General features: G+C 61.9%; 54 protein-coding genes and 1 pseudogene (2 of these 55 running past the window's edge). 32 read left to right on the forward strand and 23 right to left on the reverse strand.

Annotation, left to right across the window (positions count from 1 at the left end; all coding sequences use genetic code 11):
* The 3 genes from J2X43_RS07985 to J2X43_RS07995 all read left to right on the forward strand — a co-directional run.
* Positions 1-31 carry the 3' end of a hypothetical protein gene (locus J2X43_RS07985; RefSeq protein ID WP_162698714.1) on the forward strand. It extends 107 nt beyond the left edge of the window, so 31 of the gene's 138 nt are visible here — the last part of the coding sequence; its start codon lies off the left edge, out of view; the stop codon is at positions 29-31.
* Positions 32-126: 95 nt separating this feature from the next.
* Positions 127-399, forward strand: a complete 273-nt coding sequence (locus J2X43_RS07990) for a hypothetical protein (RefSeq protein WP_310293044.1) — start codon at positions 127-129, stop codon at positions 397-399.
* 93 nt (positions 400-492) lie between these two features.
* Positions 493-2553, forward strand: a complete 2061-nt coding sequence (locus tag J2X43_RS07995; RefSeq protein ID WP_310293047.1) for an ATP-dependent helicase — start codon at positions 493-495, stop codon at positions 2551-2553.
* Here the strand turns inward: J2X43_RS07995 and J2X43_RS08000 are convergent.
* The 5 genes from J2X43_RS08000 to mscL all read right to left on the reverse strand — a co-directional run bounded on the left by J2X43_RS08000 (position 2550) and on the right by mscL (position 8718).
* The gene (locus tag J2X43_RS08000; protein WP_310293050.1) at positions 2550-3608 is read right to left on the reverse strand and encodes an enoyl-CoA hydratase/isomerase family protein; all 1059 of its coding nucleotides are present in this window, start codon (positions 3606-3608) and stop codon (positions 2550-2552) included. The genes J2X43_RS07995 and J2X43_RS08000 overlap by 4 nt on opposite strands.
* Before the next feature lie 62 nt (positions 3609-3670).
* On the reverse strand, positions 3671-5644 hold the full coding sequence (locus J2X43_RS08005; protein ID WP_310293053.1) for an EAL domain-containing protein: 1974 nt from the start codon (positions 5642-5644) through the stop codon (positions 3671-3673).
* A gap of 111 nt (positions 5645-5755) precedes the next feature.
* Positions 5756-6790, reverse strand: coding sequence for a UDP-glucose 4-epimerase GalE (gene galE, locus J2X43_RS08010; RefSeq protein WP_112387703.1), 1035 nt, complete (start codon positions 6788-6790; stop codon positions 5756-5758).
* Positions 6791-6992: 202 nt separating this feature from the next.
* Complete coding sequence (locus J2X43_RS08015; RefSeq protein ID WP_310293056.1) at positions 6993-8159, reverse strand: pyridoxal phosphate-dependent aminotransferase; 1167 nt, start codon at positions 8157-8159, stop codon at positions 6993-6995.
* Positions 8160-8286: 127 nt separating this feature from the next.
* The gene (gene mscL / locus J2X43_RS08020) at positions 8287-8718 is read right to left on the reverse strand and encodes a large conductance mechanosensitive channel protein MscL (protein WP_112387538.1); all 432 of its coding nucleotides are present in this window, start codon (positions 8716-8718) and stop codon (positions 8287-8289) included.
* 211 nt (positions 8719-8929) lie between these two features.
* Between mscL and J2X43_RS08025 the strand changes: the two genes are divergently transcribed.
* The 7 genes and pseudogenes from J2X43_RS08025 (at position 8930) to greA (ending at position 18702) form a co-directional block, all read left to right on the forward strand.
* The gene (locus J2X43_RS08025) at positions 8930-12427 is read left to right on the forward strand and encodes a PAS domain-containing hybrid sensor histidine kinase/response regulator (RefSeq protein WP_310293059.1); all 3498 of its coding nucleotides are present in this window, start codon (positions 8930-8932) and stop codon (positions 12425-12427) included.
* Positions 12428-12648: 221 nt separating this feature from the next.
* Complete coding sequence (locus J2X43_RS08030) at positions 12649-13860, forward strand: glycosyltransferase family 4 protein (RefSeq protein WP_310293062.1); 1212 nt, start codon at positions 12649-12651, stop codon at positions 13858-13860.
* Positions 13861-13868: 8 nt separating this feature from the next.
* Complete coding sequence (locus J2X43_RS08035; RefSeq protein WP_310293065.1) at positions 13869-14843, forward strand: NAD-dependent epimerase/dehydratase family protein; 975 nt, start codon at positions 13869-13871, stop codon at positions 14841-14843.
* A gap of 104 nt (positions 14844-14947) precedes the next feature.
* Positions 14948-15375 (forward strand): annotated as a pseudogene (locus J2X43_RS08040) (Clp protease N-terminal domain-containing protein); the annotation flags it as partial.
* Between the two features lie 51 nt (positions 15376-15426).
* Positions 15427-16605: a toll/interleukin-1 receptor domain-containing protein gene (locus J2X43_RS08045; protein ID WP_310293763.1), complete on the forward strand. Its 1179-nt coding sequence runs from the start codon at positions 15427-15429 to the stop codon at positions 16603-16605.
* 197 nt (positions 16606-16802) lie between these two features.
* Positions 16803-18152, forward strand: a complete 1350-nt coding sequence (locus tag J2X43_RS08050) for a DUF882 domain-containing protein (protein ID WP_310293069.1) — start codon at positions 16803-16805, stop codon at positions 18150-18152.
* Between the two features lie 67 nt (positions 18153-18219).
* Positions 18220-18702 (forward strand): transcription elongation factor GreA, encoded by a 483-nt coding sequence (gene greA / locus J2X43_RS08055; RefSeq protein WP_310293073.1) that lies wholly within the window; start codon positions 18220-18222, stop codon positions 18700-18702.
* Positions 18703-18857: 155 nt separating this feature from the next.
* Here greA and J2X43_RS08060 read toward each other — a convergent pair whose 3' ends face one another.
* The 7 genes from J2X43_RS08060 to J2X43_RS08090 form a co-directional block, all read right to left on the reverse strand.
* Positions 18858-21071 carry a 3-hydroxyacyl-CoA dehydrogenase NAD-binding domain-containing protein gene (locus tag J2X43_RS08060; RefSeq protein WP_310293076.1) on the reverse strand — a complete coding sequence of 738 codons (2214 nt, stop codon included), beginning with the start codon at positions 21069-21071 and terminating at the stop codon, positions 18858-18860.
* Between the two features lie 12 nt (positions 21072-21083).
* On the reverse strand, positions 21084-22292 hold the full coding sequence (locus J2X43_RS08065; protein ID WP_310293080.1) for an acetyl-CoA C-acetyltransferase: 1209 nt from the start codon (positions 22290-22292) through the stop codon (positions 21084-21086).
* Positions 22293-22328: 36 nt separating this feature from the next.
* Positions 22329-22574, reverse strand: coding sequence for a hypothetical protein (locus tag J2X43_RS08070; RefSeq protein ID WP_310293083.1), 246 nt, complete (start codon positions 22572-22574; stop codon positions 22329-22331).
* Positions 22575-22619: 45 nt separating this feature from the next.
* Entirely contained in the window at positions 22620-24416 is a 1797-nt protein-coding gene (locus J2X43_RS08075) for an acyl-CoA dehydrogenase C-terminal domain-containing protein (RefSeq protein WP_310293086.1), read from the reverse strand.
* A 154-nt stretch (positions 24417-24570) separates the two neighbouring features.
* A complete protein-coding gene (locus J2X43_RS08080) occupies positions 24571-24888 on the reverse strand; it encodes a hypothetical protein (protein WP_310293089.1) in 318 nt (105 codons plus the stop codon).
* A 46-nt stretch (positions 24889-24934) separates the two neighbouring features.
* On the reverse strand, positions 24935-25123 hold the full coding sequence (locus J2X43_RS08085; protein ID WP_310293092.1) for a hypothetical protein: 189 nt from the start codon (positions 25121-25123) through the stop codon (positions 24935-24937).
* A 138-nt stretch (positions 25124-25261) separates the two neighbouring features.
* Positions 25262-26161 carry a DMT family transporter gene (locus J2X43_RS08090; protein ID WP_310293094.1) on the reverse strand — a complete coding sequence of 300 codons (900 nt, stop codon included), beginning with the start codon at positions 26159-26161 and terminating at the stop codon, positions 25262-25264.
* 83 nt (positions 26162-26244) lie between these two features.
* Here J2X43_RS08090 and J2X43_RS08095 point away from each other — a divergent pair, with 83 nt between their 5' ends.
* Complete coding sequence (locus tag J2X43_RS08095; RefSeq protein WP_405049571.1) at positions 26245-27690, forward strand: PLP-dependent aminotransferase family protein; 1446 nt, start codon at positions 26245-26247, stop codon at positions 27688-27690.
* Here J2X43_RS08095 and J2X43_RS08100 read toward each other — a convergent pair.
* Positions 27669-28697, reverse strand: a complete 1029-nt coding sequence (locus tag J2X43_RS08100; protein ID WP_310293096.1) for a sensor domain-containing diguanylate cyclase — start codon at positions 28695-28697, stop codon at positions 27669-27671. The two genes, J2X43_RS08095 and J2X43_RS08100, sit on opposite strands and share 22 nt — an antisense overlap.
* A 172-nt stretch (positions 28698-28869) precedes the next feature.
* Here J2X43_RS08100 and J2X43_RS08105 point away from each other — a divergent pair, with 172 nt between their 5' ends.
* Both J2X43_RS08105 and J2X43_RS08110 read left to right on the forward strand, forming a co-directional pair.
* Positions 28870-29289 carry a hypothetical protein gene (locus J2X43_RS08105; protein ID WP_112387524.1) on the forward strand — a complete coding sequence of 140 codons (420 nt, stop codon included), beginning with the start codon at positions 28870-28872 and terminating at the stop codon, positions 29287-29289.
* A gap of 76 nt (positions 29290-29365) precedes the next feature.
* Complete coding sequence (locus J2X43_RS08110) at positions 29366-29737, forward strand: hypothetical protein (RefSeq protein ID WP_112387523.1); 372 nt, start codon at positions 29366-29368, stop codon at positions 29735-29737.
* Between the two features lie 12 nt (positions 29738-29749).
* Here J2X43_RS08110 and J2X43_RS08115 read toward each other — a convergent pair whose 3' ends face one another.
* Positions 29750-31033, reverse strand: coding sequence for a cystathionine gamma-synthase family protein (locus J2X43_RS08115; protein ID WP_112387522.1), 1284 nt, complete (start codon positions 31031-31033; stop codon positions 29750-29752).
* 125 nt (positions 31034-31158) lie between these two features.
* Here J2X43_RS08115 and J2X43_RS08120 point away from each other — a divergent pair, with 125 nt between their 5' ends.
* The 6 genes from J2X43_RS08120 to J2X43_RS08145 all read left to right on the forward strand — a co-directional run bounded on the left by J2X43_RS08120 (position 31159) and on the right by J2X43_RS08145 (position 39432).
* Positions 31159-31617: an Lrp/AsnC family transcriptional regulator gene (locus J2X43_RS08120; protein WP_112387521.1), complete on the forward strand. Its 459-nt coding sequence runs from the start codon at positions 31159-31161 to the stop codon at positions 31615-31617.
* A gap of 254 nt (positions 31618-31871) precedes the next feature.
* A complete protein-coding gene (locus J2X43_RS08125) occupies positions 31872-35636 on the forward strand; it encodes a peptidoglycan-binding protein (protein ID WP_310293101.1) in 3765 nt (1254 codons plus the stop codon).
* A 113-nt stretch (positions 35637-35749) separates the two neighbouring features.
* Positions 35750-36364: a C39 family peptidase gene (locus tag J2X43_RS08130; RefSeq protein ID WP_310293766.1), complete on the forward strand. Its 615-nt coding sequence runs from the start codon at positions 35750-35752 to the stop codon at positions 36362-36364.
* Between the two features lie 33 nt (positions 36365-36397).
* A complete protein-coding gene (locus J2X43_RS08135) occupies positions 36398-37465 on the forward strand; it encodes a D-alanine--D-alanine ligase family protein (RefSeq protein WP_310293103.1) in 1068 nt (355 codons plus the stop codon).
* 240 nt (positions 37466-37705) lie between these two features.
* Positions 37706-38626, forward strand: a complete 921-nt coding sequence (locus J2X43_RS08140) for a sulfite exporter TauE/SafE family protein (RefSeq protein ID WP_310293105.1) — start codon at positions 37706-37708, stop codon at positions 38624-38626.
* Entirely contained in the window at positions 38626-39432 is an 807-nt protein-coding gene (locus J2X43_RS08145) for a TIGR02186 family protein (RefSeq protein WP_310293107.1), read from the forward strand. The genes J2X43_RS08140 and J2X43_RS08145 overlap by 1 nt, the downstream gene beginning before the upstream one ends.
* Here J2X43_RS08145 and J2X43_RS08150 read toward each other — a convergent pair whose 3' ends face one another.
* Positions 39433-39936, reverse strand: coding sequence for a helix-turn-helix domain-containing protein (locus J2X43_RS08150; protein ID WP_112514008.1), 504 nt, complete (start codon positions 39934-39936; stop codon positions 39433-39435). It abuts the gene before it with no gap.
* A gap of 117 nt (positions 39937-40053) precedes the next feature.
* Here J2X43_RS08150 and J2X43_RS08155 point away from each other — a divergent pair, with 117 nt between their 5' ends.
* Together J2X43_RS08155 and J2X43_RS08165 are read left to right on the forward strand one after the other, a co-directional pair.
* Positions 40054-40614 (forward strand): dihydrofolate reductase family protein, encoded by a 561-nt coding sequence (locus J2X43_RS08155; protein ID WP_310293110.1) that lies wholly within the window; start codon positions 40054-40056, stop codon positions 40612-40614.
* 292 nt (positions 40615-40906) lie between these two features.
* Complete coding sequence (locus J2X43_RS08165; protein ID WP_112387514.1) at positions 40907-41488, forward strand: transglycosylase SLT domain-containing protein; 582 nt, start codon at positions 40907-40909, stop codon at positions 41486-41488.
* A gap of 9 nt (positions 41489-41497) precedes the next feature.
* On the opposite strand, the gene pdeM is transcribed toward J2X43_RS08165, so the two are convergent.
* The 3 genes from pdeM to J2X43_RS08180 are packed head-to-tail and all read right to left on the reverse strand — an operon-like array spanning position 41498 to position 45424.
* Complete coding sequence (pdeM, locus tag J2X43_RS08170) at positions 41498-42223, reverse strand: ligase-associated DNA damage response endonuclease PdeM (protein WP_310293113.1); 726 nt, start codon at positions 42221-42223, stop codon at positions 41498-41500.
* Between the two features lie 22 nt (positions 42224-42245).
* Positions 42246-44756 carry a ligase-associated DNA damage response DEXH box helicase gene (locus tag J2X43_RS08175; RefSeq protein ID WP_310293115.1) on the reverse strand — a complete coding sequence of 837 codons (2511 nt, stop codon included), beginning with the start codon at positions 44754-44756 and terminating at the stop codon, positions 42246-42248.
* Between the two features lie 44 nt (positions 44757-44800).
* On the reverse strand, positions 44801-45424 hold the full coding sequence (locus tag J2X43_RS08180; RefSeq protein WP_112387511.1) for a YitT family protein: 624 nt from the start codon (positions 45422-45424) through the stop codon (positions 44801-44803).
* Between the two features lie 130 nt (positions 45425-45554).
* Here J2X43_RS08180 and J2X43_RS08185 point away from each other — a divergent pair, with 130 nt between their 5' ends.
* The 3 genes from J2X43_RS08185 to J2X43_RS08195 all read left to right on the forward strand — a co-directional run bounded on the left by J2X43_RS08185 (position 45555) and on the right by J2X43_RS08195 (position 47557).
* Entirely contained in the window at positions 45555-46487 is a 933-nt protein-coding gene (locus tag J2X43_RS08185) for an alpha/beta hydrolase (protein ID WP_310293117.1), read from the forward strand.
* Positions 46488-46569: 82 nt separating this feature from the next.
* Positions 46570-47070 carry an Rrf2 family transcriptional regulator gene (locus J2X43_RS08190; protein WP_310293119.1) on the forward strand — a complete coding sequence of 167 codons (501 nt, stop codon included), beginning with the start codon at positions 46570-46572 and terminating at the stop codon, positions 47068-47070.
* A gap of 25 nt (positions 47071-47095) precedes the next feature.
* Positions 47096-47557, forward strand: a complete 462-nt coding sequence (locus J2X43_RS08195) for a carboxymuconolactone decarboxylase family protein (protein ID WP_112538573.1) — start codon at positions 47096-47098, stop codon at positions 47555-47557.
* 43 nt (positions 47558-47600) lie between these two features.
* Here J2X43_RS08195 and J2X43_RS08200 read toward each other — a convergent pair whose 3' ends face one another.
* From J2X43_RS08200 to J2X43_RS08210, 3 genes are all read right to left on the reverse strand, one after another.
* Complete coding sequence (locus J2X43_RS08200) at positions 47601-47756, reverse strand: hypothetical protein (protein WP_310293121.1); 156 nt, start codon at positions 47754-47756, stop codon at positions 47601-47603.
* An 82-nt stretch (positions 47757-47838) separates the two neighbouring features.
* Positions 47839-48474 (reverse strand): YitT family protein, encoded by a 636-nt coding sequence (locus tag J2X43_RS08205; RefSeq protein WP_112387507.1) that lies wholly within the window; start codon positions 48472-48474, stop codon positions 47839-47841.
* Positions 48475-48683: 209 nt separating this feature from the next.
* Positions 48684-49616, reverse strand: coding sequence for a methyltransferase (locus J2X43_RS08210; protein ID WP_310293123.1), 933 nt, complete (start codon positions 49614-49616; stop codon positions 48684-48686).
* Between the two features lie 142 nt (positions 49617-49758).
* Between J2X43_RS08210 and J2X43_RS08215 the strand changes: the two genes are divergently transcribed.
* The 3 genes from J2X43_RS08215 to J2X43_RS08225 are packed head-to-tail and all read left to right on the forward strand — an operon-like array spanning position 49759 to position 51902.
* Positions 49759-50025, forward strand: coding sequence for a DUF6460 domain-containing protein (locus J2X43_RS08215; protein WP_112387506.1), 267 nt, complete (start codon positions 49759-49761; stop codon positions 50023-50025).
* 2 nt (positions 50026-50027) lie between these two features.
* The gene (locus tag J2X43_RS08220) at positions 50028-50525 is read left to right on the forward strand and encodes a CAP domain-containing protein (protein WP_112387505.1); all 498 of its coding nucleotides are present in this window, start codon (positions 50028-50030) and stop codon (positions 50523-50525) included.
* 30 nt (positions 50526-50555) lie between these two features.
* Positions 50556-51902, forward strand: a complete 1347-nt coding sequence (locus tag J2X43_RS08225; RefSeq protein WP_310293126.1) for an MATE family efflux transporter — start codon at positions 50556-50558, stop codon at positions 51900-51902.
* Here J2X43_RS08225 and J2X43_RS08230 read toward each other — a convergent pair.
* Both J2X43_RS08230 and J2X43_RS08235 read right to left on the reverse strand, forming a co-directional pair.
* The gene (locus tag J2X43_RS08230; protein ID WP_310293128.1) at positions 51878-52966 is read right to left on the reverse strand and encodes a quinone-dependent dihydroorotate dehydrogenase; all 1089 of its coding nucleotides are present in this window, start codon (positions 52964-52966) and stop codon (positions 51878-51880) included. The genes J2X43_RS08225 and J2X43_RS08230 overlap by 25 nt on opposite strands.
* Positions 52966-53316 (reverse strand): DUF952 domain-containing protein, encoded by a 351-nt coding sequence (locus J2X43_RS08235; RefSeq protein ID WP_310293129.1) that lies wholly within the window; start codon positions 53314-53316, stop codon positions 52966-52968. The genes J2X43_RS08230 and J2X43_RS08235 overlap by 1 nt, the downstream gene beginning before the upstream one ends.
* Positions 53317-53432: 116 nt before the next feature.
* Here J2X43_RS08235 and J2X43_RS08240 point away from each other — a divergent pair, with 116 nt between their 5' ends.
* The 5 genes from J2X43_RS08240 to J2X43_RS08260 form a co-directional block, all read left to right on the forward strand.
* Positions 53433-53831 carry a hypothetical protein gene (locus J2X43_RS08240; protein WP_310293132.1) on the forward strand — a complete coding sequence of 133 codons (399 nt, stop codon included), beginning with the start codon at positions 53433-53435 and terminating at the stop codon, positions 53829-53831.
* A gap of 89 nt (positions 53832-53920) precedes the next feature.
* Positions 53921-54568, forward strand: coding sequence for a response regulator transcription factor (locus J2X43_RS08245; RefSeq protein ID WP_310293134.1), 648 nt, complete (start codon positions 53921-53923; stop codon positions 54566-54568).
* Between the two features lie 104 nt (positions 54569-54672).
* Positions 54673-55338 (forward strand): helix-turn-helix transcriptional regulator, encoded by a 666-nt coding sequence (locus J2X43_RS08250; protein ID WP_112387499.1) that lies wholly within the window; start codon positions 54673-54675, stop codon positions 55336-55338.
* 11 nt (positions 55339-55349) lie between these two features.
* Positions 55350-56099, forward strand: a complete 750-nt coding sequence (locus J2X43_RS08255; protein ID WP_310293137.1) for a thermonuclease family protein — start codon at positions 55350-55352, stop codon at positions 56097-56099.
* A 61-nt stretch (positions 56100-56160) separates the two neighbouring features.
* Positions 56161-56536 carry the 5' portion of a tellurite resistance TerB family protein gene (locus tag J2X43_RS08260; RefSeq protein WP_112387497.1) on the forward strand. It continues 38 nt past the right edge of the window, so 376 of the gene's 414 nt are visible here — the first part of the coding sequence; the start codon lies at positions 56161-56163; its stop codon lies beyond the right edge, outside the window.

Raw genomic sequence — 56536 nt, forward strand, 5'->3', positions numbered from 1 at the left:
GAAAACGATACAGCAGCCGGAGCCGAAGTAGCGCACCACTCTGCCCCCGCAAATTTCAACGCTCTCTACTTGGCGAAGCGGATCTTTGGCGCCATATCAATGAAGGGGTCGAAGGGGGCAACTCTCATGTTCAAGGTCATCGTTCCGGTTTTCACCGCCGCCGCCATACTGGTGGCCTGTAGCGCTGCCGATAGCGGCGCCGGGCCGACGCCCATCCCGGGCAGCCTCACCTATGGCGGCCCTGCCCGCTCCAAGCTGACGAAATCGCCGCCCGGCAGCTATGTCTATAACAGCTTCTACAATTCGAGCGGCCAGAAGGTGCAGGAGACCTATATTCTGCAGCCGGACAGGACGCTGAAGCTGACGCGCCAGGAAGTGGTTTCCGACTTCGTCTACTGACGCGCGCTTGACAGGAATCACTATCAAGAACATTCAAGGAACGTCTTATTTGTCCGTGCCGCTCTTGCGCGCGGGCGCCAACCGGACGGCTGGATGTATCTCGAAAAGCTCAACCCGCAACAGCGCATGGCCGTGGAGCATGGGACCCTCATCGAGGGGAGCCATGTCGCGGGACCGCTGCTGGTCATTGCCGGCGCCGGTTCCGGCAAGACCAATACCTTGGCGCACCGTGTCGCGCATCTGATCGTCAAGGGCGCCGATCCGCGCCGCATCCTGCTGATGACCTTCTCGCGCCGGGCCGCCTCCGAGATGGCGCGGCGCGTCGAGCGCATTTGCGCCGAAGTGCTCGGCGCCAATTCCGGCATCATGGCCGATGCGCTCGCCTGGAGCGGCACGTTTCACGGTATCGGCGCGCGGCTGTTGCGCGACTATGCAGAGCAGATCGGTGTCGATCCGGCCTTCACAATCCACGACCGCGAAGACAGCGCCGACCTGATGAACATCATCCGGCACGATCTCGGCTTCTCGAAGACAGAGAACCGCTTCCCGACCAAGGGGACGTGCCTGGCGATCTATTCGCGAGTGGTCAATTCGGAGGGTGAGCTGCCGCTGGTGCTGCGCGATGCCTTTCCCTGGTGCGCCACCTGGGAGAACCAGCTGCGCGATCTCTTCGGCGCTTATGTCGAGGCCAAGCAGGCGCAGAACGTGCTCGATTACGACGACCTGCTGCTCTACTGGGCGCAGATGGTTGCAGAGCCAATGATTGCCGAGGATATCGGCAGCCGCTTCGATCATGTTCTGGTCGACGAATATCAGGATACCAACCGGCTGCAGTCCTCTATTCTGCTGGCGTTGAAGCCGGGCGGACACGGCCTGACCGTCGTCGGCGACGATGCGCAGTCGATCTATTCCTTCCGCGCCGCGACGGTGCGCAACATTCTCGACTTCCCGGCCTCGTTCACGCCTGCCGCCAATATCGTGACGCTCGACCGGAATTACCGCTCGACACAGCCGATCCTGGCGGCCGCCAATGCCGTCATCGACCTTGCCTCTGAGCGTTTCACCAAGAACCTCTGGACGGAGCGGCAATCGGCCGAGCGGCCGCGCCTGGTGACCGTTCGCGACGAGGCCGATCAGGCGCGCTTCGTCGCCGACAAGGTGCTGGAGAACCGCGAGGAAGGCGTCAAGCTGAAGAGCCAGGCGGTGCTGTTTCGTGCCTCGCATCACAGCGGCGCGCTGGAGGTGGAGCTCACCCGGCGCAACATTCCCTTCGTCAAATTCGGCGGGCTGAAGTTTTTGGACAGCGCGCATGTCAAGGACATGCTCGCGGCGCTGCGCTTTGCGCTCAATCCGCGCGATCGCGTTGCCGGGTTCCGGCTGATGCAGATCCTGCCGGGCGTCGGCCCCTCGACGGCGCAAAAGACGCTTGATCACATGGCCGCCGATCCGAGCCCGATCCAGGCGCTTGCCGAACTGGCCGCACCGCCGCGCTCGGGCGACGATTGGACGGCTTTCGTGTCCGTCATGCAGGAGCTGAAGACCGGCAAGGCGGGGTGGCCTGCCGAAATCGGGCTGGTGCGCGAATGGTATCAGCCGCATCTGGAACGGCTGCATGAGGATGCCTCGACGCGTCAAGCCGACCTGCTGCAGCTCGAGCAGATTGCAGCGGGTTATCCTTCCCGCGAACGCTTCCTGACGGAACTGACGCTCGATCCTCCGGACGCGACCAGCGATCAGGCTGGCGTGCCGCTGCTCGACGAGGATTATCTGACCCTTTCCACTATCCATTCGGCCAAGGGTCAGGAATGGACCAAGGTGTTCATGCTGAACGTGGTGGACGGCTGCATCCCCTCCGACCTCGCGGTCGGCAGCAGTGCGGAGATCGAGGAAGAACGGCGGCTGCTTTACGTTGCGATGACGCGGGCCAAGGACAATCTCGATCTCGTCGTGCCGCAGCGCTTCTTCACCCACGGACAGAATGCCCAGGGCGACCGGCATGTCTATGCCTCCCGCACCCGCTTCATCCCGGCAACGCTGCTGCAATTCTTCGAGGTCTGCGGCTGGCAGCAAGCAAAGGCCGAAACGGCGGCCAGCCAGCAGGCGCGCCAGGTGCGGATCGATGTCGGCGCACGCATGCGCGGCATGTGGCGCTAAAGCGCCAAGGGCTCGACGCGGCCGAAAAACGGCTCAAGGGCTTCAGGGCCGACCGCCGAGACATCCGCCGGTTTCCATTTCGGATTGCGATCCTTGTCAATAACGGCGGCGCGGACGCCCTCATAGAAGTCGGGCGTCTTCAGGATCTGCATGCAGGCAGCCAGTTCCCGGTTCAGGCATTCTGCCAGGCTGGCGCTCGCCCTGCCCGTCCGCAGCAGCCGCAGCGTCAGCTTCAGGCTGGTCGGCGAGCGTTTGGCGATGACGGTGCGCGTCTCGGCGGCGAAGGCTCCCTCCTCTGCCGCCAGCGCAGTCAGAATGTCTTCCACACTGTCGAAGCGGAAAGCGCGGTCGATGATCGCCCGGTTGTGTTCCAGATGACCGGCATGGGGGTGATTGGCGAGATGTTTCAGCAGGGCATCGACGGTGGTCGAGGACGAGCCAACGGGCATACGGGCCAGCGCATCGATCATCTCGGGCAGGCGCCCGGAGGCGATCTTGACGTCGGCGAGGCCCGCATAGAGTGCATCCGTGGCATTCATTTCCAGACCGGTCAGCCCTGCCCAGGTGCCGGTTTCGCCGGGCATGCGCGGCAGCAGCCATGTGGCTCCGACATCCGGGAAATAGCCAATCCCGGTTTCCGGCATGGCGAGCCGCGTACGCTCGGTGACGACCCGGTGGCGGCCATGCGCCGATAGGCCGACGCCGCCGCCCATGGTGATGCCGTCCATGACGGCGATATAGGGCTTGGGGAAATTGCCGATGCGGTGGTTGAGCGCGAATTCCTCGCGCCAGAAGGTCTCGGCCTCCTCTGAGCCCGCAAGGCCGCTCTGGTGGAGGGCGCGGATATCGCCGCCGGCGCAAAAGCCGCGCTCGCCCTCTCCGGTGACGACGATGCTCGCAACCGAAGGATCGGCCTCAAACTCGTCGAGCGCCGCGTCCAGCATGCGCACCATGATCAGCGTCAGGCTGTTCAGCGCCTTGGGACGGTTGAGGCGGATGATGCCCGCGCTGCCGCGCCGTTCGATGAAGACTTCCCGGTCGGATGTTTTGTGCATGGTCGCCGCGCCTTTGTTGATCAGATATCAATAGACAGGCGCGGCACTTCGTTCCAGTGGGATCAGTAAGGCAGCATCGCGTGCAGAGGTTCCTGGCCGATCATCAGGCCGTCGCGCTGCAGCGCATAGTCGATCGCCGCATCGAGCTTCAGCGGTCGCGAGAAATGGTAGCCCTGCGCCAGCCGCACGCCCATCGCCCGAAGACCGTCGGCAACCTCTTCGCTCTCCACGCCTTCGGCAACCGATGCGATGCCGAGGTTCTGGCAGAGATTGGCGACGGAGCGGGTGATGTTCATCGAGCGGATATCGCGATCGAAATTCATCACGAAGGCCTTGTCGATCTTCAGCTTGTCGAAGGCGAGACGATGGATGTGGCTGAGGCTGGAGAAGCCGGTGCCGAAATCGTCGAGCGCGATCGAGATGCCGGCGGCGCGCAGGACGCCGATGACCTGGTCGGCCGTATCGAAATCGGAAAGCAGCGCCGTCTCGGTGATCTCGAACTCGATACGCTTGGGATCGACGCCGGAGCGATGGATCATCGCCAAAAGCGTCATCGACGTTTCGTGGTCGCAAATGTCGCGGGCCGAAAGGTTGAACGACAGGCGCAGATGATCGGGGATCTGCTTCAGCGCGTCGAGCGCCTGACCGAACAGCACGCGGGTCATCCGGCCGATGACGGCCGTGCGCTCGGCGGCTGGAATGAAGGCATCGGGGCTAATGCGGCCGAAGCGGGCGCTGTCCCAGCGCGCCAAGGCCTCGTAGCCGACGACGCGGCCGCTCTTGAGCTCGATGATCGGCTGATATTCGAGCGACAGTTCGCTGGCGAAATCGTTGGCCTGCAGCTCAAGCTCGATGAGATAGCGCTGGGTTAGTATCTTCTCGTGTTCAGCCGAGAAGAATTCGACGCCGCCGCGGCGCTTGCTCTTCACCTGATAGAGCGCGAAGTCGGCCTTCTCGTAGAGATCTTCGGCGGAGAGATCGCCACCCTCGGGATAGACGATGCCGCAGGATCCGGAGACGCGCACCGAACCGTCGGGAATTTCGAAGGCTTCGTGAACGGAGGCGCAGAGAGCCTGGCCGAGATCGGCGGTGGCCCTGCGGCTGATACCTTGTGGAAAGATGATACCGAACTCATCGCCGCCGAGACGGGAAACCACAGCCTCGCTGCCGGCAAGCGCGGTGAAGCGGCGCGCGGTTTCCTTGAGCACGAGATCGCCCGCCGAATGGCCGAAGATATCGTTGACGGGCTTGAAGCCGTCGAGGTCGATGATGCCGATAACCGGCGGCTCCTTCGGCTGCTCTTGCAGCATGCGTTCGAGCGACAGGAAGAAGCTGCGGCGATTGGCAAGGCCGGTCAATTGATCCTGAAGCGCATTGCGGCTGTTGACGAGGTTCAGCTCATGCGCTTCGGCCTGCTTCTTCTCCAGCTCCTCGGTCATCTGCACGAGACCGGCGAAATTCTGGAAGTAGCTGTTGATCACCCGCAGGAACGGAAGGATCAGGAACAGACCGCTGACGGCGGTGGCGATGAAGACAGGATTTCCTGACGACAGGAAGGTCAGCACCATGGCCGTGAAGGTGATGACCGTGGTGATCATCGCCGCGACCGGCAGGTGCATGAGACAGAAGACGCAGGAGATGCCCGTTACGACGAGGAAGTAGGCGATCTGGCCCTGCTGATAGGCATTGCCGTAGCTGTAGAGCGCGACGGCCCAGGCGCCGAAGGCGATGGTGAGAATGCAGGAGCCGGCGATCGTCACGCGCATCACCTTGTATGCGCGCTCAGGCGTGACGTTTTCCTTGCCGTTGATCTCCCACCAGCAGAGGCGGAACAGGCAGGCGACACTGAGGCCGGTCGGGATATAGAGCGACAGCCAGAGCGGCGCGGTCTTGATGTGGGTGATCGCGACAGCCAGCGAATTGATGATCAGCAGGACATAGAGAATCGGGATCTGTGTCGACAGAGCCTGAAACTGTGCCATCAAGAACTTCGGGTTGTCTTTTTGCAGCCGTAGCGAAGCGATGAAGCTTTTCATTGTCCCTTTTCCCTTGGCCATAAAACAGCCAGAGAAAGCTTGATTTTTTCTTATTTACGCCGGCCCTAGCCCTCTATCCTCAGACAGATGGTAAACACCATGTTAGCGCGATCAGAACGATGCGGCGGCGAGTTCGCGATAGATGCCCTGAAGATCGCCGACGCGGCGCTGGGTCAGTTCCAATTCCCAATCGAGCGCGCTGCGAACGATGGTTTCCAGCGAGTCATGCTTCGGAGCCCAATCGAGCAGGCGTCGCGCCAGCGTTGCATCGGCAACGACGCTGGCGGAATCGCCCGGGCGGCGTGGCGCCATGTGGATCTTGAACGAGTGGCCGTGGACACGCGTGACCATGTTCAGCACATCGAGAACGGAATAGCCCGAGCCGTAACCGCAATTGGCGACCAGCGAGCCCTTGCCCTTGCGCAGGTGCTGCAGCGCCTTCAGGTGCGCCTCGGCGAGATCGGTGACGTGGATGTAGTCGCGTACACCGGTGCCATCATGCGTTGGATAGTCGATGCCATAGACGGCGACGCTGTCGCGCTTGCCGAGAGCCGCTTCGCAAGCGACCTTGATCAGATGCGTCGCGCCATTGGTGGACTGACCGGCGCGACCCTCGGGATCGGCACCCGCAACATTGAAATAGCGAAGGGCCACGTAGTCGAAGTCATAGGCTGCAGCCGCATCGCGCAGCATGAACTCGGTCATCAGCTTCGACTGGCCGTAAGGGTTTTCCGGATTGAGGCTGGCGGTCTCCTTGACCGGATCGGAACTCGGCTGCGGTCCATAGACAGCAGCGGTCGATGAGAAGACGAAATGGCGTACGCCGGCTTCGATAGACGCGCTGAGCAACGCGCGCGTCTTGCCGGAATTGTTGTCGTAATAGGAGAGCGGATCTGAAACCGACACCGGTACGACGGCGGAACCGGCGAAATGGATGATGGCCTCTATGTCGTTTTCGATGAAGATCGTCCGCAGAATATCGGGATCGGCAACATCGCCGAGATAGAAGCGGGCCGCAGGCGCAACCGCCCAGCGAAAGCCGGTCGATAGGCGATCGAGCACGACCACCTCTTCACCCGCCTCAAGCAGTGTCCAGACCATGTGGCTGCCGATATAGCCAGCGCCGCCCGTCACCAAGATTGCCATGTCCCGCATTCCCTGTTTTATCGCACAGGGGCATCAGACGGGTTTTCCCTTTCGGATTTTCTTATCGAAGGCCCGTTTTGGGCCGTTCCGGCGGGTAAGTTTGCGGCTGTGGTTAGAGGCTGATTTCGGCTTTCGCTACAATTTTATCGAACCGGCCAAACACGGGGCAGATGCCCGGCTGATGGCGCCGGGCATTCCGATCTCAGCGGCTCATGATGTAGTCGCAAAGACGCTCGGCGGCGGTGCGAACCTGGGCCGGATCGCGCAGGAAACAGGCGCGCAGGAAGAGTTCGCCGCCCGCGCCGAAAGCCGCACCCGGCGCCAGGCCGACACCGGTCTTGTCGACGATATCGATCGCAGCCTTGCGGCTGTCGGTAACGCCGTCGATCTTGAGGAACGCATAGAGAGCGCCATCGGGCTTCAGCGTCTCGACGCGATTGGTGGCAATCAGGGCGTCGCAGAGGATATCGCGGGCTTCGGTGGCCTTGCGAATGTTGGCGGCGACGAAATCATCGCCGTGGTTGAGCGCTGCGACGGCGCCCTTCTGCATGAACTGCGCAACGCCCGAGGTCGAATACTGGATCAGGTTTTCCAGCACCTGCCCGGTTTCCGGCGGGCCGACGATCCAGCCGACGCGCCAGCCGGTCATCGACCAGTTCTTAGAAAAGGAATTGACGAAGAAGATCTTGTCGCCCGGTTCCATGACGTCGAAGAACGAAGGCGCGCGGCCGCCAGCGTAGAAGTAGCGGGCATAGATCTCGTCGGCCATGATCCAGAGACCGTGCTTGCGGGCGATCTCGAGAATCTGTGCCAGATCCTGCTTCGTCGCCGTCCAGCCCGTCGGGTTCGACGGCGTGTTGACGAAGAGGCCCTTGGTCTTCGGCGTGATCGCGGCCTCGATGCGGTCGAGATCGACCGCCCATTTGCCGCCTTCGAACTGAAGTTCGACGCCCACCGAACGGGCGCCGGCGATTTCAAGCGCGGCTGCTATATTCGGCCAGGCGGGCGTCAGATAGGCGATCTCGTCGCCCGGCGAGGTCATCGCCTGCACGGCAATCTGGATCGCCTGCATGCCGGAACCGGTGACATAGAAATGTTCCGGAGAGAGCGTCACACCGAAATGACGGCCATAGTAGTCGGAAAGCGCCTGGCGCAGTTCGGGAATGCCGCGCTGCCAGGTGTAGAAGGTCTCACCGGCCGCCAGCGCATCCATCGCAGCCTTGCTGATGAAATCGGGGGTCGGCAGATCACCTTCGCCGACCCAAAGGGGCAGCAGGCCTTCGCGGCCGCGGGCATAATTGACGACTTCGACGATCCCGCTTTCGGGTGCCGTGATGGCGCGCGGGCTGAGGCTATTGACGATCGACATGAAGGACTCCGGTTTTGGCCTTCATAGAACAAAACCAGGCGCAAATCCCAATGAGAATGCGTGATGTCACATCGATTTTCGTGATGGATGGAGCCCTGCCTGACAGCAGGGCTCGAAGGCGCTGAAATCAGGCCGGACGCTTGGCCAGAAGATCGCGGATTTCCGTCAGCAGCGCCACGTCTGCCGGCGGCGGCGCGTCTTCCGCGGCCTTCTCCTCGTTACGCTCGATCTGCTTGCGCAGCATGTTTACGGCCTTGACCATCAGGAAGATGATCCATGCGAGGATGAGGAAGTTGATGAGGACGGTGATGAAATTGCCATAGGCAAAGACAGCGCCCTGCGCGCGGGCGGCAGCCAGCGTCGGAGCGTTGACGGCCGATGAGAGACCAATGAAATAGTTCGAGAAGTCGAAGCCGCCGAAGATGGCGCCGACGATCGGCATGATGATGTCGTCGACAAGCGACTTGACGATACCGCCGAAAGCGCCGCCGATAATGACACCGACCGCAAGGTCCATGACGTTACCGCGGGCAATAAACGCTTTGAATTCGTTGAGCATCCGATCTGTCTCCCTCTGATGCGCACTCACTGACAGTCCGTGGTTTATTAGCTACATGTCCGCCATAATTATTCAATTGTTAATTTTGAATAACCACTTCTTCCGGCGTCTTGGACTTAAGGTCTAGACCGCCCCGATTTCCAAAGGCGGGCATTTCCCCTAATCTTTGAAACTCAAGGGGCCCGGCGAACAGTTCGCCGGTGGAGGATCGATGCTTCCTGGCTGGGTCATAATCGCGTCTGCCTTCGGCTACATGCTGCTGCTGTTTGCCGTCGCGAGCTATGGCGATCGCAAAAGCCGCCGGCTCGGCACGCAGGAGGGCGGCTGGCCGGTTGTCTATGCGCTCAGCCTGGCGATCTATTGCACGTCCTGGACCTATTTCGGCGGTGTCGGCCTTGCCTCGCAGCACGGCCTCGAATTTGCCGGGATCTATATCGGACCGATCCTGGTCTTCACGCTCGGCATGCCGCTCCTGCGGCGGATCATCGAGCTTGCCAAAGCCGAGAAGCTGACGTCGGTCGCCGACTTCATCGCGGCGCGCTACGGGAAAAATTCAACCGTCGCGACGATCGTTGCACTGATATCGCTGGTCGGCGTCATTCCCTATATCGCGCTGCAGCTCAAGGCGATTTCCAGCACCGTTTCTGTTGTCGTGAACCCGCAGGATTACGGCATCGGCAGCGGCAATCTCTACTTCCTCGATCTGCCGCTGATCGTCACCCTCATGCTTGCCTGTTTCGCGGTGATGTTCGGCACCCGCCACACGGATGCGACCGAGCATCAAGACGGGCTGATCCTCGCCGTCTCGATGGAATCCGTCGTCAAGCTCATCGCCTTTCTGACGGCCGGTATCTGCGTCATCTGGTTCCTGTTCGACGGGCCAATCGACCTCTGGGAGAAAAGCACGGCGAACCCCTTGGTCACAGCAGCGCTGGATTATCAGACGCCTATCAGCCGCTGGATCGTGCTGACGCTGCTCTCGGCCTTTGCGATCATCATGCTGCCGCGGCAGTTCCATGTGACCGTCGTCGAGAACAGGACGGCCAAGCAGCTGAGGCTCGCGGGCTATCTGTTCCCGCTCTATCTCGTCGCCATCAATCTCTTCGTCCTGCCGGTGGCGATCGGCGGGCTGCTGACCTTCGGCGGCGCCGGCAATGCCGACCTCTACGTGCTCTCGCTGCCGCTTGCCGGGCAGATGCCCGTGGTCTCGCTGATTACCTTCATCGGTGGTTTCTCGGCGGCAACAGCGATGGTGATCGTCGATTCTGTGGCTTTGTCGATCATGGTGTCGAACGACATCATCATGCCGATCTTCCTGCGGCGGAAGCTCGCCGGGCGCGCCAGCCAGCGCGACGACTTTGCCAAGACACTGCTCAACATCCGCCGCAGCGCCATTTTCGCCGTCCTGCTGCTCGGCTATGCCTATTACCGTTCGACCGACAGTACGGCGGGCCTCGCCTCGATCGGCCTGCTCTCCTTTGCGGCGATCGGACAGATCGCGCCTGCGCTGTTCGGCGGCCTCGTGTGGCGGCGGGCGAATGCGCGTGGCGCAATCCTCGGGCTGACGTCGGGCTTCGTCATCTGGTTCTACCTGCTGTTCCTGCCGTCGCTCGGCGGGCCTGATTATTCCTATATCGCCAGCGGCTTCCTGGGTTTCCTGTTTCCCGGCACGACGGTTTTCACGGCGCCGGATGCCGACCCTCTCGTCAACGCAACCACGATGAGCCTGCTCGTCAACACGGCTTTCTTCATCGTCGGCTCGATGACGCGCAATGCGCGGCCGCTGGAGCGCATCCAGGCGGGCATCTTCGTCAAGCGGCAGTCGCGCTCGCAGTTTGCGACACGCGGCTGGAAGACGCGGATCAGCGTCGGCGATCTGAAGGCCGCCATCGCCCGCTATCTCGGCGAGGAACGGATGCAGCGCTCGCTTGCGACCTACGAGCAAAGCTCCGGCCGCAAACTGGAAGACGACCAGCCGGCCGACATGGCGCTGATCCACTTCAGCGAACAGCTGCTCGGCAGCGCTATCGGCTCGTCTTCGGCAAGGCTGGTGCTGTCGCTGATCCTGCAGAAGATCGAGGATGCGTCGTCGGATACGGCCTGGCTGCTCGACCAGGCGAGCGAGGCGCTGCAATATAACCAGGACATGCTGCAGACGGCCTTGTCGCAGATGGATCAGGGGATCGCCGTCTTCGACAGTTCCAACCGGCTGACGATCTGGAACCGGCGCTTCCGCCAGTTGCTCGACCTGCCTGAAGATGTCGGCCGCGTCGGATTTCCGCTGTCGGAGATCGTTGCCATTCTCGGTCAGCGCGGCGACATACCGGCCGCCGATCTGGCGCAGACCGTCCGCCACTTCCAGACGCTCGACAAGCCGTTCTCGCTGGTGCTCGGCGGCGGCGACAGCATCATCGAAGTGCGCTCCAACGCCATGCCGGACAAGGGCATCGTTGCTACCTTTACCGACATTACCCAGCGCGTCGAGGCCGACAGGGCGCTGAAGCAGGCGAACGAAACGCTGGAGCAGCGCGTTGCCGAACGCACCGCCGAGCTGACGCGGGTCAACCATGAGCTCGGCGAAGCGCGTGCCTCGGCCGACGAGGCCAATATCGGTAAGACCCGCTTCTTTGCCGCCGCCGGCCACGACATTCTGCAGCCACTGAATGCCGCGCGGCTCTATTCATCGGCGCTGGTCGAGCGCATGGCGCAATCCGACAACGGGCCGATCGTCCGCAACATCGACTCGGCGCTTGAGTCGGTCGAGACCATTCTCGGCGCCGTGCTCGATATCTCGCGGCTGGATACCGGCGCGATGCGGCCGCGGCTGACGACCGTGCCGCTATCGGACCTTCTCCAACGGATCGAGACCGATTTCGCGCCGATCGCCCGCGAGAAGAAGCTGAAGCTGGTGGTGATGCCGACGACGCTGAAGGTGCGCTCCGACCCGAACCTGTTGCGCCGCCTAGTGCAGAACCTCGTCTCCAACGCCATCAAGTACACGCTGACCGGCAAGGTGCTGGTCGGTGCGCGCCGGCGCGGCGACAAGGTGGTGATCCAGGTGATGGATTCTGGCATCGGCATTCCGCCGTCGAAATTCCGCACCGTCTTCAAGGAATTCGCCCGCCTCGACGAAGGCGCCAAGACCGCGACCGGGCTCGGGCTCGGGCTTTCCATCGTCGATCGCATCGCCCGCGTTCTGAACCATCCGGTGGAGCTGCACTCGACGCATGGCAAGGGAACCGATTTCCGCATCACCATGCCGCTCGACACCACGAAGCTCGGGGCAGCGCCGGTTGCGGCCGTCAGCACTGAACGTCAGGCGCAGACGCTCCGCGGCCTGAAGATCCTCTGCATCGACAACGAACCGAATATTATCGAGGGCATGCGGCTTCTGATTTCAGGCTGGGGCTGCGAGGTGCAATCGCTGGCTTCACTCGCCGAAGTGGCGGAGTTCCATGCGCCGGCGCCGGACCTTGTTATCGCCGACTATCACCTCGACGACGGGACCGGCATTGCCGCGATCCTCGATCTGCGCCAGCGCTTCGGCGCCGAGCTTCCGGCACTGCTTCTGACGGCCGACCGGACGCTCGAAATCCGGGCGGAAGCCGAACGCCACGGGATTGCCGTGCAGCACAAGCCGGTGCGCCCGGCCGCACTTCGCGCCTTCATCACGCAGATTTCGGGCCAGAAGCGGGCAGCCGCGGAGTAACGTCTCCCCAGAGAACCTGCCTTCCGGACCGCCGTCGCCATGCGCGAAAACGCAAGCGCGGCGGTTGTACAAAAGATCGCCGCCGGTGCCCGCAATGGTAGGCTAATGCAAAAGGCTGAATTGCAATAGCGTGCGATCCATCGCCTCATTGAGCCGGGCAATCTTCTCCACCTCATCGACACGGGTCCGCCCTGGGCCCTGGCATAGCTTTGGTCTCACACATGCGCCTGATTGTCGTCAATGACGTTTCCGTTGTCCGGGGTGGCGCCACCAAGGTTGCCATCCAATGCCTGGAAGCCTGTGTCGATGCCGGGGTCAACTGCACCTTCTTCGTCGGCGACGACGGGGCGGGGCTGAAGGAATACGGGCTTGATGTGCGCACCATCGCGCTCGGCGAAAAGCCTTTGCGCGACGGGCCCGCGATCGCCAATATCTTCGACCGGCATTTCAACAAGCGCGCCTATGAGGCTCTCTCAGGGCTACTTAAGGAATCCACCGACGAGACGGTGGTCCATGTTCACGGCTGGAACCAGATCCTCTCGCCCTCGATCTTTCATGCGCTGTCGCAGAGCAATGCGCGCGTCATCATCACCGCCCATGACTTCTTCCTCAACTGCCCGAATGGCGGCCTCCTGAACTACAAAAGCGGCGAGATTTGCGGCGTGACGCCGATGTCTCTCGGCTGCCTGACCACAAATTGCGACAAGCGCAACTATCTGCACAAGCTCTGGCGCTTCCGCCGCACGCTGGCGCAGGCCGGTGTCGGCGAAGCCTTCTGGGAGCGGATCGAGGTGATCCTCGCCCATGAAAACATGGAGGCCTATCTGACGCCCGGGCCGCTCAAGCATTTCCAGACGCTGCGCACACCGACCGAACCGCTGACCCGCCAGCCGACCGAACCGTGGCTTCGCGAGCGCATCATGTTTCTCGGCCGCATGACCTGGGAGAAAGGCGTCCGCACGCTCGGCGATGCGCTCAGGATGACCGGCCAGGCCGCGACCCTGATCGGCCGCGGGCCGCTGCTCGAAGAGATGCAGAAGACCCTGCCGCATTGCTGGGTTCCCGGCTGGCTGGATGATGCCACCGTCGCCAGGCTCGCGGGCGAGGCGCGCGTCTTCATCATGCCGTCGCGCATGCCGGAACCCTATGGCCTTGTCGCCGCTGAGGCGATCATGAGCGGGATACCGCTGATCGTCAGCAGCAACGCGCTGATCTCCGAGGAGATCGCGGCGAATGGCGCCGGGCTGGTGTTCAAGAGCGGCGATGCCGCCTCGCTCGCCGACGCACTCGGCAAGGTGAAGAACGACAGTCTTGTCGAAAAGCTCACCGAGGGCGCCCGCGCCTTCGGAAAGAAGATCGCGCCCTCCCGCCAGGAATGGGACCGGAAGATGATCGCGATCTACACGGGGGAAAATGCCTTTCTTGCGGCCTAGGAGGGATCATGGCACGTGCATTGGTGACTGGGGGATGCGGCTTTGTCGGCCGGCATCTGAGTGAGCGGCTGCTTGCCGAGGGAATGGACGTCGTCTCCGTCGACCTGCTGAAACCGGGAACGGGCGCGCTTGCGCCATCGCAAAAGCAGCTGTCCAACCGCCATTTCACCTTCCTGCAGGAGGATTGCCGCAGCTATTTCGATCGTAGCCGCGAGTATTTCGACTATGTCTTCCATCTTGCCGCCCTCGTCGGCGGGCGCATGACGCTCGAGAACCAGACGCTGCTCGTTGCCGAGGATCTGGCCGTCGATGCAGCACTCTGGCGCTGGGCGGGCGAAAACCGGCCCGGCAATGTCGTCTATTTCAGCTCGAGTGCCGCCTACCCCGTCTCGCTGCAGACCTTCGAGGCACAGACCATCCTTTCCGAAGAGATGATCTCCTTCGACCGGCCGATCGGCGTGCCTGATCTCAGCTATGGCTGGACGAAGCTGACCGGCGAATATCTGATGAAGCTCTATGTCGAGCGCTATGACGGCCGCGCCGTCGCCTACCGCCCGTTCAGCGGCTATGGCGAAGACCAGGACCTCGCCTATCCCTTCCCCGCCATCTGCCGCCGCCTGCTCCGCGAACGCGGCGCCCCCGAAGTCTCCGTCTGGGGCAGCGGCCACCAGTGCCGCGACTTCATCCACATCTCCGATTGCGTCGGCTTCGTGATCGAGACAATGGACGCCATGACCTCAGGCGCGACGCTGAACCTCTCGACCGGAGACGCCACCTCCTTCATCGAACTCGCCGAACGCATCAGCCGCCAGCTCGGCTGGTCACCAAAGGTGAGCGGCACCGCGAGCCGCCCGGAAGGCGTGTTCTACCGGTGTGGCGATACGGCGCTGCAGCGGGGGCTCGGGCTGGCGCCGAGGGTAAGCCTTGAGGAGGGAATCAGGCGGTCGCTGGAGTTTCATCGGGAGATGGAGGTGATGGTGTGAAATGGGCAAGCGAAACGTTTGAAGTCACTTCTAGTTGCTTTGCGATGCCTTTCCGCATATTTTGTTCAAATACAATCTGAAACTTTCCAAACATAAGCATTTCAATGCCAACCTTTTCAGCCTCCTTAGAAAAAGCACTTCATCAAGCGCTGTCGTACGCGATTGAACAGCATCAAGAGTATGCAACCTTAGAGCATTTGACACTTGCCTCTTGGATGAGCCGGACTCGATAGCGATCATGCAAGCGTGCGCGGTTGATATCAACGAACTCCGAAAAGATATCGGCAAGTACCTTGATGCCTTTCCGCCTTTTGAAGGTATAGTAGAAGATTCGAAGCCAACCAAAGCTTTTGAACGCGTAATACAGCGCGCAGTGATACATGTTCAATCGTCGGGTCGCGATGAAGTTACCGGCGCAAATGTTATTGTAGCATCCTTCGCGGAAAGAGAATCTAAAGTCGCCGAGTTCTTTGCAAAGCAGGATTTCACTAGATATGACGCAGTCAACTTCCTAAGTCACGGAATCAAAAAGGCAACCGCGCCCGAAATCGATTTACAGCGGAGAGGCGAACCGTATGTTTTCATCTCTTACGCCCGTAAGGATATCAAATCCGCGAGCGCGATCAGACAACAGCTACTGAAAAACAATATAAATTGCTGGTGGGATCAAGATATAAGCGCAGGCAATCAATGGCGATCTGAGATCGAGCGCAGGTTGCACGACAGCATGGCGGTAGTTGTTCTTTGGTCCGAGAATTCAGTTAAATCACCTGCAGTGATCGAAGAAGCCTCTCGTGCACAAGCAGCGGGCAAGCTCATACAAATTCGAGTGGATAAAATCTCGCTGCCGTACGGCTTTGCTGAGACGCAATATATTGCCGCTGGGAGAATCGCAGGTAAGCCCTCGGTTGCAGAAGAAAAGCTTGTAAGTGCCGTCAGGGGCAAGGCCTCAACATTGTCGACCAGCCAGCTAAGAACACGGATTATTGAGTCTAGTTCAACCGCCACAAAAATTGTCAGCGGGAAAATTGCAGTGGTGGATAGCCCACCGAACGCGCGCCCACCGGTTAGCCATAAGAGCGACCTGAAAGAAAGACTCAGAGCGCAATGCAGCCTATCTGATCAGCTGGAAGAAGACTTATCTGCCAATAATTGCAACCTTCCCCAAGCGATTCGGCGATCTATTTCCAAATACTCTAAGGCACTCCAATGGAGTAAAGTTTGCTGGTATGCCTTGGATGACGCTGCCGCATCGGTTGCGGAGTGCGTAAATATTTACCAAGATGAAGATTGGCCAGGTACAACGCTTCACGATGTCAAACGACTAGCGCTTCGGCACAGGCAGCTTGAGCCCCTACTACGGCCTCAGCAACCAGAAGAGAAAAAATCGACGGAGCAGCCAGAATTACAATTGGAATCGATTTCGAACTCGACGCTTAGCAGCCTTGCCACACAAGCAAGCGAACTTGCCGCGGATCAAGCCTCCATCGACACGCTCGACGATACAGCAATTGAGGCCATCAATCACTATGCCAGCCTTATCAAGGATAACGTTGGTATAGTTTCCTATTATAGTAACGATACAAATGCAAAAAACTTTGAAATTAGAAACTCTATTCTCAAACTGGGCGCCATTGCAGGATCTATAGTCGCCGCATCGGCTGCGGGTGTTGCAGCAAATATACTTACCGCTCCTGAGGCAGCAATTACGCTTGCATCGAAAGCCGAAAAGCTATTCTCCTTCATCGTCTCGCTCTTCTGAATTCTAGAAATATTATTCCACGCCGTTTGATATCGTTTTACGTGCATCGGATCTTGGGTGACAAGTGGTCCACGACAACACTTCCCCATCAACCCCTTGTTAAACCTTTATTGACCATAATCGCCGCTTAAGGCGCGGTATTGTAGGCGTTCACCGGACCTCTGCTGCCTTTGTTCCCGCGTAAGACGGAGATGGTCATGATGGAATATGCGGTGGAAACGCGGACGGTTGGGGAGCGCGAGGGGCTTGGCTTCCTTTCGGCGCTGGCGCGGCGTGCGGCCCGGGCTCTCGTGGCTGCGTTTCTGGCGGTGCCCGCCTTTCTTGGCTCCGAGGTTGGGGCGGCTGCCGAAGACCGGGCGCTGAAACTCTATTTCACCCATACCGGCGAGAAGGCGACGATCACCTTCAAGCGTAACGGCAAGTTCGATCAGCGCGGGCTGACGCAGATCAACCGTTTCCTGCGTGACTGGCGCCGCAACGAGCCGGCGCGCATGGATCCGCGGCTGCTCGATCTCGTCTGGGAGGTCTATCAGAAGGCCGGCGGGCGCGATTACATCCATATCGTTTCCGCCTACCGTTCGCCCGCCACCAACAACATGCTGCGCACCCGCTCGCGGCTGACTGGCGTTGCCAAGAACAGCCAGCACATGCTGGGCAAGGCGATGGACTTCTATATTCCGGGTGTGCAGCTTTCCAAGCTGCGCGGCATCGCCATGCAGATGCAGGGCGGCGGCGTCGGCTATTATCCGAAATCCGGCTCGCCCTTCGTGCATCTCGATGTCGGCCGGGTGCGCGCCTGGCCGCGCATGTCGCGCCAGGAGCTGGCGCGCATCTTCCCGAGCGGCAGAACCATGCATGTACCGGCCGATGGACGGCCGCTGCCGGGCTACAACCAGGCGGTCGCCGAATACAAGAAGCGCGGCAGCGTGAAGACCGTCGAGATCGCCTCGGCCGAGGACGACGAGGATACGGGCGGCAGCGCGACGCTTCCGAGCAAGCTGGCAACGGCGCTGGTGCCGACGCCGCGCAGCGTCCGGCGCGAGATCCCGATGCTGGCTGCAGCGCCTGTGCCGGAAAAGCCTGCTCCTGAAACCTTCACCAATCTCGCTTCGCTGAGCGTGCCACTGCCGGCCTTCCGGCCGGGCAGCGAGAGCGCCGCGGCACCGGTCGATCCGGTCCAGACGGCGTCGATCGATCCCGTTGCCATCAGGCCCGCGATCCGCCCTTCCGTGCCCTCGTTCGGCGCCAGCGCGCTCGCCTCGCTGAAGCCGAGTTCGATGCCCGGCGCCCGGGCCGAGCTGATGGCAGCATTGCCGATGGCGAAGTCACCCGAGCTCGATGGCGGCGTTTCCGCCATCTCCGACGAGGCACTGATCGGCTGGGCGCTGCATGGCAACGGACGCGAGCTCGGCATGAGCGCGCCGCGGATCATCCGCCGGGCGATCCTTGCCGATCACAGCATGGCCTACGAGGTCATGGACGACGAAGAGGAAAGTGACGAAGCCGAGTTCGATGTTGACCGCTTCGGGTCCGATCAGGCAGGCTGAGGGATGGGCGCGGATCAAGCGCCCGCCTGCGCCCGATGACGGCGCCAGCCTGAATGGAGTTTGAGAATTGAGTACCGCTTTCGTCAAGGAAGAGAGCGCGGAAACGGCTGCGGAAACCCATCTGCCCGACCGCCCGATCTCGCCACACCCGAACCTCGTTACCGAAGCCGGCCTGAAGGCGCTGGAAGAGCAGCTGCAGCAGGCACGCGACGGCGTGGAAGCCGCCGCCGGGATCGAGGACGTCAACGAGAAGCGGCGGCAGACCGCCATTCCGCTGCGCGATTTCCGCTATTTTGCCGAGCGCGTGCGCACCGCGCAGGTGATGCCGGCGCCCGCCTCCACCGACATCGTCGCCTTCGGCAGCAAGGTGACCTTCAGCCGCGATGACGGTCGGGTGCAGACCTACCGGATCGTTGGCGAGGATGAGGCGGATCCCAAAGTTGGGTCGATTTCGTTTGTTTCGCCTGTGGCGCGAGGACTGATGGGCAAGGGTGTCGGTGATCTCGCGATGGTGGGCGATCAGGAGCTGGAGATTACGGCGATCGCTTGAGGGGCGCCTCCAGAGAGGGACGTCATCCTCGGCCTTGAGCCGAGGATCTACGCAACCGTCTTACGCCGTGCCTGCCGTTGTGGATACTCGGGACAAGCCCGAGCATGACGGCGTAGTGGGTGGCTGCTTAGTGCGGGCACCCTGTCAGAGGCCGCTTACGCCGCCTCCTTCTCTCCGCGATAGGGATCAAACCGGCCATAGAAGGTCTCACCCTTGGCGGCCATGTCCTTCAGCAGCGGTGTCGGCTTGAAATGCGGGCCGTAGCTGGTCGCCAGCTTTTCCGCCAGTTCGACGAAGGCCTTGGCGCCCATGCCGTCGATATAGCTGAGTGCTCCACCGGTATAGGGCGCGAAGCCGAAGCCGAGGATGGAGCCGACATCGGCCTCGCGCGGATCGGTCACGATGCCTTCCTCGACCGTGCGGGCGGCCTCCAGCGCGATGGTAACGAGGAAGCGCTGCTTCAGCACCTCGATATCGAGATCATCGGCCTTCTTCTGCGGATAGAAGCTCTTCAACTCAGGCCAGAGCGACTTTTTGGCGGGCTTCGGCGGGTAGTCGTAGAAACCCTTCGAATTCTTGCGGCCGAAGCGGCCTTCCTTTTCGACCATGCGGGAGACGAGCTCCATGTGGCGCGGATCGATGGCCTTATCGCCGAGATCGGCGACGGTGGCCTTGAGGATCTTCAGCGACAGGTCGATCGCCACTTCGTCGTTCAGCGCCAGCGGTCCGACCGGCATGCCGGCCATCTTGGCGGCATTCTCGATCATCGCCGGCGGCACACCCTCAATCAGCATGTCATAGCTTTCCGACATGTAGCGCAGGACGCAGCGGTTGACGAAGAAGCCGCGGGTATCGTTGACGACGATCGGCGTCTTCTTGATCGCGGCAACGTAGTCGAGCGCCACGGCGAGCGCCTTGTCGCCGGTTTCCTTGCCGAGGATCACTTCGGTCAGCATCATCTTCTCGACCGGAGAGAAGAAGTGGATGCCGATGAAATCGCCGGGGCGCTTGGAGTTCTTGGCGAGACCCGAGATCGGCAGCGTCGAGGTATTGGAGGCGAAGATGGCGCCTTCGGGCAGCACTTCCTCGACAGCCTCGATGACGGCTTTCTTGACGTCGCGGTCCTCGAACACGGCTTCGATGACAAGGCCGACATCCTTGAGATCAGCGTAGTCGGCGGAGGGCGTGATGCGGGCGAGGATGGCGGCGGCCTCATCCTGCGTCAGCCGGCCCTTACCGACGGAATCCTTTGCCAGGCCCTCGCCTGTCGCCTTGCCCTTGTTCGCAGCGTCCATATCGCGGTCAATGAGCGTGACCTCGAGACCAGCAGCGGCCGAGACGTAAGCAATCGACGCGCCCATGAAGCCGGCGCCGACGACGCCGATCCTCTTGAGTTCGGTCTTCGGCTGACCGGCCGGGCGGCGGGCGCCCTTGCCGAGTTCCTGCATCGAGATGAACAGCGAGCGGATCATCGAGAAGGCTTCGGTGGTCTGCAGCACCTGGGTGAAATAGCGTTGCTCGATCTTCAGCGCCGTATCGAAGGGCACCTGCAGGCCTTCATAGACGCATTTCAGGATGGCGAGCGCGCCCGGATAATTGCCCGCCGTCTCGCGGCGCAGGATTGCGGGTGCTGCGGGCCAGAGCTGCGCGGACGCTGGCGTCCAGATGCCGCCGCCCGGAACCTTGAAGCCCTTCTCATCCCAGGGGGCGACCGGCTTCAGGCCATCCTTGATCATCTGCTTGGCGGCCGGGATCAGCTGGTCCGGCTCGACCACCTGATGCACGAGGTTCATCGCCTTGGTGCGCGAGGCGGAGAGCGACTGGCCCGTGGTCATCATCTGCAGGGCGGACTGCGCATCGGCAAGGCGCGCGACACGCTGCGTGCCGCCAGCGCCCGGGAAGATGCCGACCTTGACCTCGGGAAGCGCGATCTTCACCGACTTGGCATTCGAGGCTACGCGGCCATGGCAGGCGAGCGACATCTCGAGCGCGCCACCCATGCAGGTGCCGTTGATCGCCGAGACCCACGGCTTGCCACATGTTTCGAGCTTGCGGAACAGACCGGTCATGCGGCCGACGAGATCGAACAGTTTTTGCGCGGCGGTATCGGGATTGGCGGCCTTCTCGTCGTTGTAGAAGGTGAACATCGCCTTGATCATCGACAGATCGGCGCCGCCGGAGAAGGTGGACTTGCCGGAGGTGATCACCACGCCCTTGACGGCGCTGTCGGCGACGGTGGCGTCAACGATGGCGTTCAGCTCTTCCATCACCTCGGTGGTGAAGACATTCATCGACTTGCCGGGCATATCCCAGGTGACAAGGGCGATGCCATCGGCATCGGTGGCGACGGTGAAATTGGTGTAGCTCATCGTCTCTCTCCCTTAGACGCGTTCGATGACGGTTGCCGTGCCCATGCCGGCGCCGATGCAGAGGGTGACCAGCGCGGTATTCAGGTCGCGGCGTTCCAACTCGTCGAGCACGGTACCGAGGATCATCGCGCCCGTGGCGCCGAGCGGATGGCCCATGGCGATGGCGCCGCCGTTGACGTTGATCTTGTCGTGGGCGATGTCGAAGGCCTGCATGTAGCGTAGCACGACGGCGGCGAAGGCTTCGTTGAGTTCGAAGAGGTCGATATCGGCAAGCGACATGCCGGTGCGCTTCAAAAGCTTTTCGGTGACGTCGACCGGGCCGGTCAGCATCAGCGCCGGGTCGGAGCCGATATTGGCGAAGGCCTTGATGCGGCCGCGTGGCTTCTTGCCGAGGCTTTCACCACCGGCCTTGGAGCCAAGCAGCACGGCGGCTGCGCCATCGACGATGCCGGAGGAATTGCCGGCGTGGTGGACGTAGTTGATACGCTCGACTTCAGGGTGGGCCTGGATGCCGACGGCTTCGAAGCCGCCCATTTCGCCCGGCATCTGGAAGGACGGGTTCAGCGAGGCCAGAGCCTGCATGTCGGTGCCGGGGCGCATGTGCTCGTCATGAGCCAGGATCGTCAGACCGTTCTGGTCCTTCACCGGGATGACGGAATTCTTGAAGTAGCCCTTTTCCCAGGCGTTCGCTGCGCGCTTCTGGCTTTCGACGGCATAAGCATCGACGTCGTCGCGGCTGAAACCATATTTGGTGGCGATCAGATCGGCGGAGACGCCCTGCGGCATGAAATAGGCCGGGAAGTTGACCGACGGGTCCATGAACCAGGCGCCGCCAGACATGCCGAGGCCGACGCGCGACATGCTTTCGACGCCACCGGCGATGACGATGTCATCGGCGCCCTGGGCGATCTTGCCGGCCGCGAAATTCACAGCATCGAGGCCGGAGGCGCAGAAGCGCGAGATCTGCATGCCGGGCGCACGGGTGGAATAACCCGCTTCGAAAGCAGCGGCCTTCGGGATGACTGCGCCGGCATCCATGACCGGATCGACGCAGCCCATGATGATGTCATCCACGGTGCCGGTGTCGAGGCCGTTGCGGTCGCGGATCGCTTCCAGCGTCTTGGCGGCCAGGCGCACGGACGGCACTTCATGCAGCGAGCCATCCTTCTTGCCGCGGCCGCGCGGCGTGCGCACGTGGTCGTAAATGAATACCTCGGTCATTATTTCATCTCCTCGACACAGCCATCGCTGCGAAACTTAGCTATTGCTCAAAGTCCACTTGCCGCGACGATCATCATCTGCGGAAACCAGCCGACCCTTCTTACGCAATTCAGTTGCAGCCCATCGCATGTCGTATTGCCAAGAATAGAACAGCTCACTGCCCTCGAGATCCTTGCGGTGGTGCTCCCAGATATACTGAGCGACATAAAGAATCGAACCGCTACCATTGTTGGATTTGAGTGCTTCGACCACCCAATCACTTAGATCACCCTTAGAAACCAAATTCCCCTCCCCAACCCTCCCCACAAGGGGGAGGGAGTTTAGCCTTCAAAACGCCTCGGCGGCGAGTTCCATCATCGTGTCGGCGCCGGTTTCGATGCGGGCCTTGCGCAGCGCCGTCTCGGGCATAATGCGCTCCATGTAGAACTTGCCGGTGACGAGCTTGTTGTTCAGGTAGTCGGCACGGGCGCTATCGCCATTCGCCAGCGCGTCTTCCGCGGCCTTGGCCATCTTCGCCCACATGTAGCCCAGAACCACGAGGCCGAAGAGGTGCATATAGTCGGTCGAGCCGGCACCGGCATTGTCGGGCTTGGCCATGGCATTCTGCATGAACCACATGGTTGCCGCCTGGACGTCGTTCAAGCCCTTCTTCAGGTGCTTGGTGAAGAAGGCGAGCTTCTCGTCGTTGCGGTTTTCCTCGCAGAAATCACCGATTTCCTTGAACAGCGCCATGACCGCGCGGCCGCCGTTGAGGCCGAGCTTGCGTCCGACGAGATCGAGCGCCTGGATGCCGTTGGCGCCTTCGTAGATCATGGCGATGCGGGCATCGCGGACATACTGGCTCATGCCGTGTTCTTCAATATAGCCGTGGCCGCCGAAGACCTGCTGGGCCATGACGGCGTGGTCGAAGCCCTTGTCGGTCAAGACACCCTTGAGGATCGGGGTGACGAGACCGAGGATGTCGTCGGCCGTCTGGCGTTCCTTGTCGTCTGCTGAACGGTGAGCGATGTCGGATTTCAGCGCGGTCCAGAGCAGGAAGGCGCGGCCGGCCTCGTTGAAGGCGCGGATCGTCATCAGCGAGCGGCGGATATCCGGGTGGACGATGATCGGATCTGCCTTCTTGTCCGGCGCCTTGGGGCCGGAAAGCGAACGGCCCTGGATGCGCTCGCGAGCATAATTGACGGCGTTCTGATAGGCGATCTCGGAGATCGACAGGCCCTGCAGGCCGACGCCGAGGCGGGCTTCGTTCATCATGACGAACATGGCGTTGAGGCCACGGTTTTCCGCGCCGATCAGATAGCCGGTCGCCTCGTCATAGTTCATGACGCAGGTGGCATTGCCGTGGATGCCCATCTTGTGCTCGATGGCGCCACAGGAAACGGCGTTGCGATCACCCGGCGTGCCATCTTCCTTGACGATGAATTTCGGGACGATGAAGAGCGAGATGCCCTTGGTGCCCTCGGGCGCGCCCTCGATGCGGGCGAGCACGAGATGAACGATATTGCCGGTCATGCCGTGTTCGCCGGCGGAGATGAAAATCTTCTGGCCTGAAATCTTGTAGCTGCCATCGCCCTGCGGCACGGCCTTGGTGCGCAGCAGGCCGAGATCGGTGCCGCAATGCGGCTCGGTGAGGTTCATGGTGCCGGACCATTCGCCGGAGACCATCTTCGGCAGGTAGGTCTGCTTCTGCTCGTCGGAGCCATGCACGAGGATCGCGGCGATCGCGCCCTGGGTCAGGCCCGGATACATCATCAGCGACATATTGGCGGCGGAGGTATATTCGCCGACGGCGGCATGCAGCGTGTAGGGAAGCCCCTGCCCGCCGAATTTTTCCGGCACGGCAAGGCCAGTCCAGCCGCCCTGGCAATAGGCGTCGTAAGCTTCCTTGAAACCCTTGGGAACGGTGACCGAGCCGTCGTCAGCGCGCTTGCAGCCTTCCTGATCGCCCGAATAGTTCAGTGGGAAAAGCACTTCCTCGGCGACCTTTGCCGCCTCACCGAGAATGGCCTCGATCATGTCAGGCGTGGCATCCGCAAAGCCCGGGAGATTGTTGTAACGCTCCAGACCCAGCACGTCGTTCAGCACGAAGAGCGTGTCGTTAACCGGGGCCTTGTAGACTGGCATCGTTCGAATTCCTCCAATTCGCAGACCGGACCGAGACCGGCACATGGGAGTGTCTTACAAAATATTGACGTTTGCGTAAACGTCAAATTCTGCATTCGCGTGAATTTGTGAAAAGCCCGATGCAGTCCGGCTTCAACCTGAAAGCCCCGATGCGTCAGTGAAGCTCGGCCGAGAGGGCAGACTGCCTGCGGATCACGTCGCTCATGGCTTTCAGAAGAGTGGAAAACTCCTCGAGCACCAGACCGAAATAGGCGTCATCAGTCTCCGCCAGGGCGCTGACGGAGGTGCAGGCGTTGAAGATCAAGTTGTCGAGATCGTCGTTGCGATCGAAGACGCCGTCGCAGAGATCGTCGTCGCGGAGCGTGTGAAGCTCATCGACAATCTTGCGGATCAGCGAGCGGCGCTGCCAGCGATGCATGTTGACGATGTTTTTCTGCGCATGCCGGATTTCGGACATCAGGTCTGTAAACAAGAAATGGTCCCCGTGAGCTGGCTCACCATATCCGGCTTTTGTAACGCTATCGTGTGAGGCGCGGGCGCAGGCAATTTGCCATCAGTTCCTGCTTCGTCGCGAAGTGCCCGAAGAGCTGAACGAGCTCGCGCTCCTGCTTCTTGTCCAACCTCTGTTTGCGGGCGAAATCGCTGACGCTCCACACTTTTCTGGCATCGAGCAGCGAGGTGATCTTGGGGTCGATATGCGAGCTCATGGGAATGCCCTCCTTCAAGGCGTCATATCAACGCGGAAGGCGGCGCCGAAGTTCCTGCTGGACAGGAGTTTTTGAGCGCTATTCTGACGCAGGCGAAGCGGCGGCGAAATGTGTGATGACGCCGCTCAAGGCGAGCCTTCAGGCGCTGAGCGCGGGCTGCGCCAGCGGCGGTGCGGCCTTGGCAAATTTCTTCGCGCCGGCAACACAGGCAACGACGGCGAGCGTGGCCGCCAGCATGCCCCAGCTGACACTTTCCCCGAGCAGGGTTGCGGCGAGCACCAGACTGAAGAACGGCTGCAGCAGCTGCAGCTGGCCGACCCCGGCAATGCCGCCGAGCGCCAGGCCGTGATACCAGAAGATGAAGCCGATCAGCATGCTGAACAGCGAGACATAGGCGAGACCAAGCCAGGATGGGTTGCTTATAGAGGGTAGCGTTTCAGGCATGGCCACGACCGAGAGCACTAACATCAGCGGCAGAGAGAGGACCAGTGCCCAGGAAATCACCTGCCAGCCACCGAGTTTGCGGGAAAGCCGCGCGCCCTCGGCATAACCGAGACCGCAAACGATGATCGCGGCAAGCATCAAGAGATCGCTTGGCGATATTGCGCCGTCGCTCTGGATCAGGGCGAAACCGGCAACGATGGCGCTGCCCAGGCAGGAGAACAGCCAGAAGACCGGTTGCGGCCGCTCGCCGCCCCTCAGAACACCGAAGATCGCCGTCGAGAGCGGCAACAGGCCGATGAAGACGGTCGAATGCGCCGAGGTGATGTGTTTCAGCGCCAGCGCCGTCAGCAGCGGGAAGCCAACGACCACGCCGACGGCAACGACGACGAGCGGCAGCAGATCACCACGCTGCGGGCGTTTCTCGCGAAACAGAAGCAGAAGCCCGCCAGCCAAAATGCCGGCGATCGCGCCGCGCGCCACAGTGAGGAACACTGGGTCGAAACTCGCCACGGCAACTCGGGTCGCGGGTAGCGAGCCGCTGAAAATGAGAATCCCCACAAAGCCACTGAGCCAACCGGCTGCTGTTCTGTCCATCTGCATGCTCCTGTTCTCGCCCGCTATGAACCCGAGGGCATGGCATTGCCAGCGACAGTGCGGTACAGTTCGAACAAACTGTTATGGACACGGATACAGTACAGATGGATCAGGCGATCAAGAATCCGGAGAGCGGCAAGCGCATCGGCGCCGTGATGACGGAGATACGCAGGCGGATATCCGGGCGGGAACTGGTGGCAGGTTCGCGGTTGCCTTCGGTGCGGGCCTTCGCCAAGACCATGCATGTCTCCGCTTCGACTGTGGTCGAGGCTTACGAGCGATTGGCGGCCGAAGGCCTTATTCGCTCACGCCCGGGATCGGGCTTTTACGCGTCCAGCCCACCAGCACCGCTGACGCTGTCCGATATCGGGCCGAAACTCGACCGGGCGATCGATCCGCTCTGGGTCTACCGGCAATCGCTGGAAGACAGCCCGGCCCTGCTGAAGCCCGGATGCGGCTGGCTGCCGGAAAGCTGGATGCCCGTCGATGCGATGCGAAAGGCGCTGCGGACCATTGCCCGCGGAGAGGATGCCGTCCTTGCCAATTACGGAACGCCGCTCGGCCAGCTTCCATTGCGGCAATTGCTGTCCCGGCGGATGAACGAACGCGGCATCCCGGCCTCCCCCGATCACATCATCCTGACGGAATCCGGCACCCAGGCGATCGATCTGGTCTGCCGGTTCCTGATCGAGCCGGGCGATACGGTGATCGTCGACGATCCCTGTTACTTCAACTTTCATGCGCTGCTGCGAGCCAATCGTGCCAGGGCCGTCGCGGTGCCAATGACACCGCATGGCCCCGATATCGAAGCCTTCGAGCAGGCGATCGAACAGCACCGGCCGCGGCTCTACATCACCAACTCGGCCATCCACAACCCAACCGGAGCCACCTGCTCCGCCGTTGTCGCGCACAAGCTGCTTAAGCTGGCAGAGCGGGCCAACATGACAATCATCGAGGACGATATCTTCGCCGATCTGGAGCATGAACCCTCGCCGCGGCTGGCTGCTTTCGATGGTTTGGAGCGGGTCGTGCATGTCGGCAGCTTCTCGAAGACGATTTCGACTTCGGTGCGTTGCGGGTTCATCGCAGCGAAGCCGGAATGGGTCGAGCCGCTGATTGATCTCAAGCTAGTGACGAGCATCGGCGGCGGCAGGCTCAATGCCGAACTGATACTGCTGCTTCTGACCGACGGCAGTTACCGGAAGCATCTCGATACGTTGAAGGTCCGGCTTTCCAAGGCCATGGACGACACGATCGGCCGGCTGGCTGCGCTCGGCATCGAGCCATGGATCCGGCCACGATCCGGAATCTTCCTGTGGTGCCGGCTGCCTGATGGGATCAATGCCGGAGATATCGCGCAGGCCTGCCTTGCCGATAATGTCGTGCTCGCGCCCGGTAATGCCTTCAGCCTCTCGCAGACATCCAACAGCTACCTGCGCTTCAATGCCGCGCAATGCGATGATCCGCGCATCTATCGCTCGCTGGAAAGAGCGCTGAAAGCGGCCCGTCAGATGCCGGCGATCAGGTAGCGGTCACGGCCCGCAGCCTTGGCCTGGTAGAGCGCGGTATCGACGACCTTGAGAAGATCGATACGGTTCGTCCCGGCTTGCGGCGCCAAGGCACCACCGATGCTGAGGCGGGCGGAAACTGTCTGGCCCTCGACCTCGAAAGGCTGGCGAAAGGCCGCCACCAGCCGGTCGGCGACCGAGGATAGAGCGGCTGCATTCGGCGGATTGGGAACGAAGAGCGCAAACTCGTCGCCACCCATGCGCACCGCGATATCACCCGCCCGGACGACGGCGCGGATGCGGTTTGCGGCCTCGCGCAGCACTTCGTCGCCAGCATGGTGGCCGAGACGGTCGTTGATGCCCTTGAAACCATCCATGTCGAGATAGAGAGCGCCGAAGGTCTGGCCTGCGGCAAGCGACCTGTCGAGTTCGCCATCGACCAGCGCCGCGAGAGCCGAGCGATTGTAGAAGCCAGTGAGCGGATCGGTCATCGCCGCAACCCTGAGACTGGTTTCGGCAAGGCCCATGATCATGTTGGCCTTCTGCAGGCGGAGCAAGGCGCTTGCGACCAGCGCGAAGCGGCGGAGGCTGTCGATTTCGACTTCCGAGAGATCCCGCGGCCGGGTGTCGAGAATGCAAAAGGCGCCGACGGCGAGGCTGTCATCGGTTTCGATCGGCGCTCCCGCATAAAAGCGAAAATGCGGATGACCCTCGACATAGGGCATGCGCGACAATTCCGGATGGCGCTGCAGGTCGGGGACGATGACGAGGTCGTTGGCATAGACGACGCGGGTGCAGATGGAGAGATCGCGCGAGCACTCGGCGAGCTGCATTCCGGCCTGGCCGGCGATCCGCTGCCAATCCTCGTCGATGATGTTGATGGCGGCAAAGGGAGTGCCGAAGACGCCGCGGGCGAGCTCGGCCAGGGCGGCAAGTTCCGGCGTCGGACTGCGGCTCGCGGCATTCAAGGCGCGAACAGCGAGCAATCTTTCAGCTTCATTGGCGGGGAGCCGGACAACCTGTCCCATTCCAAACCTCCGTCGTCAGTCACGAACTGCTTAAACATGATGCCATGATTCGCGAACACAAGTGCTGAAGTTCCACGAATGTTAACAAGGCCTTGCTGGCAGCAATCTCCGGCAGCGGACATTGGCGCGGAAAGCTGGTAAGCTGGAACTGCACTTGCAACCGGAGGAGCGCATGGACGACCATCGCGCCATTGCAGATCTCATCGCACGCCAGTTTGCCCATCTGAGCTGGACTTACGGTGCTGGGCCTGAAGCCGATGGCTTCATGGAGGACTTCCATCCGGATGCCCAGCTATTCGCATCGGCGCGCCCGGCAAGAGCGCAGACGGCAGCCAAGTTTCTCGAGCGCATGGAAGGCCTGTCGCAGACCTCCCTTCGGGCCTTTGCCGAGCGCTGTCCTGCAAGCAAAATCCTGGTTTTTGGCAATATCGCCGTCGCCGTTGCCAGTTGCGAGGCGATCGAGAATGGACGGGATCGCAGCAACAATGTCGAGATGATGCTGCTGGTGAAGGGCAGTGACGGCTGGAAGATTGCCGCCCAGGCATGGGACCGGGTCCCCGCCGGCGACGACTTTCCGGACTGGCTTTCATAACCGGCTGTTGCTTCCGCCGACAGACGCGTTACATTTCGCTGGCTAACCGAAGAATGAGCTTGGGAGGAGCGATTTCATGAGACGCATGTGGCCTGAGGAATTCAATTTCGTTCTCAAGGATGCGGAGGAAGTGGTGCTGGACCTTCCAGCGGTGACCCACGAGGATGGGACGCATGGCGCCGCCACCCGTCGCAACGCGCTGAAGGTTCGTATTCCACAGGAAGACTACGAGCGGATCTGGCCTCTGGCCGAGGCCCGTTATCGCCTCGACGGCCGATTTGCCGGCAAGGCGATTACCCTGATCACCACCAACCCCCATTATCACGCCTGGCATCCGGCGGATGGCGGCAGCGCCGACCTGACCTCGGATAGCGGCAGGCATTACACGACGAAATATGTCGTCGTGCATTTTCTTCTCGATGACGTCAGGGAGGTAGCGGCGGCCTGAGGCCGCCCGCCCTTACGCTTCGTCGAGCGCCAATGCCAGATCGGCGATCAGGTCGTCGGGATGCTCGATGCCGATCGACAGCCGGATCGTCGATTCCAGTACGCCGATGCGCTGACGCACATCTGCCGGAACGCCCGAATGCGTCATCGTTGCCGGGTGAGAGGCCAGGGATTCCGTTCCGCCGAGGCTGACGGCGAGCTTGAAGATCTTCAAGGCGTTCAGGAATTTGAACGAGGCCGGCTGGCCACCCTTGATGTCGAAAGAAAAGGTCGAACCCGCGCCGCTGCATTGCGTGGCGAATGTCTGGCCAACCGGCGACTGCGCGTCGTTGTAGGGCAGATAATGGATTCGCTCGACCTTCGGGTGATCGCGCAGGAAACCGGCAACCGCCTCGGCATTGCTGTTTGCCCGCTCCATGCGGATCTGCAGCGTTTCCAGCGACCGCCCGAGCATCCAGCAGGAATGCGGATCGAGCTGCGTGCCGATGGCACCGCGCAGCGCCTTCACCTGCTTCATCACAGCCTTGCGGCCAAGGGCGGCACCGGCGATCAGGTCCGAGTGCCCGCCGACATATTTGGTCAACGAATAAAGCGAGATATCGGCGCCATGCTCGATCGGCCGCTGGAAGACCGGGCCGAGCAGCGTGTTGTCGCAGGCGACGATCGGGGTGTGACCCTGCTTCCTGCCGATCGCATCGGCGACGCGGCGGATCATCGCGACATCGACCAGGCTGTTGGTCGGATTGGCCGGCGTTTCGATCAGAATGACCGAAACACGGCCTTTGGCCATGGCCTCTTCGGCTGCTGCCTCTACCGAGGTTTCGCTGACACCATCAGCAAATCCAACGGCCGAGACGCCGAGATTGAGGAAGGTCCGTGCGAGCAGCGTTTCAGTGCCGCCGTAGAGCGGCTGGGAGTGGAGCACTGTATCGCCGGGGCGGACGAAGGCCAGCAGCGTCGTGGCGATCGCCGACATGCCCGATGAAAACAGCACGCAGCTTTCCGTCCGCTCATAGACGGCAAGACGATCCTCGACGATCTCGCTGTTCGGGTGGTTGAAGCGCGAATAGACGAGACCAGCCCCCTTGCCTTCCGGCGGCTCCTTGCGGCCGGAGACATAGTCGAAGAAGTCGCGGCCATCTTCGGCGGACTTGAAGACGAAGGTGGAGGTCAGGAAGACCGGCGGCTTGACGGCGCCTTCGGAGAGTTCGGGATCGTAGCCATAGTTCAGCATCTGGGTTTCCGGATGCAGGGCATGATTGCCGATATGGGTTCTCGAAGGGTGCGGCGCAGTCATCGGATGTCTCCTCGATCGATGTCACGGTTTTCGCACCGCAAATTATATCAAATGCGGCGGCACTTTCTTGCTATTTCGCGCGGTATGATGTTCCGCAGAGCAACTTATTGCGGAGTTTCATCAGCATGACGCAGAAAATTGCCGACGAGATCGATCGCCGCATCCTCCGGGAGTTGGCAGCCGATGCACGGATCACCAACAACGAGCTGGCCGAGCGCGTCGGGCTATCGGCTTCCGCCTGCCTCAGGCGGTTGCGGCGGCTGGAGGAGACCGGTGTGATCAAGGGTTACACGGCGCTGATCGATCCCGCCGTCGAGGGCTGGACGATGACGGCAATCGCTTCGATCCGCCTTAGCCGCCAGCACGAGGACGAGATCCAGATGTTCGAGAATGCCGTGCGCGGCTGGGACGAGGTGCTGGAGTGCCATCTGGTCACCGGCTCGAAAGACTATGTGCTGAAGGTGATGAGTGCCGGGCTTGAACAGTACGAACGTTTCATCAAGGACAAGATCGCCAAGCTGAAATGCGTCGATACGATCGAGACCAGCTTCGTGATGAACACGATCAAAGCGCGGCGCTCCTAAGCCCCGGAAAAGCGCAGCAAAGATCCAAACGTTAAAAATTCTCACACAAGTTAACGGGTTGTTTACCACGTTTCGTGAAAGGTGCGCGGTGAGCAGTGGTAATCCGCATTCCTTTTTCAAGTCTCGCGTTTCTTCGGAATGCCGCTACGCCGTCCAGCTTGAGGAAAGTCTAAAAAACTAAACTCGGATGTACGGTCTCTCAAGCCAATAGCCGAACCCTGACGAGGGTTGAGGCAGACGAAGCGAGCAAGAAGATGAACGGATCGCGATCAAATTCTCCCCGGAGCCCCGAAAGGTCGTCTCTCGACGCGCTTAATCGCACGATCGAAGGCCTGGAGGCGCGCATCGAAGGACTGATGGGCGGCAATGGCCCGCGCGACGTTGCGCCGCGCAACGCGCCGCCGGAACGTGACGCCTATGTGCGATCCTACGAGCAGCCGCGACCGGCCTACGCCGCTCCCGCAGCAACACGTCCCGATCCGCTCGCCGAAATCCGCCAGCGCCAGCGCATGCTGGAACAGGGACGCGAACGCGCCGCCGCCGAACGCGCAGCTGCTGCTGCCGCCTACCGTGAACCGGCACCCGCGATCCGCGCTCCGGCACCGGCCGCAGCGCCGGCTCCCGCCTATGGTGCCTCCAGCGATACGATGACCGAGATCGCCCAGGCGCTGGTCAACCTGCGCCAGGATCTCAAGCGCGATATTTCCGAAGGTGTGACCCGCGAAATGAGTGCGCTGCGGAGCGAGCTTCGCGACCTCAAGTCATCGGCGCAGGACCGCCGCTTTGCCGACGACATCCGCGAAGACATGGGCCGCCTGGCCGAGAGCATCGACCAGCTGTCGCACCGCTCTGCCGGTCCGGAAGCTGCGGGACTGCGCAGCGAATTCGACGAACTGCGCTCGCTGATGGACGGCCTCGCCCGCGAGGATTCCGTTCGTCACATGGAAAGCCGCTGGGATGGTTTCGAAAACCAGCTGCACGCGCTGGACACGGCGGGCCTGCAGGAAGAGCTGGTGACGCTCGCCTACCGCCTTGACGATATCAAGCGCCACATCGGCGGCATGGGCGAAAGCCCGGCCGTGCGGGCACTCGAAGACAAGCTGATCTCCATCGCCAGCGCGATGGAACAGTTCGGCAGCATGATCCAGCCGCATGACCGGGCAATGTCCGAGCAGTTCGCGGCAATGGATACGCGCCTCGACGAAATCAGCCGGGCGATCGCCGCCAGCAGCCGCAATGCCACCAGCGGCGATCCGGCGCTGATGCACCGCCTCGAAGGCCGCCTGAACGCGCTGGCCGAACAGATCGACCTGATGGGCCGTAGTGTCGAAAGCCGCTCGAACCCTGCCGATGGCATGGCCGACCGGCTGGAAATGCTGACGCGCCGCGTCGAGGAACTGGCAAACACCAAGGCAAGCTCGCGCCTGGACGAACGGCTGGAACAGCTGTCCTACATGCTGGAGCGAACCCACAAGGCCGCTGCCCAGCCTGAACTGAACGGCGCGCTGGCCGATATTTCCCGCAAGATCGATGCGCTCGAAAGCGGTGCGGTCAACGATGTTCTGGCAGAGCGTCTCGACTATCTCGCCCGCCGTATCGACCAGATGGAAATGCAGCCTGCGCCGGTGGCCCAGGCGCCTGTCGATGACAGCGCCTTCCGCCGCATCGAGGGCCGCCTCAGCGACATCGCCGCCCGGCTTGAAGAAAGCACGGCGGCACCGGCAACCGACTCGCGAGCACTGAAGAGCCTCGAAGACCAGATCGCCAATCTTTCGGCACTGCTGCACGAACCGCGCGGCAACGAGGGACTGTCGATCGATCTCGACCGTCGCATGGGCGCGATCGAAGATTACATGGCAACGAGCGACGAATATATCATCGAAGCCGCACGCCAGGCCGCCGAAGCGGTGGTCGATGCCTATTCCCGCAATGGCAACCTGCAGGCGGGTTCCGTCCCGGCCGCCGACATGTCGGCGCTGAACGCCCTTGCCGCCGATCTTCGCCAACTCGAGGATCTGAGCCGCAGCGGCGAGGAACGCACCCACAAGACGTTCCAGGCCCTGCATGAAACGCTCGTCCATATTGCCGACCGGCTTGACGACATGGAAACGCGCAACAGCAGGCCGGCTGCACGGATGCCGGCCGCCAACGCCGATTTCGAAGTCGATCCCTATTCGCTGATCCCGGCCGGCGCTGAGGCCGAAAGGCCTGCAGTGTTTGGAACGAAGACTGCCGCTGCCGCACCTGTTGCCCGCGCCGTCAGCGAACCGGCTGCGCCGCAGCCGATGCAGCCTCCCGTCAGCCACACCAGCGCAATCGCAATCGAGGCCGCTACCAAGCCCGCCGCTGACGCCAAGCAAAGCAAGAGCCTGTTTCTGGCGCTCGGCAAGAAGCTGATGCCGGGCAAGAAGGCGCCGAGGGCCCAGGCCGGCGAGCGCACCATCATCGATCCGGTCCCGTCGATCGATCCTGTCGATGTCGTGCCGTCCGAAGAGGCCAACGAGCTGCTGGAGCCGGGCTCCGGCGCTCCTGACGTCAAGAAAATCCTGGAGCGGGTTCGCGCCAGCCAGAGTGCAGCGCGCGCCAATCCAAAGCCCGCGACCGAAAACGATCGCGCCGACTATATCGCGGCCGCCCGCCGCGCGGCACAGGCTGCCGCAATCGAATCCGACCCGAAGGCACAGCCGGTCAAGGGTGAGAAGAAGGCGAAGGCTCCGAAGCCAGCCGGTGGCGCAAGCTCGTTCTCGCGCTTCCGCCGTCCGCTGCTTCTCGCCGTCGGCGCCGTTCTTCTAGCGATCATGGCGTTCCCGCTTGCCCGGACGCTGACATCCGGCCAAAGCGCACCGCCGGCCGAAGTGGCCGTGCTGAGCGATGCCACGCAGACCCCGGCAACGGCCGACACCTCGGCCGCTCCGCAGGCCGATGCACCTGTAGCCGCCCAGAATGAAGCACCGGCTGCTCCCGAAGCTGCGCCTCAGGCCGCCGTTCCGCCAACTGCACCAACCGAGCACCTGACCGATGCGGCACCGCTCGACGGCGAAGGCGCTGCGACCCTGACGCCGGGCGCCCCGACGCAGGACGCCACGGCCTTCGCGCCGAAGGATGCCCCGGCCTCGACCAACGCGGCACCGGCCCAGCCGGGCCTGACCATTCCTGACGTGATCCAGCCGGCGGCACTTGCCGACGCGGCACGCGCTGGCGATGCACTCGCCCTGTTCGAAATCGCTGCCCGTTACAGCGAAGGCCGCAACGGCGTGACGGTCAGCGAAGCCGATGCCGTCAAGTGGTACCAGCTTTCTGCGGACAAGGGCTTTGCCCCGGCGCAGTACCGCCTCGGCAGCATCTATGAAAAGGGCACCGGTGTCGCCCGCGACATCAACAAGGCCAAGGACTATTATGAGCAGGCCGCCAACCAGGGCAATGCCAGCTCCATGCATAATCTTGCCGTGCTCTACGCCTCCGGCGCGCTCGGACAGCAGGATTATGCGACGGCGGCGAACTGGTTCACCAAGGCTGCCAATCTCGGCATCACCGACAGCCAGTTCAACCTCGCCATCCTCTGCGCCCGCGGCAATGGCGTGACGCAGGATCTCGGCGAGAGCTACAAGTGGTTCGCGATCGCAGCCAAGGGTGGCGACAAGGACGCTGGTGCCAAGCGCGACGAAGTGGCCAAGGCGATGAAGCCTGCCGATCTCGACAAGGCACGCGCCACCACCGACGCCTGGAAACCGCAGCAGCTCGACAACAAGGCCAACGGCATCGACGTGCCTGACGCCTGGAGCGGCAAGGGCACCAGCACCTCCAGCGTCGACATGAAGAAGGCGATCCGCAACATTCAGGCGATCCTGAACAATAACGGCTTCGACGCCGGTACGCCTGACGGCGAGATGGGCGCCAAGACCGTCTCGGCGATCAAGAGCTTCCAGAAGTCGATCGGCCAGGATCCTACCGGCAAGATCAACGACGACACGGTGAAAGCTCTGCTGGAGCGCAACACCAAGAACGCCACCAAGGCATAAGCCGGCGTAAAAAAGCGAAATCGGAACGGCCCTTTTGCCTTCGCCGCAAAAGGGTCGTTTTGCTTTTGGAGTTTCGCCACCGTGATTGATTGCCAGCCGGGGGATTCGTGAGCATTCAGCGGGACAGCGTGCCCTATTTCAGCCAATGGGAAACGGCCGACATGACGTTGCCCGTGCTTGCAGAAGGCTCCGCAGCCCTGTTGCGCGATCCGCTCTGGCAGCGGTCGGGTGCAGAGACGGTAGAGGATTATGCGCGCTGGGCCGTCAATGTCTGCGGCATGGCCTGCCTGAAGATGGTGCTTGCCGCCCGCGGCGAGATCCACCCGACTCTGGCATTGGCGCGCGCCTGCACTGCCTATGGCGGCTATGTCGTCAATGAGCTGGATGCCTCGATCAAGGGGCTGATCTATGCGCCCTTCGTAACCTACGTGCGCGAGCATTTCGGACTTGCCGCCGAGACAATGACCGGCGTCCGGACATCAGCTATCCCGGCGCTTCTGGCGGAGCGACCGTTCTTCATCGCGTCCGTCAATAGCGGCATTCGCTGGCCGGACCGCGTACCGCCGTCGAAGGGCGGACACTTGGTTCTGGTCACGGCGGCTTCGCCGGAGACGATCCGCTTCCACAATCCATCCGGTCACGATGCCGCGAGCCAGGCCGACGTGACGATGCCGCTTTCGGTTTTCGACCGCTTCTTCGCCAATCGCGGCATCGCCGTCGGCTTCTGACCATTTCAACACCAGATCATTCCGGAGGTTTTCATGACATCTTCCCGCGGCAAGCTGCGCATCGCCGTGCTCTTCGGCGGCCGCTCGGCGGAACATGACGTTTCGGTGCTATCGGCAACGAATGTGATGCGGGCGCTGGAGCCTTCGAAGTACGAAGCGGTTCCGGTTTTCGTCACCCGCGAGGGCCAGTGGATGCTCAGCCGCTTCGAGGATGGAAACCTGGCCAAGCCTCTCAGCGGCACCGAGCTGGCGCTCGTCCCCGGCGGATTTGGACGGATGATCGCCATCGACGCGGGCAAGATCAGCGATGCCGGCAAGATCGATATCCTGTTTCCGGTGCTGCACGGGATCCATGGCGAGGATGGATCGGTGCAGGGGCTGGCCGAGGTCGCCCGCGTGCCGCTGGTGGGCTGCGGCATCCTCGGCTCGGCGACAGCGCTCGACAAGGATATCGCCAAGCAGCTGCTGCGCGCGGCAGGCCTGCCGGTTGCCCGTGGTGTGACGATCCATGAGGGAAAGTCACCCACATTCGACGCACTCGAAGGCGAACTTGGCCTGCCACTGTTCATCAAGCCGGCGCGGCAAGGGTCGTCGGTTGGCGTCCGCAAAGTTTCCGGCAGCCAGGAATTCGGTCCCGCGCTTGCGGAAGGCTTCACGCATGACCGGAAGCTGCTGGCCGAAGAATTCGTCCGCGGACGCGAGATCGAATGCAGTGTGCTTGAAGACACCAAGGGCGGGCTCTTCGTTTCCCGTCCGGGCGAGATCATCCCCGCAGAAAGTCATGGCTTCTACAGCTACGATGCCAAATATATCGACGAGGACGGGGCGGCACTGAAGATTCCTGCTGAGCTGCCGCCGGAGATCGAGGCAAAGATCCGCGAGACCGCGGCGCTCGCCTTCCGGGCACTCGGTTGCGACGGCATGGCCCGCGTCGATTTCTTCCTGACCGAGGACACGCGCTTCCTGATTAACGAGGTGAACACGATCCCCGGCTTCACCGATATCAGCATGTATTCGAAGGCGATGGCGGCAAGCGGCGTCAGCTATCCCGAGGTCATCGACCGGCTTGTCGAACATGGGCTGGCACGGGCCGGTCTCTAGGCAAGAGATGGTCTTTACCCGGCGCCACAGACAGGTGCCGGGCAAGAAAACATCAGGACTTCGCGAAGGCCTGTCATAAATCCTGAAAAAAGCCGGATTATTCGGGAGTTATCGCCGCGGAATGTGCGGAACGGATGTCGTTTCTCGAAAGCCTCTGGCAACGATTTCCAAGTATGATGCGCCATTCGAACGGGACAAGCGCGCCTGCCCGGCGGGGGCAGTGAGTAATCGGGGTCGGTTGTGGCAATTTATCTGCCCATCGCAGAGTTGTCGGTGAACATCTTCATCATTCTTGGCATGGGCGCCGCCGTCGGCTTCCTGTCGGGCATGTTTGGCGTTGGCGGCGGCTTCCTGATCACGCCGCTGCTGATCTTCTACAACATCCCGCCCGTCGTTGCCGTCGCCACCGGTGCCAATCAGGTCGTGGCATCGTCGATCTCCGGCGCGATCACGCATTTCCGGCGCGGCACGCTCGATGTCAAACTGGGATCGGTGCTTCTCGTCGGTGGCCTTTCGGGCGCGACTGTCGGTATCTGGATCTTCTCGCTACTGCGCCGTCTCGGCCAGCTCGACCTGTTCATCTCCCTGCTTTACGTTGTGTTTCTCGGCACCGTCGGCGGGCTGATGCTGCTCGAAAGCGTCAACGCGATGCGCCGCGCGGCAAAGAACGAGGCGCCGGCGCCGCGAAAGCCCGGGCATCACCACTGGGTGCATCGCCTGCCCTTCAAGGTGCGCTTCAAGAAATCGAAAATCTATCTCAGCGTCATCCCGGTGATCGCGCTCGGCTTCGGGATCGGCATCCTGACATCCGTCATGGGCGTCGGCGGCGGCTTCATCATGGTTCCGGCGATGATCTACCTGCTGCGCATTCCGACGAATGTCGTCGTCGGCACCTCGCTGTTCCAGATCATCTTCGTCACCGCCTACACGACGATCGTGCAGGCCGCGACGAACTTTTCCGTCGATATCGTGCTGGCCTTCATCCTGATGGTCGCCGGTGTCATCGGTGCGCAGTATGGCGTGCGTGTCGGCCAGAAGCTGCGCGGCGAACAGCTGCGCGCCCTTCTCGGTCTGCTGGTTCTTGCAGTCGGCATTCGTCTGGCGATTTCGCTGGTCGTCACGCCTGCCGATATCTACTCGATCGTGATGGGAGGCAATTGATGCGCTGCCTTCCAGCCTTCGCCTTGTCGCTCGCCCTCCTCCTGCCCGGCCTTGCATCGGGACAGATGCTGCTGCCCGGGCAGAATTCCGAGAGCTCCCGCGAAGGCCTGGAGATTGGCACCTCGACCAGCGAAATCGCCATCACCTCTGATTTCCGCGGTGCGGACCTGACGATCTTCGGCGCTGTCACCGAGACCGACCAGCTGCTGCTCGCCGTCGGGCAATATGACGTGGTCGTCGTTTTGGAGGGCCCGCGCGAGAACGCCACGGTGCGCAAGAAGCAGCGCGTCTTCGGCATCTGGATCAACACTAGCTCGATGACCTTCGAGGCCGTGCCGCATTCCTACTCGATGTCGAGCTCACGGGCGATCGACGACGTCACGACGCCGCTCGACCTCACCGACGAGGGGATCGGCATCGACCACATTCCGCTGACGCCGGTCGGCTATGTCGGCGATGGCAGCAGTCTGGGCGAATTCCGCGAATCCTTCCGCCGCCTGCAGCAGAGCGGCGGCCTCTATGAGCGCGATCCCTCGGGGGTCCGCTTCGTCAGCTCCAACCTCTTCAAGGCGAGCCTGCGGCTTCCGGCCAACATTCCGAACGGTGTGCATACGGTGCGCGCCTACCTGTTCAAGAGCGGAAAGCTGGTGACGCAGAAATCCGTGCCGCTGCGCGTCATCAAAACCGGCATCGAGCAGATGATCACCGATGCAGCGCACGAGAAGCCGATCCTTTACGGTGCCTTCTCCGTGTTCCTGGCGCTGATCACAGGCTGGCTGGCCAGCATCGTCTTCCGCAAGGACTGATCAGGCGCTTTTCTTCCGCGCGACGACCTCGAGATAGGCTTCTGTCAGCCGCCCGAGGACCGAAGGCGTTCCCGGTGGAAGCTCCATGCCGAGATGCTTGGCGCGCAGCTCATCCATGAAATCGTTCCACAGCGGCGCTCCGCCATTTTCCAGCAGTTCGGCACGGATCGCCAGTTCCTCTGAAACAGGCATGTGCTTTCGCCCCCAGGCACCCATCTGCGCCAACAAGGGCACGAGATCGATCGACATTTCGGTGAGGCTATAGACCGACTTCTGCTTGTGGCTCGGATCGTCTTCCTTGGTAAGCAACCCTTTGTCGACGAGACGGCGAAGGCGGTCTGCCAGGATGTTCGAGGCGATCCCCTCCACCGAATTCTGCAGCAGCTCGCGAAAATGGCGGCGATTGCCGAACATGATGTCTCGGATGACGATCAGGCTCCATCTGTCGCCGAGGACCTCGAGCGTCAGATTGATTGGGCAACCCGAGCGGTGCAACTCATTCATTCCCAGCTCCCAAAACCGATTGCATTTTGCCGGTGGTTTACCCCGTGCTCAACCGATTGCTTTTCGCAATCGGTTTTGACTATGATAGATTTAGACGTTCAAAGGGAGGAAATGCAAATGCGCAAGCTCGTTGTCTGGAATCTGATGACGCTTGATGGCTATTTCGAGGGCACGAAGCCCTGGGATATCGGCTTCCATACGCTGGTCTGGGGACCGGAACTGGAAGCCTATTCCGAGCAGTTCGGCAAGGAAGGCGACCTGCTGGTCTTCGGCCGCAAGACCTACGAGGGCATGGCCGCCTATTGGACGACGACCGAAGACGAAGACAATATCAAGCCCTATATGAACAGCATCGCCAAGATTGCCGTTTCCCGCACCCTGACCGAGGCGACCTGGAACAACACGCGCCTCGTCAGCGATCCCGTCGCAGAGCTCACGAAGCTGAAACAGCAGGATGGCAAGACGATCTTCATCTTCGGCAGCGCCGAACTCGCCGACGGGATGCTGAAAGCAGGGTTGGTCGATGAGATCCGCATCTGCCTCGTGCCGGTCATTCTCGGCAGCGGCAATCCCCATTTCAAGCCCGCCAGCGAACAGCGCGCCCTGACGCTCATCGAGAGCACGGCGACCAAGAACGGCGGCGTCATTCTGCGCTACGCGGTGCCGAAAGCGGTTTAGGTTTCGTTGATGTTGTGGCCGAGAAGTCGGGTGTCACTAAGCAGCCGAACAGCTGATTCTTACGCCTGCCGATCTGGGTTTCGATAGAATAGGCCATTTCAGGCTGTTTCACTCCCACCACACAGACGGATTCTGGCTGGACACTGTTCCTGTGGCTGCGGGATGGGGGCAATCCCTGGCCTGATCGGCTCTGCCGCGCTCCCGCCTTTTGAGGGACACAACTTCACCTTTGAATAAAAACGGCTCTTTAAGATTTACGAGTTAGTAATCTCTCGAAACGAGAGGTTCAGTTTTGCGTATCCGTACACTTCTCGCCCTGGTGCTGCTGGCACTTGTTGCCGGCTGTGCGACGGCGCCCCGTCAGACACGAAATATCTGCGCGGTCTTCGACCAGCGCGATGGGCTGTTTACCAACTGGCAGCGCGAGGCCGAGCGCGCCGAAAAGAAATACGGCATTCCCGTGCCGATCCTGATGGCGACGATGTATGTGGAATCGGGCTTCCAGCCGAACGCCCGTCCGCCGCGCACGAAACTCTTCGGCTTCATTCCCTGGACGCGGCAATCGACCGCCTACGGCTATTCGCAGGCGCTTGACGGCACCTGGAGCCACTATCAGTCGGAGACGGGAAACTGGACCGGCCGCCGCACCAACTTCGCCGACGCGATCGATTTCATTGCCTGGTACCACTACAGCAACAGCCAGGCGACCGGCATCCAGCGCAACGATGCCTACAATCTCTACCTCGCCTACTATTCCGGCCCGACCGGCTACAAGCGCGGCGACTGGCGCTCGAACGGCCAGCTGCAGAAGACGGCGCAGAAGTTTGCGAATATGGCCGCGACCTATCAGCAGCAGCTGAATGGGTGCGATTGAGGCGCGAGCTTAGCCGCGCAGGTTCCCGAACCGGACGGAATAGATGCGGTCTCGGCCCAGCAGGTGCGCGACCAGCGATGCGTGATCAAACAGGCCCTTCATCGCCTTGTGGCCGAGATCGAGGCCGCCGCTCATGACGCCGAAGGCGGGCATCAGCAGGCGCGAACCATCCGTGGCAAAGCAGGGACGGCGGATCGATTTTTCGCGGCGGCGGACGGTGGCGGCTGGGTGCAGGTGACCGGCGATTTCGCCCTGTTGCAATCCACCCTTCGGCTCGTGCCGGAAGGTAAGGCCGCCATAGTGGATCTCGTCGGTTGAGATGCCGGGCAGATCGACGGTACCGTCAGGATCATGGTTGCCGTTGATCCATATCCATTCGCGGCCGCGGGCCATGTCCGAAATCAGCATGCGGAAGGGTTCCGGCAGATGCTGAGAGCCGACGCGATCATGGAAATTGTCGCCGAGCGAGACGACGATCTTCGGATCGTAGCGGGTGATGACGGCCGAGAGAACGGTGAGCGTCGCCAGTGTGTCATAGGGCGGCAGCATCATGCCGCGGCGGGCGAAGGCGGCACCCTTCTCCAGATGCAGGTCGGAGACGACGAGCATGCCTGTTTCCGGCAGATAGAGCGCGCCGAGCGGATCGCAGACGGCGGCAACACCAGCCACCGACGTTTCCACGCCGGGCATCGGGACCAATCCGTTGAGTTCGCGCGCCAGCGCCAGGCGGTTCATTGCGGTCTTCTATCCTAATTCATCAGCTCATCGCCTCGGCGATGAGGTCGTCTGCCGCTTCGGCGAGCAGTGCATCATGGGCTTCGCCCGGCACCGCTTCCTTGCCAATCTCGAGCATGACGGGCACGGCGAGCGGCGAGATGTGGTCCAGCGCGCGATGCGTGATGTGACCCTTGATTCGTCTCAGCATATCGCCAAGCCGGGAAATATCCAAAAGCCCGGTGCCGGCATCCTGCCGCGTCGCCTGCAGCAGGATGTGATCAGGCTCGTGGCTTCGCAGTACGTCATAGATCAGATCCGCGGAAACGGTGACCTGCCGGCCGCTCTTTTCCTTGCCCGGGTGACGGCGCTCGATCAAGCCTGCAATCACGGCGCAATTGCGGAAGGTGCGCTTCAAAAGAAAGGATTCGTCGAGCCATTCTTCCAGATCGTCGCCGAGCATGTCCTCATCGAAAAGGTCGGCGAGGCTGAGGCGGCCGCTTGAGATCATCTGGCCCATATCCTCCAAGCCCCAGATGCCGAGCGAGTAATCCGTACAGACGAAGCCGAGCGGTTTCGCGCCTGCGCGCTCCAGCCGCCGTGTGAGCAGCATGCCGAGCGTCTGGTGGGCCAGGCGCCCCTCGAAGGGGTAGGCGACCATGTAGCAGCGGCTGCCGCGCGGGAAGGTCTCGATCAGCAGCTCGTCGCGCTTCGGCAGCATCGACTTGTCCTTCTGCAGCGACAGCCAGTCACGCACCTGATCCGGCAAATGGTGCCAGCGGTCAGGATCGGCGATCATCGAGCGGACCTGATCGGCGAGATAGGTCGAGAGCGGAAACTTGCCGCCGGCATAGGATGGGATCTTGGGATCGAGGGAGAAGGCCTGCGAGGCGAGCGCCTCGTTTTCGCGGATGCCTTCGAAGCGCAGCACCTTGCCGGAGAAGATGAAGGTATCGCCCGGCGACAGCTGCTCGAAGAAATACTCCTCCATCTTGCCGAGCACCGCCCCGCCGCGGCCGATGCGCCCGCCCTCGCCGCGCTTGACCATCTTCAGGTTCAGCATCGGGCTCTCGACGATGGTACCGAGATTGAGCCGGTATTGCTGGGCGACCTGCGGATTGGAGACGCGCCAAAGACCGTCGCTGGTTTTGCGGATGCGGGCGTAGCGCTCGTAGGTGCGCAGCGCATAGCCGCCGGTCGCGACGAAATCGACGATCTGCTCGAAAGTTTCCCAGGCGAGATCGGCATAGGGGGACGCGGTCCGGATCTCGTCATAGAGCTGCAGCATATCGAACGGTTCGGCGCAGGCCATGCCGAGCACGTGCTGGGCCAGCACATCCAGCGCGCCACGGCCAACCGGCGGCGTGTCCTGCGCACCGATGTAATTCGCATCGAGCGCCGCCTGACACTCCATCACCTCGAAGCGGTTGGCAGGCACGAGGATCGCCTTCGAAGGTTCGTCCATGCGGTGATTGGCGCGGCCGATGCGCTGGGCGAGACGCGAGGCGCCCTTGGGCGCGCCGACATGGATGACGAGATCGACATCGCCCCAGTCGATGCCGAGATCGAGCGTCGAGGTGGCAACGACGGCGCGTAGCTTGTTGGCGGCCATCGCCGCTTCCACCTTGCGCCGCTGGCTGACATCGAGCGAACCGTGATGCAGGGCGATCGGCAGATTGTCCTCGTTGATCGTCCAGAGTTCCTGGAACAGCATTTCCGCCTGCGAGCGGGTGTTGACGAAGAGCAGCGTCGTCTGGTGATCGAGAAGCTGTTTGTAGACATCAGGAATGGCGTATTTGGCGGAGTGACCCGACCAGGGAATGCGTTCCTCGGTCTTCAGGATCGAGATATCGGGCTTCGCGCCGCCTTCGACGGTGACGAGACCGGCATGTCTCTCCTCGCCCTCTTCCTGGGCCACCAGCCATTTCTGCAGGTCCATCGGCTCGGCGACGGTGGCGGAAAGGCCAATGGTCTGCAGATCGGGGGCGAGCCTGCGGAGCCTGGCGATGCCGAGGGAGAGCATGTGGCCGCGCTTGGAGGTGACGAGCGAGTGCAACTCGTCCAGCACGATATATTTCAGGTCCCTGAAGAAGCGTTCGGCTTCCTTGTTGGCTAGCAGCAGCGCCACCTGCTCCGGCGTCGTCAGCAGGATATCGGGCGGGTTGAGCTTCTGGCGCTGGCGCTTGGCATTCGGCGTGTCGCCGGTGCGGTTTTCGATGCTGACGGGCAGGCCCATCTCTTCGACGGGCTTGGTCAGATTGCGCTCGATATCGACGGCGAGCGCCTTCAGCGGCGAGACGTAGAGCGTGTGGATGCCGGTGAAGGCCGAGCCGGGCGGGATCTTGCCGCGGCGGGTCAGATCGGTCAGCGCCGGCAGAAAACCGGCCAGCGTCTTGCCGGCGCCCGTTGGTGCGATCAGCAGCGTGCTCTCGCCGGCTTCGGCGCGCGCCAGCAATTCCAGCTGATGCGTGCGCGGCCGCCAGCCCTTTTCCGCAAACCAGCGGAGAAAAGGGGCAGGCAGGGCAAGGCTGCTATCGGTATCGACTTGGTCCACGCCATAAAGGTAGTGAAATCAGGGCGAAAGAGAAGAGCGCGATCTCACATCGCGATATAGCGGTCCTTGCGGTGATTGATGGCGAGCGTGAGGTTCAGGACCACTGCGCCAAGCACCGAGCAGGCGATGATGAACGGGCTGGCGACGAAGAAGGACAGGGCCAGAATGATGCCGTCGAAGCCGAGCTGGACGAGGCCTGCCCGCCAGCCGAAACGATCCTGGATATAGAGCGCCAGAATGCCGACGCCGCCCAGGCTGGCGCGATGGCGGAAGAGCGCCAGCATGCCCGCGCCGATGACCAGGCCGCCGAAGAGGGCACCGGCGATCGGATCGACATGCGAAAGACTGATGAAGCGAGGCGCAACCTCGGACAGTGCCGAGGTCATGGCAATCGCAATAAAGGTCTTGACCGTGAAGGCAGGCCCGAGGCGGCGAAAGGCGAGATAATAGAAGGGCAGGTTTACGGCGAAGAAGCAGAGGCCGAAACTCCAGCCGGTGGCGTAATGCATCAGGAAGGCCATGCCGGCCGTGCCGCCCGTCAGAAGACCGGCGCCTGAAAGTAGCGAGACGCCGAGCACCGCAAGCATGCTTCCGGCAACCAGGCCCTGGGCATCGTCAAGGAGCGAGTGGCGGTCTGCCGAAGAGTTCAAGACGCCTGTGAATGCCATTATTTTCCCCCTCCCGGTTTGGCTCTTTCTATCCTGACGGAGCCGCTTGGCAAGATGTCCCCGTCAGCGATCTGCATTTTCGCCGCATTGCTGGAGCGGCCTGACGGCTGACACCGAAGAGAGACAGAAGATGCCGACACGCCGCTCGATCCTTGCCGCCATCGGCGCACTCGCCCTTCTTCCCGGGATATCTAGAGCGGCAGCCGCGGCACCCGCCAGCCTGCCGCTGTGGCCGAGCTCTCCTCCGGGCGGTGGTGGTCCGTCGGGCGATGTGCGGCAGAATTCCAAGGGGGCGGTCAGCAACATCGCGGTGCCGAAGATCGATGTCTTTGCGCCGAAAGCTCCCAATGGGACGGCCTTCCTGATCGCGGCGGGCGGCGGCTACAAGCGCATCGAGATGCGGAGCGAGGCGCTACCGGCCGCGCAGTGGCTGAACGATCGCGGGATCACCGCCTTCGTGCTTTGCTACCGGCTTCCGGCCGAAGGCTGGAAGGCCGGGCCACTGGCGCCGCTGCAGGACGCGCAGCGTGCGCTGCGGCTGATCCGGGCGAATGCCGGAACCTTCCAGATCAATCCCGACCGCCTCGGCGTCCTCGGCTTTTCTGCGGGCGGCCACCTTCTCGGCCTGGCGGCGACGCGATCGGCTTTCGCTTCCTACGAGCCGATCGATGCGGCCGACGGGCTTTCGGCGCGGCCGGATCTTGCGGCATTGATCTATCCCGTCATCACCCTGAAACCGCCGTTCGACCGTACCTCGACGCGAAAGGTGCTGATCGGCAGCCATCCGGGTGCGGCCCTTACCTCGGAGTGGTCGGTGGAAGATCACGTGAAGGCGCATTGCCCGCCGGTTTTCCTCGTGCAGGCGCAAGACGATCCGATTTCCGATCCGCAGAATACCCTGATCATGGAAGCCGCCTGCGAGAAGGCAGACGTGCCGGTCGAGCTGCATCGGCTGGCGAGTGGCGGCCATGGCTTCGGCATGGGCGTGCCGGGCAGTGATACGGGCGCATGGCCGGACTATTTTGCCACCTGGCTCGACAAGCAAATCCCGCCTCGCGGCTGAAATTTCCTCCTCTTTCACAACACGCTTGACTCCCGCGATAATCATGGATATTTTTTATCCACGAATTGAGGAGGTGACTTCGATGAAACTCAGCGATGGTGTCGAGCAGGCCATTCATTGCGTCGCGGTGCTTGCCGGCCTTTCTGCCGAAGGCGTGCTGTCGGCCGCCGCACTCGCCGAATTTCACGGCGTTTCGACGAGTTATCTCCTGAAGCATCTGCAGGCGCTTTCGGGTGCCGGGCTGCTGAGCACCGTGCCGGGGCCGAAAGGCGGCTACCGGCTGGCGAAAAAGCCCGATGCTATTTCGCTGCTTGATATCGTGCTTGCCGTCGAGGGCCCGGCGCCCGCCTTCCGCTGCAGCGAAATTCGTCAGCGCGGGCCAAACCCGCTGCCGCAGCGCTACTTCACCAAGCCGTGCCAGGTCACGGCGGCGATGCTGAAAGCCGAGCGCGCCTATCGCGCCGAACTCGCCAAGACAAAGATCTCAGACATTCTGGCGGACCTTGCCGCCGATGATGACGGAGGCATCGCCGCCCGCGGTTGCGCCTTCATGGACTTGAACGAACGCAAAGCGGCTCGATGAGCCTTACCCCCAAAGGAGAATGACGATGCAACCCCGTTTCAATTTCGCCAAGGCTGCCCCTGATGCTTACAAGGCCGTCGCTGCATTGGAGCAGTATGTCCAGACCTCAGGTCTCGAGCGCCGCTTCATCCACCTGATCAAGCTGCGCGCCTCGCAGATCAACGGCTGCGCTTACTGCGTCGATATGCATGTGAAGGAAGCGCGTCACGACGGTCTTTCCGAACAGTGGATCAACCTGATGTGCGTCTGGCGTGAATCGCCGGTCTATGATGCCAGGGAACGCGCGCTGCTCGGCTGGGTCGATGCTGTCACGAACATCGCTTCGACCGGCGCTCCGGATGCCGATTACGAGGCGCTGAAGGCGCATTTCGGCGAAGAAGAAATCACCAAGATTACCGTGGCGATCGGCGCGATAAATGTCTGGAACCGCCTCGCCGTCGGCTTCCGGGCACAGCACCCGATCGACCAGCCGGCAAAGGCTGCCTGAGGCTACGAGCCCCTCTCTCCAAACGGGGAGAGGGGTTCATTCATCAATTCGTCTTGGGTGCGGTCTGGACCGGCCGTTCGGCGGAGGGATCGACGCTGTTGAAGACCTGGCGGAGGGTCTGGGAGATTTCCTCGGCTGAGGCACCCTTCGCGTATTCTTCCTTCATGCGGCGTCTGACAAGCTTTTCCAGTTCTGACATATCGTCACCTCATCATTTCCGGCGCGAGGTCATTTTCGCGCTGCAGCATGGATGAGGCAAGTTACGATTTGTTCACGCGCGCTCACAGCGCGATGTAGCGATCGGCGCGATGGTTGATCGTCAGAAACAGATTGAGCACCACCGCGCCCAGCACCGAATAGAAGACGACCGGCGGCGTGGTGACGAAGAAGGCCGCCGCCAGCACGCACATATCGATAGCGAGCTGAACGAGACCGGCGCGGATGCCGAAACGCTCCTGCATATAGATACCGAGAATGCCGACGCCGCCGAGGCTGGCGCGGTGGCGGTAAAGCGCCAGAAGGCCGAAGCCGAGCAGCAGGCCGCCGAGAAGGGCCGCCCATGCGGGCTGGATCGTGGCGATCGCCATGACCTTCGGCTGCAGGCTTGTCAGCGCCGAGGTGAGGCCGATGGCGATGAAGGTCTTCAGCGTGAAGGCGATGCCGAGACGCTTCCAGGAGAGATAGAAGAACGGCACATTCAGGAAGAAGAAGGCCAAGCCGAAATTGATACCGAACGCGTAGTGGAGCAGGAAGGCGATCCCCGCGGTACTGCCGGTCAGAAGGCCGGCGCTGGCGAGAACGTAAAGGCCGAGCGCCGAGACGAGGCTGCCGGTGAAGATGCCCTGGACATCTTCGACTGCCGTGTGACGCGTGGCGCTGGTGTTCCAGAAACCGAGGGCACTGATGAGCTGGGTCATGTCGCTAATCTCCAAACGGCAGACGAGTTCAAGAGCGCCGGAGACAATCCTGCGCGATGGATTTTCGATGATGAGAGAGCCGGGGCGTTCCTGCTTTTAGATCGCGGCGCCGGTCGGCTGATGGCGGAATTATTGGGCTTTTCGCACTTGCGAGCAAGCGAAATATGTAAGCAATGCTGACCTATTTCAAATTCGCAAGATTTGTGCGTTCACTTGCCCCGGCGCGTAAGGAACAGAATACCGGAAACCGGTTTTCCGCCATCTTTGCGAATGGTGGTTTTCTCGATTTTCAGCACATCGAAGCCGTGGCGAGCGGAGAGGGCTCGGACATAGGTTTCCGTGTGGGCATATCGCAGCGAAGGCGCCAGATGAAAGCTATCGCCCTCGCCTGCATCCTCGACAGAGAAAGCGAAGTCGCCGCCCGGCACAGCAAGCCGTTCCGCAATCGCGAAAACGCTTTCGAGATTGCCGAGATACATCAGGACGTCGGCAGCGGTGATCAGGTCAGCGCGGGTTTCGCTTCTGCCTGAAAAGATGCCGGAGCTTTCGGGAGAGAGCGAGAGATCGGCCTGGGCCAGGTGATCGTAGATCGCCTTCTCTTCCGCCTTGGCCAGCATGTTCTGCGAGAGATCATAGCCCTCAAGCACATCGACGGTGTCGCGGATTTCCGGCCCGAGGAGGCCTGTGCCGCAGCCGAGATCGACGGCCAGCGTATAGCGGCGGCCGGTTGACGCCACCACGGCTGCCAGCTTCTGCGGGACGGAGTAGTCGAGCTTTTCGACAAGCGAGGTCTCGAAACGACCGGCATAGTCGTCGAAGAGACGCTCGACATAGCGGCTCGGCGGCTGGTCCGGTGTCTCCGCTTCGCCGAGAAGCGCAAGCTTGAGGCCTGCGCCGAAGATATCTTCGGGGTCGAGCGCGACGGTCTGCCTGTAGCCATCGGCTGCGCCAGCCGTGTTGCCGGCCTTTTCGCGATAGGTCGCCAGCCGGTACCAGCCGGCCGCCCAGGATGGCGTCAGTTCCAGGGCCTGTTCCATGAGTTCCGCCGCCGCCTCCGGCTCGCCGCCTTCATCGAGCATCTTGGCGTAATCGGCGCGGCGGTCGGCAATGACGTCGCCTGAAGAGAGCTGGCTCTGCTGCATAATGGGACCTTTTGAGTGCTCGCGCATTTGGCGGTGGCCACAAAAAAACTCAAGTCCTATTTCAGAGGCGGGGCGGACAGCTCTGGAAAAGGCTTGCGAGCAATGATTCGCGACCGTATCTCAGGGCAAACAGGAGATGTGAATGTCCGATCAGGTGAACAAGTTTCTCGGCGACTCGCTCGGCCGAACTTTGGTGAAGCTCTTGGTGGTTTCGCTGATCGTCGGCTTCGTCATGACGATCTTCGGCTGGACGCCGTATGAGATCGTCTACGGCATTCGCGATTTCATCCGGGAAATCTGGTATCGCGGCTTCTCGGCCCTCGGCCGCGTCGGCGATTATCTCTTGCTCGGCGCCACGATCGTCATTCCGATCTTCATCATCATCCGTCTCTTCAACTATCGCCGCTGATCATGAGCTTCACAATCGTTTCCCGGCGCGGGTTGCTGCGCCTCTCAGGCCTTGCACTTGTCGCGGGCGTTGCAAGCTGCACCACCACACCGAAGATGTCGTCGACGCCCTCGGACGGTCAGGATGAGACGGCGGCCGCTCTGCCGCTCGTCAACCAGCTGCGTGCCAAGAACGGCCTGCCGCCGCTCAGCATCGACCCGGCGGCAAGTGCTGCAGCGATCTTCCAGGCGAAGCGCATGGCGAGCGCCGGCAAGATGGCGCATCTCATGGGCATGTCCGACAGTTTTGGCGCCCGTGTGAAGGCGAGCGGCGTGCAGCTTCCGGCGGCCGAGAATATCGGCGTCGGCCAGAAGTCTGTCGATGGCATCGTTCAGGCGTGGATCAACTCGCCGCATCATCTGGAAAACATGCTCGGCCGCTATAGCGGCGTCGGCGTTGCCGTCGCGCATAATGCATCTTCCAACAACTGGCCCTATTGGGCCATGGTGCTCTCGAACTGAGGCGATTCTGCCTCCCGTTTCGAGGCAGGCATGAGCAGGACTGAAGACCGCACACCATTGGCATTCGACGTGACGCACCGGCTGGTGCTGTCGATCGCTATCCCGATGACCCTCGGCTTCATGACGACGCCGCTGCTCGGCCTTGTCGATACCGGCGTCGTCGGCCATATGGGCCAACCCGACGCGCTCGCCGGTCTTGCCATCGGCGCCATGCTCTTCGACCTCCTCCTCGGCAGCTTCAACTTTCTCCGCGCCTCGACGACCGGCCTGACCGCGCAGGCGCTTGGCAGGCGTGATCTGCGGGAGCAGCAGGGCGTGTTCTGGCGGGCGATGATTTCGGCGATCGGCTGCGGCGTATTGTTGCTCTGTCTGTCCCCGCTGCTTCTGGCAGCGGGGCTGAAGCTGATGGGACCGGAAGCGGCCGTGGCGCAGGCGACCAGCACCTATTTCTCGATCCGCATCCTGGCGGCGCCCGCCGCACTCGCAAACTATGCCATTCTCGGCTTCGTCCTCGGACGCGGCCAGGGCACGATCGGGCTTTCGCTGCAGATACTCATCAACGGCATCAATATCGTGCTCGCCATCTATCTCGGTCTGGAGCTTGAATGGGGTGTCGCAGGCGTTGCCTGGGGCACGATGGTCGGCGAGACGGTCGGTGCGCTCGCCGGTCTGGCAATCGTGTTGCGCAGCTTCAAAGGAAGTCAGCGCCCGCAACGTGCCGAAATTCTTTCACGGCACCGGCTTGCAGAGCTCTTCGCGCTCAACCGCGATATCCTGATCCGCACCTTCGTGCTGATCGGCTCCTTCGCCATCATGACCCGCATCGGCACCAGCTTCGGCGCCGTGACGCTGGCGGCCAATGCGGTGCTGATGAACTTCTTTCTGCTGTCGGGCTATTATCTCGATGGCCTTGCCAACGCGGCCGAGCAGATCACCGGGCGAGCGATCGGCGCGGCGCACCGTCCGGCTTTCGATCGCGGCCTGAAGCTGACGGCGATCTGGTCTTTCGGACTTGCGGCCGCCGTTTCGGCTTTCTTCTTTGCGGCCGGTCCGTGGCTGATCTCGGTGCTGACCACCTCCCCCGATGTTCGCGAGGCGGCCAACACCTATATGCCCTGGGCGGCGATCACGGGTCTCACCGGCGCGCTGGCGTTTCTGATGGACGGGGTCTTCATCGGCGCGACGTGGTCTTCAGACATGCGCAATCGCATGCTGATGTCCTTTGCCGGATATCTGGCAGCGCTGGCGGTCTTCGTGCCGCTGTTCGGCAATCACGGGCTCTGGCTGGCGATGAACGCCTTCCTGCTGTTTCGCGGCATCTTCCTGGCGATGCTGGTCAAGCCGCGCGCCGATCAGACCTTCGCCGCAGCCCAGTGATCGAGCCTGCTGTCGCGCAGCTCGCTGATCGATGAGACCTTCTCGCGGTCAACAAGCTTCGACAGGCCGCGGATGATGTCGCCAGCCAGACCCGGGCCTTCATAGACCATGCAGGAATAGAGCTGCACGAGGTCCGCGCCCGCCTTGATCTTCTCAAGCGCGGTTTCAGCCGAGGACACGCCGCCAACGCCGATGATCGGCAGAGACGGGCCGACGCGCTTGCGCATCCGCGCGAGCACCGCCGTCGACTTGCCAAACAGCGGCGCGCCGGAAAGCCCGCCAGCCTCCTTCGCCTGCAGCTGATCCTTCAGGCCATCGCGGGCGAGCGTGGTGTTGGAAACGATCAGACCATCCAGCGCATGCGCCAGGGCTTCGGCGGCGATATCGTCCATGCCTTCTTCCGTCAGATCAGGCGCGATCTTCAGGAAAACCGGCACGCGGCGGCCAGCCTTCTTCGCTTCCTCGTCGCGGGCGGCGAGAACGGCGGACAGAAGGGCCGCAAGGCTTTCGCGCGCCTGCAGATCGCGCAGGCCCGGCGTGTTGGGCGAGGAGATATTGGCCGTGAAATAGCGGGCGATGGAGTAGAAGCGGCGGATGCCGGTGACGTAATCGCCGATCCGGTCTTCGCTATCCTTGTTGGCGCCGATGTTGACGCCGATAATGCCATCGCCTCGGATCGCCGAGAGGCGCTGGAAGGCCGCCTCGTGGCCTTCGTTGTTGAAGCCGAGGCGGTTGATGACGCCATTGTCTTCGACCAGGCGGAAGATGCGCGGGCGCGGATTGCCGGATTGCGGCTTGGGCGTCACCGTGCCGATTTCCGTGAAGCCGAAGCCGAGCCGCAGAAGCGCTTCCGGAACCTCGGCATTCTTGTCATATCCGGCTGCCATGCCGAGCGGATTGGCGAATGTCAGGCCGGCGACCGTTTGCGCAAGCCGCGGATCGGCAGGAATGCGGCAAGCCGGTACGAGGCCCGATTTCAGCCCGGCGATCGACATGCCATGCGCCGTTTCCGGATCGAAGAGGAAGAGGCCCTTACGGGTGGCCTGCTTGAAAAGGTCCAACATCAGATAAGCTCCGGAAAGATATGATTGCCTGCCTCATCGAGCCGCAGCGGCTTCTCCCAGATCACCGCCGAAAGCGGCAGCTCGCCATAGAGATGCGGGAAGAGATCGCCGCCGCGCGAGGCCTCGAAGATCAGATTGTCGCCGAGCCTTGCACTGTCGATCGCGATGAGCATCAGACCCGCCTGCCCTGCGAAATAGAGCGCTGCCGTCTGGCGTGCCTGGTCAGCGGTCGAGAGGTGAATGAAACCATCGTTGAGATCGATACCGGCGCCGAGGAAGACGCCTGCTTCCCGCGCCTGCTGCCAGAGCGTTTCCGTCACGATCTTGTAAACCGCCGGTGTCACGGTCATGATGGCCTCACGAATGGCTGATCCTGGTTGCCAGCGCTTTGCCGCAAAGAGACGGCGATGTCCACGGCCCGCAGGCGAAAAACGACAGCCGCATCGAAAATCCGGAGGATGATCTGATGAAGACGATCGCAATCGGACTTGCAGCCCTGCTTATCCCCGCCGCGCTTTCTGCCGCCGAAGCTGACGCGGCGCGCTTTCAGCTGGAGCGTAGCGGTGACCATTTCATCCGTCTCGACAAGCAGACCGGCGCGATGTCGCTTTGCGAGGAGAAAGAGGGATCGCTGGTCTGCCGTATGGCCGCCGATGAGCGGGCCGCCTACGAGGATGAGCTCGACCGGCTCTCGGAGCGCGTCGGAGCGCTTGAGAACAAGAGCATCGTCAACAAGGCTCTGCCCTCGGATGCCGAGATCGACCGCTCGATCAGCATCATGGAAAAGATGATGAAGAGCTTCATGGGCGTGGTGAAGCAATTCCAGGAGGATGAGAAGACGGCGCCCCTTCCGCAAAAGACCTGATTTGATATAGTCATATAAGAATGGAGACATGTGTGGCGCGCGCCGCCGCATGTGGGAGGACGGGATCGGCTCTTGGGAGGGAGTGATCGATGCACGAACAGACGATCATCATTGCGGACGATCATCCGCTTTTCCGGGATGCGCTGCGTCAGGCCGTATCCGGCATGGACGGACAACAGTCCATTATCGAGGCAGGTGATTTCAGCGCGGCGCGTGCTGCCGCCGGCGATCATCCCGATGCCGACCTGATGCTGCTCGATCTGGCCATGCCAGGGGTTAGCGGGTTTTCCGGGTTGATGTCGCTGCGTTCGGAATTCGCCAGCCTGCCGATCGTCATCATCTCGGCCACCGACGACGCGACGACGATCCGCCGGGCGCTGGAACTCGGCGCTTCGGGCTTCATCTCGAAATCATCCGGCATCGAGGATATCCGCCGTGGCGTCCAGACGGTGCTGGCCGGCGATATCGCCACGCCTGAAAATTACCGCGACGGGCAGGAGCAGGACCCTGACGTTGCCGATCTGATCCACCGCCTGCATACGCTGACGCCGCAGCAGAGCCGCGTTCTGACCATGCTCGGCGAAGGCCTGCTCAACAAGCAGATCGCCTATGAACTCGGCGTCTCCGAAGCGACGATCAAGGCGCATGTCTCGGCCATCCTGCTGAAGCTTAATGTCGATAGCCGCACCCAGGCGGTGATCCAGCTCGGCAAGATCAACATGGCGATGGTCGCCTGATCCAAAACAGGATTTTATTCCTCTTTGCTCTTTACTCTCCTCACGCTTGGCGTTAATCTTTGCGCCGACTGGAGAGTAGCGCTCAGCGCGCAGGATCATGCACGATGCTGTCACACGAGCAGATTTGGGGAGCGATCGACAGGCTTGCCGAACGGCACGACCTGACGCCCTCGGGTCTTGCCCGCCGTGCGGGGCTCGACCCAACCTCCTTCAACAAGTCCAAAAGGCTTTCGACTGACGGCAGGATGCGCTGGCCTTCGACCGAATCCATCGCCAAGGTGCTGGATGCGACCGGCGCGACCATGGAGCAGTTCCTGACCTTCATGCGCCCGGCCACTGGCTTTTCCGGCATTCCCGAGGGCGCCTTCCCGGCTCAGGGCAGTTCGATACCGCTTCTCGGCTTCGCGCAGGCGGGCGCAGGCGGCTTTTTCGACGATGGCGGCTTTCCGGCCGGTCAAGGCTGGGACGTCGTGGAATTCCCGGCTGCTCCTTCGCAAAAGGCCGGCGTTTATGCCCTCGAAGTCCAGGGCGACAGCATGATGCCGCTCTACCGGGATGGCGATGTGCTGATCGTCGAGCCCGGCGCACAGGTGCGCCGCAACGATCGCGTCGTCGTCAAGACGCGCGAGGGCGAGGTAATGGCAAAGGTGCTCTTGCGCCAGAGCCCGCGATCCATCGAGCTGATGTCACTCAACCCCGAACACCCGAACCGGATATTCGAGCTCTCCGATGTGGATTGGATTGCCCGCATCATCTGGGCCAGCCAATAGGAAAATCTTCCATGCGGCCTGCGGCACTTCTGACAGCTGTTGCGGGGATCGCCATTGTTACGGGCATGCTGGCAGCCGGGCGGGAACGTTTTTCCGGGGATGATGGCGCGGCAATAGAAAGCGAAGCGCCCGCTCCTGCTGTCTTAGAGGCCGCAAGCGCTGCGCCGCCGCCTGCTCTGAAGCCGCCTGCCCCCGAAATCAGCATGAGTGCCAGACCGGTCGATAGCGGCAGCCAGTTCTATCCGGCAGAGGTCGATGGAAGGCCTTTGGAACGCGTTGCGGCGCCCGAGCCGGAAAAGCCGAAACCCGAACCAAAGAAGGGTGCCGTGCTGCCGCGGCCGGTTGCCGAAAGCGCCGGCGTGCTTGCCTTCGGCGACCGGAAGCTGGCGCTTGCCGGTATCCTGCCGACGCCTGATGACAAGAGCTGCAAGGATGGCGATGGCAGCGATTGGCCCTGTGGCATGCTGGCGAAGACGAATTTCCGGCTGTTCCTTCGCCTGCGCTCGGTGACCTGCGATCTCGACGACGTCAACTGGAAGGGCACGGCGACCGCAAGCTGCAAGATCGGCACGCAGGATCTTTCGGAATGGCTTGCCGAAAACGGCTGGGCGGAAGCAGCGCCGGGCTCCGCCTTTGCTGCAGCCTCCGAGACGGCTAGGGCGGACAAGAAAGGCATCTTCGGCGACGACCCGCGCAAGGGTGCGCCGATCGCTCCGCCGGCCGATCCGCCGCCTGACGACAATCCCCTCGATCCGACCTAACGATCCCTTGTAATGACACAGACCAATTCCTAAACTTCGGGAGAACAGAGGGAATGACCGAATGAACAAGCCGCTTTCCGCCCATGACGCCCTGATCTACGTGATGGTGATGGCCTCCGCCGTCGACAGCACGATGAACGACCGGGAGATGGAGCGTATCGGCCAGCTGATCGGCTTTCTGCCGGTCTTCCGGGATTTCGACGATGACAAGCTGATCCCGATCGCCCGCGATTGTGCTTCGCTGCTTTCCGGCCCCGAGGGACTCGATGTGGTGCTGGAGACGGTCAAGGATACGCTGCCGGCAAAGCTGTATGATACCGCTTATGCGCTGGCCGTCGAAGTGGCGTCGGCCGATCTGTCCGTTAAGGCAGAAGAACTCCGCCTTCTCAGCATGCTGCGCGACCGGCTGGGTCTCGACAAGCTCACCTGCGCCGCGA

Origin of the sequence: Rhizobium sp. BE258 (assembly GCF_031457345.1) — a bacterium.
GTDB lineage: Bacteria > Pseudomonadota > Alphaproteobacteria > Rhizobiales > Rhizobiaceae > Rhizobium.

Bases quoted from the DNA above. Each gene is read 5' to 3' on its own strand.
- J2X43_RS07990 (WP_310293044.1), top strand. From the start codon at position 127: ATGTTCAAGGTCATCGTTCCGGTTTTCACCGCCGCCGCCATACTGGTG.
- J2X43_RS07995 (WP_310293047.1), top strand. From the start codon at position 493: ATGTATCTCGAAAAGCTCAACCCGCAACAGCGCATGGCCGTGGAGCAT.
- J2X43_RS08000 (WP_310293050.1), bottom strand. From the start codon at position 3,608: ATGCACAAAACATCCGACCGGGAAGTCTTCATCGAACGGCGCGGCAGC.
- J2X43_RS08005 (WP_310293053.1), bottom strand. From the start codon at position 5,644: ATGAAAAGCTTCATCGCTTCGCTACGGCTGCAAAAAGACAACCCGAAG.
- galE (WP_112387703.1), bottom strand. From the start codon at position 6,790: ATGGCAATCTTGGTGACGGGCGGCGCTGGCTATATCGGCAGCCACATG.
- J2X43_RS08015 (WP_310293056.1), bottom strand. From the start codon at position 8,159: ATGTCGATCGTCAATAGCCTCAGCCCGCGCGCCATCACGGCACCCGAA.
- mscL (WP_112387538.1), bottom strand. From the start codon at position 8,718: ATGCTCAACGAATTCAAAGCGTTTATTGCCCGCGGTAACGTCATGGAC.
- J2X43_RS08025 (WP_310293059.1), top strand. From the start codon at position 8,930: ATGCTTCCTGGCTGGGTCATAATCGCGTCTGCCTTCGGCTACATGCTG.
- J2X43_RS08030 (WP_310293062.1), top strand. From the start codon at position 12,649: ATGCGCCTGATTGTCGTCAATGACGTTTCCGTTGTCCGGGGTGGCGCC.
- J2X43_RS08035 (WP_310293065.1), top strand. From the start codon at position 13,869: ATGGCACGTGCATTGGTGACTGGGGGATGCGGCTTTGTCGGCCGGCAT.
- J2X43_RS08050 (WP_310293069.1), top strand. From the start codon at position 16,803: ATGATGGAATATGCGGTGGAAACGCGGACGGTTGGGGAGCGCGAGGGG.
- J2X43_RS08060 (WP_310293076.1), bottom strand. From the start codon at position 21,071: ATGAGCTACACCAATTTCACCGTCGCCACCGATGCCGATGGCATCGCC.
- J2X43_RS08065 (WP_310293080.1), bottom strand. From the start codon at position 22,292: ATGACCGAGGTATTCATTTACGACCACGTGCGCACGCCGCGCGGCCGC.
- J2X43_RS08075 (WP_310293086.1), bottom strand. From the start codon at position 24,416: ATGCCAGTCTACAAGGCCCCGGTTAACGACACGCTCTTCGTGCTGAAC.
- J2X43_RS08085 (WP_310293092.1), bottom strand. From the start codon at position 25,123: ATGAGCTCGCATATCGACCCCAAGATCACCTCGCTGCTCGATGCCAGA.
- J2X43_RS08090 (WP_310293094.1), bottom strand. From the start codon at position 26,161: ATGGACAGAACAGCAGCCGGTTGGCTCAGTGGCTTTGTGGGGATTCTC.
- J2X43_RS08095 (WP_405049571.1), top strand. From the start codon at position 26,245: ATGGACACGGATACAGTACAGATGGATCAGGCGATCAAGAATCCGGAG.
- J2X43_RS08100 (WP_310293096.1), bottom strand. From the start codon at position 28,697: ATGGGACAGGTTGTCCGGCTCCCCGCCAATGAAGCTGAAAGATTGCTC.
- J2X43_RS08105 (WP_112387524.1), top strand. From the start codon at position 28,870: ATGGACGACCATCGCGCCATTGCAGATCTCATCGCACGCCAGTTTGCC.
- J2X43_RS08110 (WP_112387523.1), top strand. From the start codon at position 29,366: ATGAGACGCATGTGGCCTGAGGAATTCAATTTCGTTCTCAAGGATGCG.
- J2X43_RS08115 (WP_112387522.1), bottom strand. From the start codon at position 31,033: ATGACTGCGCCGCACCCTTCGAGAACCCATATCGGCAATCATGCCCTG.
- J2X43_RS08120 (WP_112387521.1), top strand. From the start codon at position 31,159: ATGACGCAGAAAATTGCCGACGAGATCGATCGCCGCATCCTCCGGGAG.
- J2X43_RS08125 (WP_310293101.1), top strand. From the start codon at position 31,872: ATGAACGGATCGCGATCAAATTCTCCCCGGAGCCCCGAAAGGTCGTCT.
- J2X43_RS08135 (WP_310293103.1), top strand. From the start codon at position 36,398: ATGACATCTTCCCGCGGCAAGCTGCGCATCGCCGTGCTCTTCGGCGGC.
- J2X43_RS08145 (WP_310293107.1), top strand. From the start codon at position 38,626: ATGCGCTGCCTTCCAGCCTTCGCCTTGTCGCTCGCCCTCCTCCTGCCC.
- J2X43_RS08150 (WP_112514008.1), bottom strand. From the start codon at position 39,936: ATGAATGAGTTGCACCGCTCGGGTTGCCCAATCAATCTGACGCTCGAG.
- J2X43_RS08155 (WP_310293110.1), top strand. From the start codon at position 40,054: ATGCGCAAGCTCGTTGTCTGGAATCTGATGACGCTTGATGGCTATTTC.
- pdeM (WP_310293113.1), bottom strand. From the start codon at position 42,223: ATGAACCGCCTGGCGCTGGCGCGCGAACTCAACGGATTGGTCCCGATG.
- J2X43_RS08180 (WP_112387511.1), bottom strand. From the start codon at position 45,424: ATGGCATTCACAGGCGTCTTGAACTCTTCGGCAGACCGCCACTCGCTC.
- J2X43_RS08185 (WP_310293117.1), top strand. From the start codon at position 45,555: ATGCCGACACGCCGCTCGATCCTTGCCGCCATCGGCGCACTCGCCCTT.
- J2X43_RS08190 (WP_310293119.1), top strand. From the start codon at position 46,570: ATGAAACTCAGCGATGGTGTCGAGCAGGCCATTCATTGCGTCGCGGTG.
- J2X43_RS08195 (WP_112538573.1), top strand. From the start codon at position 47,096: ATGCAACCCCGTTTCAATTTCGCCAAGGCTGCCCCTGATGCTTACAAG.
- J2X43_RS08200 (WP_310293121.1), bottom strand. From the start codon at position 47,756: ATGTCAGAACTGGAAAAGCTTGTCAGACGCCGCATGAAGGAAGAATAC.
- J2X43_RS08205 (WP_112387507.1), bottom strand. From the start codon at position 48,474: ATGACCCAGCTCATCAGTGCCCTCGGTTTCTGGAACACCAGCGCCACG.
- J2X43_RS08210 (WP_310293123.1), bottom strand. From the start codon at position 49,616: ATGCAGCAGAGCCAGCTCTCTTCAGGCGACGTCATTGCCGACCGCCGC.
- J2X43_RS08215 (WP_112387506.1), top strand. From the start codon at position 49,759: ATGTCCGATCAGGTGAACAAGTTTCTCGGCGACTCGCTCGGCCGAACT.
- J2X43_RS08220 (WP_112387505.1), top strand. From the start codon at position 50,028: ATGAGCTTCACAATCGTTTCCCGGCGCGGGTTGCTGCGCCTCTCAGGC.
- J2X43_RS08225 (WP_310293126.1), top strand. From the start codon at position 50,556: ATGAGCAGGACTGAAGACCGCACACCATTGGCATTCGACGTGACGCAC.
- J2X43_RS08230 (WP_310293128.1), bottom strand. From the start codon at position 52,966: ATGTTGGACCTTTTCAAGCAGGCCACCCGTAAGGGCCTCTTCCTCTTC.
- J2X43_RS08235 (WP_310293129.1), bottom strand. From the start codon at position 53,316: ATGACCGTGACACCGGCGGTTTACAAGATCGTGACGGAAACGCTCTGG.
- J2X43_RS08240 (WP_310293132.1), top strand. From the start codon at position 53,433: ATGAAGACGATCGCAATCGGACTTGCAGCCCTGCTTATCCCCGCCGCG.
- J2X43_RS08245 (WP_310293134.1), top strand. From the start codon at position 53,921: ATGCACGAACAGACGATCATCATTGCGGACGATCATCCGCTTTTCCGG.
- J2X43_RS08250 (WP_112387499.1), top strand. From the start codon at position 54,673: ATGCTGTCACACGAGCAGATTTGGGGAGCGATCGACAGGCTTGCCGAA.
- J2X43_RS08255 (WP_310293137.1), top strand. From the start codon at position 55,350: ATGCGGCCTGCGGCACTTCTGACAGCTGTTGCGGGGATCGCCATTGTT.